Genomic DNA, 41,314 nt, shown 5'->3' with positions numbered 1-41,314 from the left:
CCCACCCCCGCCGACCATACTCCCCAGCCACGCATCCCGTTCCCCCAAGTGGTGTTCCACCCCGCCCTGGGGGGGGGGGGGGCCCCCCCCCCCCCCCCCCCGCGCGCGTCCTCACGCTCCCGTATCCCCGCCACCGTCATCTCCTTCCACGGCACTTGACCGCCATGGGATGCGGTCGCTTCGGCGTCGGGGCCCGGTCGACCCGGAAGCCAACCGACAACAACCTCTGGCGAAACATTGGGGGTTTGCTGGTCTGTTGCTGTCCTGTGTTGGACGTGCTCTGGAGGGTGGGTTTCTAGGGTCATGTGTGTCCCCCGGTGATCCGGCCACACGGACCACCGCACCCCGCGTTCGTTTCGGAGATTCCTGATGCGTGCTTTGCCTCGTCGTGCCCTGCTCGCCGCTCCCGCCGCCGTGCTGATGTTCGCTCTGGTCGCCTGTGGTGGGGGGTCCGCCTCCGACTCCGGCAGCTCGAAGGCCGCGGACACCCAGCAGTCGGCGCAGAACGCCGGGGACACCCAGGCGGGCGCGGCCGAGGACGAGGCCGGTGAGGAGAAGGAGACGCCGCTGACCGGCGCGATCAAGCAGAAGGCTGAGGCGGCGGCGCTGGCCAAGTACCCGGGCACGGTCGTGAAGTCCGAGGAGGACAGGGAGAAGCCCGGCATGCTCGCGGTGGAGGTCAAGAAGTCGGACGGCACGTCGGTCGAGGTCTACCTGGACAAGAGCTACAACGTCACCGGCACCGCACAGGAGGGCACCGAGGAGAACGGGGGCTGACGGCCCTGCCGTTGTGCTGAACCGTCTCGCGAACAGGAGCAGGCGTCATGCCGGTGGATCCCAGCCGTTCAGAGCCGGCCTCGCAGCCGGACGTTGCCGGGACGGTGGTCTTCGACCGTCTGCCCGCCGATGCCGGGCCGGCCGGTTAGGGGACCTCTACGCGGACGACTCCTTCTACTATCCCGCGTCGGCCTCCGCGCAGGACTGGGCGGCGGGTGAGCCGCCCGCGCGGGCCGCGGATGCCGCGGACAGTGTCTCCGTCCAAGTGCACACCGGTAACGGAGGCTCCAGCGCGGTCCGTGGGGGCGGGCAGGCGGCGGGCGGGTGGCCGCACGTGGCAGCCCGGCGCAAGCCGGTGCTCCTGGTGGCCACGGTCCTGCTGATCGCGGCTGCTTCGGCCTGGCGCTGTCGATGGTCAGCGACATGGTTTCCTCCAGCCCGTCACCCGGTCCCGCCTCCGATCTCGGTCAGGTCTCCGCCTCGCAGCCGGTGACACCGTCCGAGCCACCGACCAGTGCCGTGCCGCCGGCGGACAGCGGCGCGGGGACCGGCACCGCTGCACCGCCAACCAGCGCACCCCCCGTCACCGCAGATCACCAGGACGACGAACGGGAGGACAACGGGCGCGAGGACCGCCGCGACGGCCAACGCGAGGACGGCGACCGCTCCGACGACGGCTGATCCCCACCGCCTTCCGTCGTCGACCGCCCTCCCGCTGCTGCCGTCCGGCCGATCCCCCCCGGCGTTGATCGGCCGGGCGGCCCCTTTTCATCTGCTCCGTCAGATCTGTCGCATCGTCCGTTCCCTCTGGTCCAGGCAGGTTGTGATGAACGCTCCGGCTCCTGCTGCACAGCTGTGCGAGCCTGTCGCCATGCGGCTGCTGTTGATAGAAGACGACGACCGGATCGCCGGACCCCTCACCGAGGGGCTCGGCCGGTACGGATTCACGGTGGACCGGGCACGCACCGGCGCCGCCGGTCTCAGCTACACCGGTGAGGCTCCCGATCTGGTCCTGCTCGATCTCGGGCTGCCAGACATGGACGGCCTGGACGTCTGCCGCGCACTGCGCGCCCACTCCGCGATCCCCATCATCATGATCACCGCCCGGGGCGAAGAAGCCGACCGGGTCGTCGGTCTCGAACTGGGCGCGGACGACTACCTCGCCAAACCGTTCGGCGTGCGGGAGCTGGTGGCCCGTATCCGGGCGGTCACCCGTCGCACCGGCGCCCAGCAGGCGTTGCCCCAGGCAGCGCATGCTCAGGCATCCGAGGAAGCACCGCCATTCGCGCCCACAGCCGCAGCGCAGCGGCTGGGTCCGCTGGAGATCGACCGCCGCACCCGGCAAGTCCGCCTTCAAGGCCGCGAGATCGCGCTGTCCCCGCGGGAGTTCGACCTGCTCGCCTACCTCGCCGACGACCCCGGCGCCGTACGTTCCCGCCAGCAGATCATGGACACCGTGTGGGACCCGCACTTCTTCGGCCCCACCAAGACCCTTGACGCGCACGTCGCGGCACTGCGCCGCAAGCTGGGCGACCCCGCCTGGATCATCACCGCGCGCGGCGTCGGCTTCCGGCTCACCGTTCCCGGTGAGGCCAGGCCAGCCGAGGGGGCGTCATGACCCGACGCCTGATACTCAGCTACCTCGCGCTGGTACTGCTGGGGCTGGAAATCCCGCTCGGCTACCTCTACGCCCGCGGGGAGGAGTCCCGGTACTCCCAGAGCGTCGAACGCGACGCCTCGATGCTGGCCGAAGTCGCCGAGGAGAACATCGAGAAGGGCAACCTGACGGCCCTACCGGAACTGGCCAGAGAGTACGCCGAGGACAACACGGGCGCCCGTGTCGTGATCGTAGACCGCACCGGCCAGGTGCTCACCGACTCCGCCGGCACCATCGTCACCGGGACCACGCTGGCCGGCGAGCCGGACATCGCCGCCGCCCTGCGCAACCAGACCACCGTTGCCACCCGCACCGGCAGCGACGGTGGTGACGTTCTGGCGGCAACGATGCCGGGCTCTTCCGGCACCACGATCCGCGGCGCGCTGCGGGTGACCTACCCGATGACCATGGTCACCGACCGGGAACACCGCATTTGGGCCGCCCTCGCCCTGGCCGGCGCGTGCGTCCTGGCCGCCGTGGCGCTCGTGGCGTTCACCCTGGCCCGCTGGATCACCCGGCCCCTGCGCACCCTGGAACGCGCCACCACCCAGCTCGCCGCCGGCCGTCTGGACAACCCGCCCGACGCCAGCAGCGGACCTCCCGAACTGCGCCGCCTGGCCGCCGCATTCACCCACACCGCCACCCGCCTGCAGCACCTGCTCCAAGCCCAGCACGGCTTCGCCTCCGAAGCCTCCCACCAGCTCAAGACCCCGCTGACCTCGCTGCGGCTGCGCCTGGAGAACTTCGAGCCCTACCTCGACCCCCGCGCCCATCCCAGTCTGGAAGAGACGATCGGAGAGGTCGAGCGCCTCAGCCGCATGGTCCACGGCCTGCTCGCCCTGGCCCGCCTGGAATACGCCGCCACCACCCCCGAACCCGTCGACGCGGACGCCGTCCTCGCCGAGCGGGCGGCCATGTGGGAGCCACTCGCCGCCGAGCAACACGTCACCATCACGGTCTCCGGCCCAGCGGCCGGCCCGGTGTGGGCGATCCCCGGAGCACTGGAACAGATCATCGACAACCTGGTCGCCAACGCCCTGCGGGTCTCCCCACCCGGCACGGCCATCACCCTCGCCCGCGCCCCCGGCACCGATCTCCACGTCATCGACCAGGGCCCCGGCATGCCGGAGGCTGACCAGGAGCGGGCCTTCGACCGCTTCTGGCGCGCCTCCGACTCCCACCACGACGGCACAGGCCTGGGCCTGCCCATCGTCCGCCACCTCGTGCACGCCTCGGGTGGAAAGATCACCCTGCGGGCGGCCCCCGGCGGTGGTCTGGACGCCCACGTCCGTCTGCGCCCCGTCGGCCGGGAACGCCGCTTCCAGGCGACCGCCATATCAGGTGTGGCAGGCCGCGGGTGGTGACCACCAATCCGAAGTGCCGTTGGACCGTCCCTTCTTCTGGAGGCCCCATGCTGTTGAAGCCGAGGCCGCTGTCCTGACTGACGCCTCATGGGCCCACGCCCGCCTTCGCCGGAAGCGCCGCAGGCCCCTCTTCGGATCCCCGCTTCGTCGGCGACGCGGCATGCCTTGTCCACGTGCGCATCGATGCGTTCCACGGTGGGCGTGCCTGTGGCGCTCCTGTTCCTCGGTTCGTCGATCGCTCGCCTCATCACACCCTCGGCGATCACGGCCACCTTCCACGGCCCCAGCACGTGCCAGAACGTCAGTGCCGCCGGGTCGCGGCCCGTTTCGGCCAGGTACGCCTGAGCAAGCTCGGCACGGTCCGGGAAGCCTTCGAGGGCGGAGGCGGCAAAATCGCCTCCGGTTTCCTCCTCGCCGGGTTCCGGCCAGTACGCCAGCAGGCTGCCCATGGCCGCCAACGGATCCCCCAGCGTGGACACCTCCCAGTTCGAGCACCGCGGTCACCTCCCCGCTGTCGTAGGACGTGATGACATTGCGCAGATGGAAGTCGCCGTGTACGAGCGCCAGTTCGCGCTGCTCCGGGACGGCCACCGCAAGGCGCCGGGCGAGGTCCTCGAGGGCGGGCAACTCGCGGACGGTCAGCCCGAGCACCCGCGGGGTCGGGACGGCGGTGCCCTCCAGAGCGGTCAGGATCCGCGCCTCACGGGCCACGTCGTGCGCCGACTCCAGCCGGTGACCCAGCGGGGGGCGCCGCAGCACCCACCTGCGGCCTTCCCGATCCCGCACCAGGTAGGTCAGGTCGGACTGGCCGAGCCCGATCCGGTCGTAGGTCAGCGGTCCGGCGAAGTCGACGCCGAGGGTCCTGAACCAGCGGTTCACCGCCCCGGCGTCGATTCCGACGATGTCCGCACTAGACACCGATGCCGACTCCTTGCCTGAACGGGAGCGCATCACCGAGCAGTTGCCCGCCGTCGATCACCATGGTCTCGCCGGTGATCCAACTCGCGGCGTCCGAGACGAGGAAGGCGACCGCCGAGGCGATGTCGGCCGGCTCCCCTATGCGCCCGAGCGCCATCGAGGCGGAGACAGCCTCCTCGTGCTCCCTCCACAGAGCCTCGGCCAACTTGGTGCGCACCACACCCGGTGCCACCGCGTTGACGCGGACCTTCGGCGAGAGTTCCAGGGCGAGTTGCTTGGTGAGATGGATCAGTGCGGCCTTCGACGCGTTGTACAACCCGATGTTGGCCTCGCTGGCCAGGCCGCCGACCGACGCGGTGTTGACGACCGCACCGCCGTGCTCGCCCATCCAGGCCCGGGTGGCCAGACCCGTCCACAGGACGGGAGCCCACAGGTTGACGTCGAAGGTCTTGGCGAACCGACCGTGGTCCTGGTCGATGACCGGACCGAAGGCCGGGTTGGTTCCCGCGTTGTTGACGAGGATGTCCAGGCTTCCGAAGCGCTCGAGCGTCAGATCCACACAGCGCCGGGCCGCCTCTTCGTCGACCGCGTGCGCACCCACGCCGACCGCTGTGCCTCCGACCTGGGCCGCGGCTGCGTCCGCCGCCTCCTGGGAGCGGGAGGTGAGGACGACGTTCGCGCCGGCGGCGGCGAGGGCCTGGGCGATCGCCAGCCCGATACCGCGCGAGGCGCCGGTGACGACGGCGGTGCGACCGGTGAGATCGAGTCCCGTCATCTCAGCTCACCGCCGTCGTGGCCGTGTCGCGGTACTGCCGCAGCTCCTGCTTGGCGATGGCTCGCTTGTGGACCTCGTCGGGACCGTCCGCTATCCGCAGCGTCCGCAGGTACGCGTACATCATGGCCAGCGGGAAGTCGTCGGTAACGCCCGCTGCTCCATGCACCTGGATCGCCCGGTCGATGATCTTCAGCGCGATGTTCGGGGCCGCCACCTTGATGGCGGCGATCTCGGTGCGCGCTTCCTTGTTCCCGACGGTGTCCATCAGGTACGCGGCCTTGAGCGTGAGCAGGCGGATCATCTCGATGTCGATCCGCGCTTCCGCGATCCAGTCCTGGATGTTGGAGCGTTCCGCGATCGGAGTGCCGAAGGTCACCCGTGACTGCGCGCGGCGGCACATCAGCTCCAGCGCCCGCTCGGCCGCGCCGATCGCCCGCATGCAGTGGTGGATACGACCGGGGCCGAGCCGGGCCTGGCTGATCGCGAAGCCCTCGCCCTCGCCCTTGAGGACGTCCTTGGCCGGCACCCGTACGTCGTGGAAGTCGATCTCGGCGTGCCCCTCCCGGTCCTGGTAGCCGAACACCGGCAGGCCACGCATCACCGTGATCCCGGGGGCGTCGATGGGGACGACCATCATGGACTGCTGCCGGTGCGGTGCGGCGGTGGGGTCCGTCTTCCCCATGACGATGAGCACCTTGCAGTTGCGGTGCAGGGCGTTGGACGCGAACCACTTGCGGCCGTTGAGCACGTACTCGTCACCGTCGCGCTCCATCCGCAGCTCGATGTTGGTGGCGTCGGAGCTGGCGACACGCGGCTCGGTCATCGCGAAAGCCGAGGCCATCGTTCCGTCGAGGAGGGGCTTGAGGTACTTCTCCTTGTGCTCGTCGCTGCCGAAGAGGGTGAGCACCTCCATGTTGCCGGTGTCGGGAGCGTTGCAGTTGCACGCTTCGGAGGCGATGTGGCTGCGCCCCATGATCTCCGCCAGCGGCGCGTACTCAAGGTTGGTCAGCCCCGGCCCCCACTCGGGGTGCGGGTGGAAGAGGTTCCACAGTCCGCGCCGGCGCGCCTCCGCCTTGAGTTCCTCGATGATCGGCGGGTGGAAGTGCGGGTCGCCTGACGCGAGCATCTGCTCGTGGTAGACCGCTTCGGCGGGGTAGATGTGCGCATCCATGAACTCCAGCAGATCCGCCTGGTACTTCTTGGCGCGGTCCGACATCTCGAACAAGGACATCCGAACTCCTGAGGGTGGAGGGAAATTGGGCTTGGCTGGCGGGTTCACGGCTGCGCCCGCAGGGAGCTCTGGTAGCGGCGCATCCCGCGCAGCCACCGGTCGTAGTCCGAACCCTTCTGCCGGTACATCTGAAGAACGTCTTCGTGCGGCAGGATCAGGAAGCGCTCGTCCTCGATCGCGGCCAGGGCGGCGTCGGCGACTTCGGCCGGTTCCAGGACCTCACCCGCGGACGTGACGGCCCGCGTCGCCGCTCTTCCCAGCGCGTCCCCGGAGTCCTCTCCGGAGGACAGCATCCGGGTGTTCACGCCCATCGGGCACAGGCAGCTGACCCTGACCCCGCGGTCGCCGTAGGTGACACTCAGCCATTCGGCGAAGGCGACGGCCGCGTGCTTGGTGACGGCGTACGTGGCGGAGCCGATCTGGGTGAGCAGTCCGGCCGCCGAGGCGGTGCTGACGAAGTAGCCCTCGCCGCGCTCGAGCCATCCCGGCACCAGCAGCCTCGCCGCACGGATGTGGGCGCGAAGGTTGACGTCGATCGAGAGGTCCCAGTCCTGCTCGCTCGCCTCGAGGCCGGGGGCCCCGGCGATGCCCGCGTTCGCGAAGTAGAGGTCGACCAGACCGAAAGTGTTCTCGGCCAGGGCGATCAGCTGCTGGATCTGGGCGGTGTCCGACACATCGGCGCCGGCGCTGACGGTGCTTCCCGGATGGTCGGCGTTGACTCTCTCCGACACCGCCCGCGCGGTCTCGGCATCGAGGTCCGAGATGACGACTCGGGCACCCGCGCGAGCGAGCCGCGCGACCAGTGCACCGCCGATGCCGCCACCACCACCGGTGACGATGGCGACTCTTTCTGCAACGTTCACGGCGGACCCTCTCCGTTGACAGCGTGCGATACTCCCCGACCTGTATAATTGAATCTGACGTCAAGTTCAACGCCTGGCCGCATGGTGCCGCAAGAAAAAAGCCGCCCATCCCCCGCGGGGATGAGCGACTGTCCGGCAGGCGGATCAGTGGTGGCCGGGGAACCGCAGGGCGTTCGCCCAGAGCCGGGTCACCGTGGACACGAGTTCCTCGAAGTCCACCGGCGTACCTTCTTCCTGCCCCTCGCTGAGCACGAAGGCGTTGTAGGCCATGACGCTGACCATCCCCGACAGAGCACGGGACGCCATCATCGGATCGACCTCACGGTCCGCGACACCCCGTGCCTGCAGTTCGGCGATGCCCCGGGCATTGCGGCGGATGAACGCCTCCCCGCGACGCCTTCGGAACTCACGGAACTCCGGCTCCACTTGTGCGACCTGCTCCAGCAGCGCCATCAGCTTCGCGTTCCGCTTGTACGCCGCGAGATACGCCCGGTTGCTCGCCTCGAGCACCGCATAGGGATCGTCGGTACCCTGCACCCGGCCCATGCCGGGGTGCATCATGTCCTCCTGCGCCTCCAGCAGGACGGCGGCAAGCACCTCTTCCTTGTTGGCGAAGTAGGTGTAGAAGGATCCGGCCGCGCAGCGAGCCTCCTTGGTGATGTCGGTCAGGCGCGTGTCGAGGTAGCCGTCCCGTTCGAACACCTTCCGCGCGGCCTTCACCAGAGCGGCCCGCGTCCGCGCCCCGCGCTGTGTCGTGGGCGGCTCGCGCAGCTGTGAGAAGGGCGCCACCGGCGGTGCCTGCTCGCTGTCGATCTCCTCTGGCGCAGTGGTGTCCATCCGCGGGATTTTACTTGAATCCGACGCCATGGTCACACATCCAAAAGGCGCTGGCGGGCCCGGTTGATGTCCCGGTCTCCGAGGTTCAGCGGCGGGCGGCGGCGTCGCCGAGCGCGCTGTCGCGGTGGAAAGCGCTGCGGTCGATGGACCGCTTGAGGATCTTCCCCGTCGGGCCCTTGGGCAGCGCGTCCACGAACCGGACGATGCGTGGGATCTTGTACGCGGACAGCCGCTCCCGTGCCCAGCCCGACACCTCGGCGGCACCGAGTTCCGACCCGGGCCGGGTCGCGATGAGCGCGGCGACCTCCTCGCCGTAGTGGTCGTCGGGAACGCCGATCACGGCTGCCTCGACGATGTCGGGGTGCTCGTAGAGAACCTCCTCGACCTCACCGGGGTAGACGTTGTAGCCGCCGCGGATGATCAGGTCCTTGATACGGTCGACGATGCGCAGGTCCCCGTCCGTGTCCTTTTCGCCGAGGTCGCCGGTACTGAACCAGCCGTCGGGTGAGATCGCCGCGGCGGTGTCCGCGGGGCGGTTCCAGTAGCCGCGCATCACCGTGGGCCCCTTGATGCGGACCTCGCCGACACCACCCGGCGGGCACTCCTTGCCGTCGGCGTCGCGCACCTGGACCTGCAGCCCCGGGACCGCCCTGCCGGTATAGCCGGTCTTGCCGCCGCGGTCGATGTCGTTGAAGGTGCCGAACGCGGTGGTCTCGGTGAGCCCGTACCCTTCGAGAATCGTGCAGCCGAATCGGGCCTCGAAGGCCCGCGCGATCTCCCCGGGCAGCGAGGCGCCGCCGGAGACGGCGACACGGAGCTGGGCGAAGTCCGCCGGGTTCGCGTCGCCCGCCGCGTGCAGCATCGCGTTCCACATGGTCGGCACGCCGGCCATGATGGTGAGCCGGTCGCGGCGCAGCATCTCCAGCATCGACGCGGGGTCGAACCGGGCCAGCAACGACATCGAGCCGCCTGCGGTCAGTGCCGCCATCAGGACCGAAGCCTGGCCGAAGACGTGGAACAGCGGGAGTCCGGTGCCAATACGGTCGGCGCTCGAGGCGCGGCTGCACTGGGCGCCGATCTCCCCGGCGGACAACAGGTTGCCGACCGTGAGCTGGGCCCCCTTCGGCCGTCCGGTGGTGCCGGAGGTGTACAGGATGGCCGCGGTCTCGCCACGGTCCCGGTCGACGACGTCGGCAGGGGTTGCTCCGGTGACCGACGCGCCCGGGGACAGCGTCCAGAAGGGCACCTTGAGCGCCGCGGCCGCCTCGGCGACGGCGGGGCCGAGGGCGTGCCATGCGATCGCCAACGAGCACCCGGCGTCGCCGAGAACGTACTCGACCTCGGCCCGGGTGGCCATCGTGTTGACCGGCACCACGACACAGCCCGCGGCCTGGATCCCGAGGTAGGCCACCACGAACTCGGGCACCGACGGCGCCGCGAGCAGCACCCGGTCCCCGGGGGACAGGACCGCGGCGGCCAGGGCGCCGGCGTACCGGAGGCCCGCGTCACGCAGCTGAAGGTAGGTCCACTGATCGCTGGCGCCGCGCAGGGCGATGTTGTCGGGAGTGGCGGCCGCGTGGCGGCAGACAGGATCGAAAACACTGGTCATGGGTGGTGCCTTCCGGGGGTGTGAGCAGATGTCGGTGCGGGTCTCGCCCTCGCCGATCGGTTGGGTTGGCCCGGCCTCCCCGGCAAGCCTTCGGCCGGGGAGGCCGGATGACGCACCTGGCTGCGCCGATCCGCCGAGCGGTCAGGCGGTGATACCGAAACGTTCGGCGAGTTGGCGGCGGGTGTCGGCCGCACCGGTGTGCAGCACGCCCCCGATTCCGATCCGCGCCGCCCCGTCGAGGTTCTGTTGCAGGTCGTCGATCATGACCGCCTCCTCGGGGTCGACGCCGAGGCGTTCGCATGCGATCGCGTAGATCCGGCGGGAGGGCTTGCGGATCCCGACCTCGGAGGAGATGACGACCACATCGGCGACAGCGGCGAGGTCGACGCCGTCGTAGGTGCCGGTGCCGAACGAATTGGACACCAGCGCGACGGGACGACCGGCGGCTCGAAGATCACCGAGCAGCGCCAACATGTCCTGGTCGATCGACATCCCCGCTTGCATCCGGGCAGTGAGGCCCTCGGCCGGCACGTCGGCGCCGTGGACGCGGAGGCGCTCGGCGAATCCTCGCTCGAAGGCCTCGGTGTCGATACGGCCGCACTCGTGGTCGGCCAGGAGGGTACGTGACTGCTGGTCGCGGGCGAGGAGGTCAAGCGGCAGGCGGGGATCGCCGCCGAGCGAGGCGCCGAAGTCGGTGAAAGCCCGCAACACGCTGGAGGTGATGACCCCGCCGAAGTCCACCAGGACCGCGGTTCGGTCCTTCCCCATCACGCGACCTCGAACAGTCCGGCAGCGCCCATTCCGCCGCCGACACACATCGAGATCACCACATACCGGACGCCTCGGCGCTTGCCCTCGATGAGGGCGTGCCCCACCAGGCGGGCACCGGTCATTCCGTACGGATGGCCGACCGAGATCGCGCCGCCGTTGACGTTGAAGCGCTCAGGGTCGATGTGCAGCTCGTCCCGGCAGTACAGCGCCTGGGAGGCGAACGCCTCGTTGAGTTCCCACAGGCCGATGTCGTCGATGGTGAGGTCGTGCTGCTTCAGCAGTTTCGGAATGGCGAACACCGGACCGATGCCCATCTCCTCCGGCCCGCAGCCGGCCACGGTCATACCCCGGTAGACGCCCAGCGGTTCCAGTCCGCGGCGCTCCGCCTCCCCCGCCTCCATCAGCACCGACGCCGAAGCCCCGTCCGACAGCTGCGAGGAGTTGCCCGCCGTCACGCTGGAGTGGGCGCTCACCTGACCGTCGGGCAGCACCGGCGCCAGCCCGGCCAGGCCTTCGAGCGTCGTCGACGCGCGATTGCCCTCGTCCCGGGTCAGGGTGACCTCCTCGTCCCGCACCTCCCGGGACTGCTTGTCGAGCACCTTCTTGACGCTGCTGAGCGCGACGATCTCCTGGTCGAACCGGCCGGCCTCCTGCGCCGCCGCGGTGCGCTGCTGCGACACCAGCGCGAACTCGTCCTGGCGCTCCCGGCTCACGCCGTAGCGTTCGGCGACGATCTCCGCCGTCTGCAGCATCGGCAGGTAGATGCTCGGCTTGTGCTCGACCAGCCAGGGATCCGTCACGCGGTGGGTGTTCATGTGGTCGTTCTGCACCAGGGAGATCGACTCGACACCGCCGCCGACCGCGACCTGCATGCCGTCCGCGACGATCTGCTTGGCGGCCGTCGCAATGGCCATCAGGCCCGACGAGCACTGGCGGTCGATCGTCATCCCCGACACGGCGTCCGGAAGCCCGGCGCGGAGAGCTGCCTGGCGCGCGATGTTGAAGCCGGAGGAACCCTGCTGCACGGCGCAGCCGAACACGACGTCCTCGACCTCGCCACCCTCCAGCCCCGCGCGCTGCACCGCGTGCCGAAGGGCATGAGCGGCGAGTTCCTGCGCCTGGGTGTCGTTGAACGCGCCGCGGTAGGCCTTTCCGATCGGCGTCCGTGCCGTCGAAACGATGACTGCTTCCCTCATGTCGCCTCACTGCTTCCTGTTGGTCCGGTTCGTCCGGGAGCTCCGGGGCCGAAATGCCGAGCTCCGTGAGCCGGGCTCGATGCGAGGAGGCGGTGCCGAACGCCAACTGCGGCGCTGCGAGCGCGCATTGACTGTCTCCTCCCCTGACCGATGACAGCGCCATGGCCGCGGAGGGGACGGAAACCGGCCTCCGGGTCGGTTATAGTTGAACTCGGCGTCAAGTTCAACCATGACTGTGAGCCGCTCGGTCTTGACAACCCGCCAGCTTCTTCATCGCCCTGCGCGCCTACGACCGGCCGTCCGACGTCTCTGCCGTGATCACCTGTGCCGTCTGCCTAACCGTCGCTATCCGCAGGCACCCCAGCATCCGAAGCGCATCGGCCTGCACCTTCCTGGCCGGGGGGACTTCTTCCCCTTCACCGACGTCGCAGGGCAAGGGAGAGAGGTGTCAGCGGGGCGGGAGTGAGCTGCGGTGATGGGCGCGACGTTGGAATAGGTGGGGCGGGACTCCGGTTCGGGCTGCCGGGCGCTGCTGGCGTACGTCATGATCAGGCTCCTCACGCAGGTGGCGCGGGGGTCCGGATGGAATCCCCCCGTCACCTGCTAGAGGTGTGGTGAAAGTCCACGGGTGTGACATTCCGCCTGGTGCCGTTACCGAGCCGTGATTGTCAGGCAGGTGCGGCGCAGAGCTCGGAGACGATGTAGTACGACTGGCGCTGCAGCTCGCGGGCCGTGCGCAGGACGGTCGCTGCGGCCTCGGGAACGCCGTCGGGCACGACCAGGTCCTCAACGAGGTCGTGCGGTTCGCTCTTCCTGCTTTCCCTGAGTCTGGCGGGTCCCTCTGCACTATGTGCCCCTACCGAAATGGGGTCTGCGCCCGATGGCTGCCTGGTGTCCGGGCGGTGAGGGTGGAAGGCCAAGGGGAGAGTGCCACGAACGCGGTGGTCTCCCTGCTCGGCTGAGTGGGAAGGGACTGTTTCTTGATGTCGCTGGACTCCGCCCGCGCCGGTTCTGCTGTCGAACGCCTTAGTGCATCTGAGGCACTCCAACATCTGGAGCACGAGCGCGGAGCCCGCCTTGCCCAGCTGCAGGCCGTCGCCGAAGCCTCCGGCGGTGCTCCGCAGGCCGAGGGTCTGCAGGTTATGCAGAGGGGAGCGATCGAACAGGCACTGAAGGAGATCGACGCGGCCTTCGCCCGGCTGCAGCAGGGCACGTACGGCATCTGCCAGCGGTGCGGCAGGTCGATCCCGGTGGAACGGCTGGAGATCCTGCCGTACGCGCGGTGCTGCGTGCCCTGCCAGCAGCGCACCGGCTGATCAGCGCGGCCTTCCCTGCGCCACAGGGGCACACAGGGGCCCGGGCCCGTCGTCTTCATGCCGCTCCGGCTGAGGCCGGAGCCTTCTGGGGTGCCCCGCCCCCCGCTTCTCTCCTGAAGGGATGAAAGTCGTGAACCAGCAGGTCGTCATGGCCGACACCAACGCGGGCCTGAGCACGGCCGAACTGTCTGCGCTGCGGGAGGACCTCGACGAGCAGCGTGCCTTTCGTCTGGACCAGCTCGCCCAGCTCTGGCAGGGCGCTGCTGCCCGGGCCCAGCGCGCCCGCGAACGGGCCGCGGTCGCCCAGCTGGAGGTCCACATCAAGCTGTGTGCCTCGGCCCGCATGGTCCTCGCCGACGTCGAAGCCGCTCTCGAGCGCATGGATCAAGGCACGTACGGCAGCTGCCAGCAGTGCCGGCACCCCATCGAGCTGGCGCGGCTGCGCATCGTGCCGCAGGCCCGCTACTGCGGGCGCTGCCATCAGGTCAGGGAGGCCCGCTCATGATCACCACTATTCGTCGCTCGCCGTGGCCGGCCTGCCGACGCTGCCCCGCGATCGCCATCGACCTGGGCAGCGCCCGTACACGCGCCTGGACGGCCGGCCACCACGGCATCATCGACGTGCCCACCGTCACCGGCCCGGACGACCTCGCCGCCCACCCCGTCCAGCGCGGCACCATCGTCGATCCGGCCGGTACCGCGCGGATGCTGTCCCACCTGCTTGCCCACCTCATCCCGAGGAACGCACAGCCGGTGATCGCGTTCACCATGCCAGTCCTCAGCGGCCAGCAGCACTACACCACCGCCGTAGGCGTCCTTCAGGTGCTGCGCCCGCGTACCGTGCTGGCGCTCGACAGCGTCATGGCCATCGCCCTGGGCACCGGCGCTGACCCGTTTCGTCCGCTGCTCGTAATCGACCTCGGCTTCCACCTGACCGAGGTAGCGCTGCTGGCTGACGGCGAGATCCTGACCGCCCGGCGGGAAACCATGGGCACCCGTGACCTGGAGGACAGCAGCCCGGCGGATCTGGTCACTGACATCGCCGCCGTGATCACCACCATGATGTGCGACGATCCGCTGCCGCAGTTCGTCGACGCCCTCAACCGCGGGCCGCTGCTCGCCGGGGGCGGGGCCCTGCACCCGGAGCTGGTCTCCCAGCTGTCCGCGCAGCTGCACGCCGCCGTACAGCCGGTGCCCCAGCCGCACACCGCCGCCGTGCGCGGAGCCGCCCAGGCCCTGCGCTCCGCCCAGCACCACCCCTCGCTGGGACCCCTTTGCACCATGGGGACTGCCATGCCACAAGAAAAGGGAAGCCGGCCGCAGAATAGAGCCACGCCGCCGGACCCGCACACCCCGCTGCCCGGATCACGCCCGGGCTTCATCGGCCGCCGCCGCGAAAGAACGGGTACCGAACCTGTCACAGCCCGAAGCGCTCTCGGTCTGCGCCTGCTGTTGGCCATCTGCTACACGCCGCTTTTCATCGCCGCATCAGCACTGTTCGCCGTGTGGTCAACGCAGACCCGTCCCGGCAGCAGCCCGACCTCCTCACCACTTGCGGTGCTGTCGGGAGTGTGCGCCGCACTCGCTGTGATCGCAGCGGTGGACCTGGCGGTCGTCCTCCGCCGCCGCAGGAGCGAACGTCCTCCCTCCACAGTGCGGTGACTGGCGCTTCCGGACGGGAAGCGATGTCCTTGAGCTCTGCGACGCGGAGGTCTTGGGATGTCGGTTACCGCAGTCGGCTGGATGCTGACCATCGCCGTGATCGCGGCGCTGCTTGCCGTCGATCTGGTGGTGGGTACGGTGCGCCCGCACGCCGTGGGGTTCCGGGAAGCCACGTTCTGGTCGATCTTCTACATCGCGGTCGCGATGGTCTTCGGGGTGGTCTTCGCCCAGGTAGTGGGGTGGGAGTACGGCGCGCAGTACTTCGCCGGCTATGTCGTGGAGAAGAGCCTGTCCGTCGACAATCTCTTCGTCTTCGTGATCATCATGTCGACGTTCGCTGTGCCGCGTGAGCATCAGCAGCGTGTACTGACCTTCGGCATCATCGCCGCCCTCGTGCTGCGCGCTGTCTTCATCGCTCTGGGTGCGGCACTGCTGTCGCTGTTCTCCTTCATGTTTCTCCTCTTCGGCCTGCTGCTGCTCTGGACGGCGGTGCAGCTGTACCGGCACCGTGACAAGGACCCCGATGTGGAGAACAACGCGCTCGTGCGGTCGTGCCGACGGTTCCTGCCCGTCACCGACACCTATGACGGCGGCCGGCTGGTGACCCGTATCGGCGGACGACGCGCGGTGACGCCGTTGTTCGTGGTGTGCGTCGCCATCGGCGGGACGGACATCCTGTTCGCCCTGGACTCCATCCCGGCTGTTTTCGGCGTGACGGAGGAGCCCTACATCGTCTTCGTGGCGAACGCGTTCGCCCTGCTGGGCCTGCGGGCGCTGTACTTCCTGGTCACCGGGCTGCTGGATCGCCTGGTGTACCTCTCGGCGGGGCTGGCGGTCATCTTGGCGTTCATCGGCGTGAAGCTCGTCCTGCACTGGGGCCACGGCATCGAATCAAGCATCCCCGAGATCACCACCGCCGTCTCCTTGGCCGTCATCGGCGCAGTGCTCACGGTCACGACCGTGGCCAGTGTGATCAAATCCCGGCGCGATCCCGCAGCCCGGGCGCACGCCGGCGCTGTGCTCGGCAGCCCGCCCCGGGCTGCCGGCCACGACAGTCGCAGCGATCGGTGAGGCACCACTGCACCTGGGGTGGCGCATAGCCCGACACCTCCGGGCACACGTCCGGGACGGTCAGGGCAGGATCTTGATCGCGCTTTGCCAGTTCAGCTCGAGGGGCTGCTGGATGGCGATGTGCAGAAATCCCATCGCCTCCAGCTCCCGAGCTCTTCGCAGGGGTCCGACGTCGAACGGGCGCATCGCGCCGGAGCGGACAAATTCCGCGATCTTGTCCTTGGCGGCCGAGTCGTCTCCGGCGATCAGGACGTCGAGCGGGAAGTCATGGCCCGCCCCTGTCGTCAGCGGACCGGCGAAGGTGGTGGTGAACGCTTTGACGACCTTTACGTCCGTGCCGACGACCTGCTGGATCTCCTCGGCAGCCGAGCTGTCCGGGGGTGTCACCCGCCCGTCCATGGTCGAGGCGTCGATGGGGTTGCAGATGTCCACCCAGGACCTGCCCGGCCAGTGCAGCCCCGGCTGACCTCGCGACCTGCAATGCCGCGTCGTACCACAGTGCGAGCGCGGTGACATCGGCCGCCTTCACCGAAGCGGCCCAGTCAGGAGATGATCTTGTCGTCCAGGACGATGGCGACCCTTCGGGACGGGTCCCCCTCCGGGTGGCAGGCGGCCTGGCCCGTCAGGCGGGCCCAGCCGTCGCGGCCGGAACCCTTGAAGTCGACGGCGACCTGCCACCCGGCGCCGCCCTGCTGGTCGAACCGGGCGGTGGCCTCCTTGACGTCCTTGCCGGTCAGCGAGGCTGCCTCAAGACGCAGCAGCTGGCCGGACTCGTCGGCGCCCTGCGCTGGTGAGCCGATCAGGGCGGTGAGGACCGCAAGCAGGACAGCGATCACCGCTGCTGGGCCGAGACCGCCCGCGCGGGGAACGGTGTGCAACGAGCGCGCCATGCACCGGCCCCCATCTTGTCTCTTCCGTGGCTGGGCAGGAGCTGTTCGGCAAGGGCCTCAAGGTGTTCCCGCTCAGGAGTGGGCAGCCGGAGCCTTGAGGCAGTCGGAAACGGCCGAGCGGGTCAGGGTTCGATGAGACCGGCACGGATGGCATAGCGGGTGAGTTCCAGGCGGTCGCGCAGGCCGAGTTTCTGCAGCAGGTTCGCCCGGTGCCGGTGGACGGTCTTGATGCTGATGAAGAGCATCTCGGCGATCTCCTTTGACGAGTGGCCCTCGGCGACCAGCTTGAGCACCTCCTCCTCCCGGGGCGTGAGCACCTGGTCGGGGGGTTCTTCGCCGTGGCGGACACGGTCGAGGTAGTTGCGGATGAGGGCGGTGACCGCGCCCGGGTACAAGAACGGCTCATCCCGCATCGCGGCCCGGCAGGCGGCGACCAGATCGCGGTCGGCCACGGACTTCAGCACGTATCCACTGGCGCCGGCCTTCAGCGCCTGGAAGAAGTACTGCTCGTTGTCGTGCATCGTCAGCATCAGCACACGCACATCCGGCTTCAGCCCACTCAGCTCGCGGGCGGCCTGCAGACCGGTCATCCGGGGCATGGCGATGTCCAGCACGGCCAGATCGACCTCGTGGGTCCGGGCCAGGGCGATGGCCTCAGCGCCGTCGCCGGCCTCGGCGACGACCTGAAGGTCCGGCTCCCGGTCAAGGATGAGCCGCACGCCGCGACGCACCAGGGCATGGTCGTCAGCGAGGAGGATACGGATCACGGGCGCGTCGGTTGTGATCATGGCTGCCTCCTGGGAACGGGCACGGCGAGCCGGACCTGCGTACCGGCCTGCGGCTGGGAGGCAACTTCCAGCGTTGCCCCAATCAGCAGCGCCCGCTCACGCATCCCGCGGATCCCCGAGCCTTCCCGCGCAACCCCTGTCCCTCGGCCGTCGTCCGCGACAGCCAGCACCACCGAGCCGTCGGAGTGGCGCAGGCTCACCTCCACCCGGCCGGCCTCAGCGTGGCGGGCCGCGTTGGTCAGGGCCTCCTGGGCGACGCGGTACAGCACCAGTTCGGTCTGCTGATCCAGCGCGGGCAGGCCGGCATCGAAGTGGCGCACCACGCGCAGCCCAGTGTGGGTGGCGAACTCGGTGGTCAGCGAGGTCAGGGCGCTGACCAGACCGAGATCCTCCAGGACGCCCGGCCGCAGCCGGCGCACCAGGCGGCGCACCTCGTCCAGACTCTCCCTGGTGATCTCCTGCGCCTGATGCAGCTCACCACGCAAAGGCTCGTCCGCCTCGTCCGCCGCCCGCTTGAGCCCCAACAAGATCGCGGTCATGCTCTGGCCGACCTCGTCGTGGAGTTCCTGGGCGATGCGGTGCCGCTCGGCCTCCTGAGCGAGCAGGACGCGGGCACTGCTGGCGGCCCGCTCATGCTCCAGCCTCTCCAGCATGGCGTTGAAGGTGCGGATCAGCTCGGCGATCCCGCCACGGCCGTGTTCCGGCAGCCGCTGCCCGGGTCGCAACAGGTCGACGGTGGTCATGAGTTTCGTCAGCCGGTCCAGGGGAGCCAGCCCGATCCGCAGCAGGGCTGCGTTGGCGATCAACATGACCACCAGGCCGACCACGAGAATGATCGCCTCAGTCAGCAGGACCGGCACGGAAACGGTCACGGGAGCCCACAACAGCAGCGCCGTCGCGGCCCCCAGCACCACGGCGTTGAGAGCGAAGATCCGCCAGAACAGGGACACCGCGATGACGCCTTCCTCTTCATGGCTCTGTCTTTGTCGTCGGTCACCGCGTACCCCGAGCATGAGCTGCGGCCACTGCTCTCGACCGGCCTGCGGCCAGCCTGCCCGCCGCCCGCTGATTCGTCGATGGGCTCCAATGCCCATTTCCGCGACCTGACCACGTCGCGATCGGCACCGGACGCTTCCGCAGAGGGGTCTCGGTCACCGGACGCCCCGGACTGCCATGGCTGACACCTCAAGGTCACCACTCGAAATCGCTGATCATCGCGTCGGCATGGTGGATCAGGATTGCGCGAAGCGCCCGGTAGCGGGGAGGCACATGCCTCCCTGAGACGAAGAAGGTGCGAAGCCGGAGTTCTCGGACCGCGTCGGCTTCGGAGTAATCACCGGGCTTGAGTTCCGTGTCCGACTTCGGCGGCAGCCGGCGTCGCCTAACCTCGCCGAGCAGGTCCTCCGCGGTGCGGTCGGAGAACGCCGGAACCTCCCCCTCGGGCGGCAGTCCCTTCCAAAAGGGTGCGGCCGCAGGGCGGCGGAACGCAGGACACACCTGATGAGACGCTGTTCGCGGCCATCATCTACCTGCTCGTCAGCGGCTGCGCTTGGCGGGCTTTGCCGCCCTGCTTCGGAATCTCCAAGTCGACCGCCCACCGCCGGTTCCTCATCTGGTCCCGGGCGGGGGTCTGGGGCCGTCTACACGAGGCCGTACTGCACCGGCTGGACGACGCCGGCCTCATCTACGCCACCCGCATCGTTCACACCGCTCACGTCAGGGCTAAAAAAAGGGGCGAACACACAGGTCCGAGCCCCGTGGGCCGGGGCAAGCCGGGTTCCAAGATGCACGTTCTGTCGGACACGAACGGGCTGCCCCTTCTCGTCGGCGTCTCCGCCGGCAACACCCACGACAGCGAAGGACTGAAGCCGATGGTGGAGGGGCACCAAACGAGACACGACCCTCACCGCGGCCGGTACTTCAAGCCCCAGCGTCTCCACGCGGACAAGCCTACGACCGCGCTGATCTGCGTAGATGGCTGCGTGGTAAGCGCATCGGAGTGCGCATCGCTCGCAAGGGCATCGAGTCCAGCGAGCGATTAGGGCGACGCCGCTGGGTCATCGAGCGGACCATGTCGTGGCTGTCCGGCTACCGGCGGCTCAGCCCCCGCTACGAACGCGATCCCCGCAACTACCTGGCCTTTCGCGGCCTCGCCGCCGCTCTATGCTGCTACAAGCGCTTGATCCATAGGACACAGTTTTAGACGCCCCCATCGGCGGGCGTCGGCCTGGCGGTGAGCATCTGAGTGGTGGCCAGGTCGCGATAGAGGGAATCGGTCTCGAGTAGTTCCGCGTGGGTGCCCACGGCCCGGACCCGGCCCGCCTCCATGACGATGATGCGGTCAGCGTTGGTGACGGTGGACAGCCGGTGCGCCACCACCAGCACGGTGATGTTCCGCGCCGCCTCCGCCACGGTCTCCCGCAGCGCCGTTTCGTTGTCGGCATCCAACTGCGATGTGGCCTCGTCCAGGAGGAGGAGCCGAGGGCGGCGCAGGAGGGCCCGGGCGATGGCCACGCGCTGGCGTTCACCTCCGGAGAGCCGACTGCCCCGGTGGCCGACCAGGGTGTCCAGCCCCTGCGGAAGACGGGCGACAACGAGTTCCAGCCGGGTGCGGCGCAGCGTCTCGTGAAGGTCGCCGTCCGGGGTATGCGGTGCGCCCAGGGTCAGATTCTGGCGCAGTGTGCCGGACAGGACGGGCGCGTCCTGCTCGACGTAACCGATCGCTGCGCGCAGTTCGGCCAGTGGCCACTGTTTCAGGTCGCGCTCATCCAGGAGGATCCGGCCGGAGTCGGGGTCGTAGAAACGTTCGAGCAGGGAAAAGGTGGTGGTCTTCCCTGCGCCGGAGGGGCCCACGAGGGCAGTCACGCCTCGGGCAGGCACGGTGAAGGAGATGCTGTGATGGACGGCGGGCAGCCCGGGCTGATAGCGGAAGCCCACCTGCTCGAAGCGTACCGTGGCCGCCGACTGCTGAGGCCGCCTCACGAGCCTTGTGGTGCTTTTTGGGGGTGTGCCAGGGACAGACGGTTCTGCGGTCTCCACGTCCATGTGCTGGACCGCCTCGATACGCAGGGCGGCGGCCGCGCCGACCTGAAGCTGCCCCACGGCCTCCACGAGCTGGCTGATCCTCGGGGCCAGCGCGAACAGATACAGCAGGAAGGCGACCAGGGTGGACACGCTGATCGTCCCGGAGGAGACCCGGGCACCGCCCACACCGAGCACCGCCAGGAAGGCCGCCTGCCCGGCCACGGCAGAGGCGGCCGCCGACAGGGCCTGCCAGCCGGCGGCGCGTACCCCGGTGCGACGGGCGTCCTCCGCCATGTGGTCCAGCGCGGCTGTCTCCCGCTGCTCAGCTCCGGCAGCCTTGACCGCGCGCACCGCCCCAAGGGCCCGCTCCAAAGCCGCGCCGATCTCGCCGACGGACTCCTGCGCCTGCCGGGTGGCGCGCCCGATGGCGGGCGTCGCAGCCCCTACGACCGCCCCCAAGAGCGCCATGACCGTGAGCGTGACGGCGAGCAGGACCGGGTCGACGAGGGCCATCAACACCAGCGTCATGACCAGCATGACAACGCCGGTGACGGCGGGCGCCGCGGACTGGGTTGCGGCTTGACGCAGCAGCATGGTGTCGGAGGTGGCACGGGTGATCAGATCACCCGGTTCGTGCCTGTCCAGTTCGGACACGGTCAACGGGAGCAGACGCCTGGTGATCCGCCGCCGGGCGGAACACACGACGAATTCGGCGGTGCGATACAGGACGTACTGGCCCAGGGCGGAGAACCCGGCAGCACCGAGCAGGAGCGCGGCCAGGACCAGTACCGGACCCGTGGCCGTGCGCCCCGTGCCCAGGTTGTCGATCAACCACTTGGCGACCAGGGGCTGGGCCAGGCCGAGGGTGCTGCCGATCAGCCCAAGCAGCGCCCCGGCCAGGCCGGCGCGACGGTGGGGCCGTAGCGAGGCCGCCAGGGCCCGGTAGCCGGATGGGGCCCTGAGGGCGCCCGTGGTGGAGGCAGCGCCTTCGGCCCCGGCGATCGTGGCCGGCACGCCGGACCGGGCCCCGCCTCTTGAGACGGCCGACGTGTCCTGGGCTGTCGTCCCGGTGCCGGGGCGCCTGGTGGCGGGCGGCAATCCGGCCATGGGTCAGTCGACCGCGAAGAAGCGCTGGAAGTAATCGGCAGGGCAGTCCTCGCCAACCGGTTGTGAATCCGCCTCCACCCAAGCGTGCGCGGCGAACGGCGGCTGCTTGCGCACACCCACGCACCAGGTCGGCCACTGGCCGCGCATCCGGCACAGCAGGACCGTCGCCAGCGACCTGGGCAGGCACCCCTTGCGGCCACCGGCGGTCAGGCTCACGGCCAGGACGGTGTCCAAGGCGGCCGTGGTCTGAGCCACCGAGGCCGGCCGTGCGCCACGGCGCATCTGGCGCAGCAGGGTGCGTATCCGGGCGGGCGGCTGAGTCGCCAGCAGGTGGGCGCACCCAACGGCGAGGCGGGCCGCCAACCGGGTGGGCAGCGGGATGGAACGAGGCCGGTAAGGGACCGCTTCGGGCGTCGACATGGCCTTTCCTCTCTGCACGTTCGGAGGTCGTGAGGGGGTGCTCCGGCTTCTTGGGCGGACGTCGTGAGGGGGGTGCTCCGGCTTCTTGGCCCGCCGACCGCTCTGCCTGTCAGTTCTCCCTGATGAGCCCGGCCGATCGCAGTTCCGTGAGGATACGGTCGACGTCCTGCTGGGCGAGGCTGCCGCTGACGTCGTACCGCTCGGTCAGGGCGTGCACCGCCTCTTCCGGGCCCCGGCCCGCCAGCATCGTCTCCAGGACCACGGCGGCGCTGGGGTTGAGGGTCCAGTACTCGCCACTTTTCTCGTCCAGCAGGGCAACGCCGTACTCGGTCTCGGCCATCATGATGCCGCCGCGCAACTCCAGGTTCATCGGAAGACCTCCGTAGCGAGGGACGTTTGTCGGTGGTGGCAGGGGTTATCGGGCGTGCCACAGGGGTATCGGTCGTGGCGTCCGGGCCGTCGACGGGCACATGACCGGTGGCACGTGGCATCTGACGCATCAGCCATCCGAGTGGTGCTGCAGCGCCTCCCACGTACGCAGCCACACCTCACAGCCGACGGTCGGGTGAAGGAGTACGTTCTCCAGCTCCGCCGACACCGGACCGGAGCACCAGGCGCGCCACACGTCCGCGTCGATCAGGCCCAGCCTGGCCAGCCGCGAGTCCTCGCACAGCGCCAGCAGCGCTTCACGGTGCCGCCGCAGCCCGACCTCCTCCTCCAATGTGGCGTTGGCCTTGGTGGCGCGGGTGCGGCTGGCCTCGGGGACGACGCCGCGCATGGCCTCCACAATGAGCGGCTTGTACCGCCACGGAGTCACTCGTTCCTCCGGGCGTACCGCCAGGCCGGTTTCCACCACACGGTCGTCGTAGAAGGGGGAGGCGAAGAGGATGCCGCGCTGACGTGTCATCTGGTTGAGGTGCCTGGCGAACCGGGACACCGCTTGCATGGTGGCCAGTTCGCGGTGCTCTCCGTGCCCGGGACCCAGGGGCCGCGCCACGACGGCCTCCTGCCGGATGAGTGCGCGCACCGCGTCGACGGCGTCCGCCGTGGCCCACGGCGGCATCCTGGCGGGCGAGCACCACTGGAACAACGGCTCCTCCAGCGATGGCAGCGGGCTGGTCAGGTCGGTTGCGATCTGCTCCAGCCACGCCCCGTATGGACGCCGGTCCAGCAGCTGTCGTGTGGCCCGCCGCCGCGACCAACGATACTTGGCCAGGTATCCGCGGGCGTGGCGGACAGCGGTGCGAGGGTGGCGCAGCAGCAGGTCGTGCACGCGGGCGGAGGCGCCGGCAAGCAGCTCGTCACCACCGAAACCGCTCAGGTGGACGGTGGATCCCCGATCCGCGGCAAGGTGAAGGAGACTCATCCGTCGGTTGCGGTCCACGGCATACAGCGACGGAGCGTCCAGTACGTCGGTCAGCGCGTCCACGCCGTCGAAGGTGAGCGGAAATTCGTCGGCCGGAACAATGTGGTGCTCGATGCGCCCCCCGCCGTTGGCCGATGCAAGCTCCTCGACCGTGTGACGAGCCCAGTAGACATCATCGCCGCGAGGGTCGTGAGTCGCCGCGGTGTAGGCGACGACCTTGGCACCGGCCCCTACCGCGGTGCACACCACGGCGGTCGAGTCCAGACCGCCTAGATCGGCTGTGACCACATCCCGGTCCCGGACACGGATCTCGACGGCTCGGCGCAGCTCATTCCGCAGCATCGCCGCGCCCTCGGCCAACGGGACGTCGCGACGCGGCAACCACCACCAACGCTCCCGGTGCGTGCGGCCGTCGCGTTCCATAACCAGGTAGTCGTGGCCGGGCAGGGCTTCCACTCCGCGCCACACAGGTCGCGCGGACAGCGGGTGGAGCACGCCCAGACTGAGCATCTGGAGGGCAAGCCGACCCTCGTCGAGGGGTGCCCCGATCAGGTCGGCCAGGACATCGGCCCGGTCAGCCGCCAGATGAGCCGGGTGCGCCCCGCCATGGAACAGTGACCGGACACCGGTCACCGTGCCCTGAGCACGTACCTGGCCGTGCAGACTGACAATTAGGTGGTAACTGCCGTGCCAGGAAAGGGCGAAGCGGTCGAGGGAGGCCAGATCGGTAGCCGCGGCAGCCGCGCGGGCTGCTTCCTCGGAGGTGACGGCGTGCTCGCCCAGCACCGCGAGACGCACTCCGCCGCACTCGCCGACGGTCAGCTCTCCTGGATTCCAGCGTCCCAACAACCACGGCCGGCCGGACGCATGCGTGTGGCTTTCGGTTGCGTGCGGAAGAGCCCTGGCCGCCACGGCTGCCGCTTCGTCGGTATCAGGCAGCACCACGAACCAAGCGGGTACCGCGGCGAGCAACGCAGGGCTGTTCATGGACTCAGGTACCTCCGGTCGATGGCGCTCCCGCCGGTGCGGGTAAGGACAGGCCGGGTGAAGCGGCGGAGGACAGTCGGTGACCGTCCTCCGCCGCCATGGACGGGCCCCGGTCATCTCACACCAAAGGGACGAGAGAAGGGCCCGGTCGCCTCGGGGTCAGATGAGCTGGTGACCGCCGGTGAGGTCCTTGGCGGTGCCGCCGGCCAGGCCCGTCGTCTTACGGAAACCGCCGGCCTTGGTGAGGGTCGGACGCTCGTACGTCATGGCCACACATCCTTTCGTTTACGACGACACCAGTTGTCGCCGTTTCAGTCGGCTGAAGGAAACGTTGGCACAGGAACCTGCTCGAATGGGCCCGCTTTCACCGCGGTTCCGGACCCGCGGACGGCCAATTCGGTAAGTCACCCTAGGGGCAGCAACCAGACCATCACAACCGTGCGCGGTGGGAGCGCCACAGCACACGAGAAGTGAACTCTGCATCTCCTCGAGTGCCGATGCCACCGAAAGTGCCAGAACGCGGGTCATGGAGTTGTGGTTCGCGGGTACAAGGAAGGGTTTTCCTGCTGCCCTCCGAGCAAAATCAGATGCGTCCGGGGCGGACAAACCGACTCACCGCGACCGGTTTACACAGGTCAGCGGCTGTCCAATCGTCATGGTCCCGATCGGCCGTCCCTGGATGCTTCTGAGTCAGAACCGCACACCAAGTGACGCAAGTGACCCCGGCTTCAACTATAGAAATTGCAATCATTGGCCTACGTTTTAGGTCGGTTCTCCGGACACTCTGCAACTCTCCTATGGGAACTGACCGGAACTGTCACAGAAATTTCATCGCCGGGCCGTGGGACAGCGCCGGATCCGGCATCTGCGGCCCAGTCGGTCTGTTTGCGGCTGGAAGCGAAAAGGGCCTGGTCATCCAGGGCGGGTTTCCGTGCCAGCATCTGTTGGCGGATATGCTCTCGGACCGGCGATTCAGACCGCATGCCGTCCTGCTGGTCCAAGTACGTCGCGATCGAACCCCCGCTGCCGATGCCGCTGCCAGGCGCCCCCCAAGACCGGGCGGGAGTTCACGCCATGCGTCGACCACCCCAATAAGACCGTGTCCTATGTGGCGGCGGCTCGTTGAGCCTCGCATCGGGCGGGGTACGTTGAGTTGGATTGTTCCAGACGAGCTGTGGGAGACCGCCGAGCCGCTGATCCCTCCGTCGAAGGTGCGGCCACAGGGCGGAGGAACTCAGGACACACCTGATGAGACGCTGTTCGCGGCGAACATCTACGTGCTGGTCAGCGGTTGTGCCTGGCGGGCCCTGCCGCCATGTTTCGGGATATCGAAGTCGACCGCGCACCGCCGGTTTCTGATCTGGTCGCGGGCCGGGGTGTGGGGGCGGCTGCATGAGGCAGTGCTGCACCGACTCGATGACGCCGGCCTCATCGACGTCTCGCGCGTGGTTCTCGACTCCGCTCACGTGAGGGTGAAAAAGGGAGCGAACTCACAGGTCCGAGCCCCGTGGACCCGGGTAAGCCGGGTTCCAGGATGCACGTCCTGTCGGACGCGAACGGACTGCCCCTGGTCGTCGGCGTCTCCGCCGCCAACACCCACGACGGCGAAGCACTGAAGCCTATGGTCAAGGGTCACCAAACGAGACACGACCCCCACCGCGGCCGCCACTTCAAGCCTCAGCGTCTGCACGCCGACAAGGCGTACGACATCCCGCACCTGCGGAAATGGTTACGCGGCAAGCGCATTGGCGTGCGCATCGCGCAAGGTGCGGCCTCGAACTGACCGAATCGCTCCTGCGGGCCGCCGCAGGGGAATATAGGGTCAGTTCATGAGTCTGACACCACGGTTGATCGTCCCGGATCCCGACACCGCCGCGACCTACTACCAGAAGGCCATGGGCGCCACAGAGGTCTTCCGCGCCCAGGACGACAGCGGCCGCGTGATGGTCGTCGTCCTGCAGATCGGCGGTTCCCCGCTCTCTCTGTCCCCCGCAGTGCCCGAGTGGGGCTGGCTCTCGCCCGACGACGTCGGCGGCTCCCCGGTCCTCCTGGAGGCGGAGTTCACCGACCAGGACGTTGTCGCCGAGCGGATGGTCGCCGGAGGCGGCACCGTGGTCGTACCGGTGGAGAACCGCCCGTACGGCAAACGGGAGGGACGCCTCCGCGACCCGTTCGGTCACCTGTGGATCGTCACCGGCGAGCTGCGCTGAACCACCGGCCCGGCGGTCGACAGCTGCCAGCGGCCCCTCGATGCTTCCCGCACCGCCCGTCGGGCTCGCGCCCCCGCGAGGGGCGGCAGCAGGAGGCCCTGAGGTCTGCTGCGCCCGCAAGCGTCTCAGTCGACCCGCACGGGCCACGGCGAAGGCCGGTAGGAGTAAGCCTCGGTGCCCTGCGCACCCCTTGCTTGATGGCCAATCGCAACATCAGGCGCGTATCACCCGGGTGATCCACCGATCGGGGGTCATCACCGTCCCCGTCGGCCAGGCCTGCTTCGCCATCGCGGGCGACTTGGCCCCGCCGGGACTCCTCGAACGCGGTGACGCCTGCGGCGCGGTCGGGTGTTCGTGCAGTGCCAGGGCGAGTTCGTGGGCGTCCTCCATGCCGAGCGCGGCGCCCGCCGCCAGGTGCGGGGCCACCGCATGCGCGGCGTCCCCCAGCACCGCGGCGCTCCACCGGTGCCAGGTATCCAGGGGCGGCACCTCGTAGACCGGCCACCGGCCGACCGGTCCGATGGAGGCGTTCAGGATGCGCCGGATCACAGCGGAGTCGGGGCGGTGCCGGTCGGCCAGCCCGGAGGTGGAGGACGAGGAACAGGTGACCAAGACCCCACCGCGCGTCGTCGATCTCGGCGAGTTCGGCGAAGGTGCGTTCACGGGTCTCCTGGTGGTTCTCGAAACGCCAGGAGACACCGGGCGACACCACCTCGTACCCGAAGAACCCGCGCGGGCCCGAAGACCATGTGGAACCGGCCGTCCACGGGGGGTTCCGTGGCGCCGATCTCCGACCTGCCCCCGGAGCGCACCACCCCGGTGTAGGTGGGCCGGGGCGCGTCGGGGACACCAGCCGCGCACCGAGTCCGTCCGTGACGCGGATGGACACCAGCGTCTTCCCGGTCCCCGTCGCCGACACGAACAGTCCCCGCCTCCCCGGGCGGGGCAGGTGCCGTACGAGCCAGTTCACCGCGTCGTGATGGGGATGTTTGAAAGTCCCCGCCCAGTGCTCGTGGTGGCCTCAGAGTTGCTCGGTGTAATTCCCCCAGGCTGACCGCGCTGACCTGCGGACGGGCGCTACAAGGCCGCGGTGTTAGCACACCAGAGGGCGTTCGCCATTCGAGCCGGCTGCGAGCGCCCATGTCACTCTACGGCGACACGACGGTGGGCGAGACCAGAGGCCGATCCGCGCCCACGAGCGCTAACCGCTGTAGCCGACTGTAGCCGGGGTCTGACCATTGCGTCGCCGTCCATGTGGTCTCACTCGTGGAGTGGTTCACTGAGAGGAGGCGGAAGCGGCGGACGGCGGCGGAGGCGCCGTTGAACTCGCAGAATCGATCCCCTGGTCGGAGACTGGAGATCGGCACCCACCCCAGGCGATGGCCAGTGTGACACCGCCCTGGGTGAACCGCGCGTCACGGAACTCAGGTGCCGGCTCACCGCTTCTGGTTGCCCCGCTCCGCATCCGTGAAGCCTCTCCGGCAGGTTCAGGTCAGGGAGCCGAGCCGGTTGCGATGGCATAGCCGATCGCGGCGGCTGCGTCGGCAATGCCCGCCAGGGATGCCTTGTCGTTCAAAGCGGTGACCACGTCCTGGGTCAGCGGGCGAAGAGCATATACGTGACGCACTGCGTGGATGTCGACCGGGATCTCGTAGTAGTCCTCGGCGAACTTCTGGAATGCCTCCGGCGATGGGTCGACCAGCAGATGGAACAGCCAACCCGAACCGTCAGGGTCGGCGTTGTCTTCAGGGAAGACAATCTCTCCTGCCTGCCAGTGCTCCCTTCCCGCCTCACGCCACATGCAGGCCGTCACCCTGGGCATTCCGTCGTCTGTGAAGGCTGGCTCTTCGACGCAACTGCGGAACACCTCTGGGACCGAGTCCACTACGCCTGGCCAGGGTGCGTCGTCGACATATGGGCTCATCTCCGACTCGTGGTCGAAGCCTCGGACATACGCGCCGACCGGAGAGAAGACGACGTCGAACTCGTCCCCCGAGCCGTTGCGCATGGAGGCGATCTCCTCCGTCTCGGACCAGGCCCGGCTGAATGAGTAGTAGCGCTCACCGTCAGGGTTCAGCACAGTCTCCAGCATGGCTATCGACCTACACCGGTCCCGCAGCGTCGGGATATCAGGAAGAGCCTCGGCAACGTCGTGAACAGTCATGCGGCCTATCCAAGCGCACGCCACTGACAACAGATCGCGCGTTGGCTGAGCGGTAAGCCTCGCGGCCCAGCCGAGGTGACATTCCTCCCGAAGAGTCGCAGATGACCGACAACTGCAGATGACAGAAACCGTGACCAGGTAATACCTATCACGTTACGGCACACTACCGTCCGACCGGTCCGACTTCGTTGCCAAACAATCCACCTCCATGTCAGAAGACAGCGGCGCAGAGCTCGGAGACGATGGCGAACGAGGTCGTCACCATCGGCACTGCCATGACCAGCGGCATTGCCGCGTGTGTGGTCTTGCCGTGCGCCATGCCGTTGCGGATCTGCCGGCCGTAGTCGAGGTACTCCGGCTGTCGGACCGTCAGGTGTCCACGTCGGCGCCCTGCTTGATGAGCTGGTGCATCGGCTTCTTACCCGCGTCCGTGTTGCGGTCGCATAGCGCGATCTCCACCGCGATCAGGGAGGGGCAGCGGGAGCCCGGCCGACAGCAGCATGGCCGGCCAGTACACGGCTGTCGGTTCCGCTGAGCAGCCGGACCCACTCGCCCCGTAGGCGGTGGTGGCGGGCCAACGTGTCCGCTTGGACGAGCTCCAGGGCGAAGCCCAGGTGTGGGCGGGCGTTGACATACGGAATAGTCGTGGTGATGTAGCGGCGTCGTGCGGTCATCGGTCCTCCTACCGGGTAGCGAGGCCTGGTCGCACAACGGTCGAGGCCCCGTCCCGGGGCCTCGGATCGGTACGCGTCCGTTCTCAGCAGCCCCGTCGACGGGGCATCATCCGATGCTGAGGCGAAAGCGTGATCATGTGCCCAAGCGTAGCGACAGAGCAACGTCGCAGCACGCCATTTCCGCCCCTTCACGGCAGCAACTGCACAGAGACACCCTGGGCAGTGCTGGGCGAGGCAGGCATCACCCGGTGCCCCGCGCACGCCGAATTGCGCAGGGTTGGAACACTGCCTCTTCACCAGTAGGTGCGCGAGACGACTGAGGCGATCATCGGCGCGGTCACCGGCACACTCGCCGCTCCCACCAGCCTGCTGCTCGGCAGGTTCGACGACAGCGGCCGCTTTCAGTACGCCGGCCGCACCACGACTCTCGCCCAGACAGCGAGCAGCACGGTCGCCGGGCTACTCGTCCAGCCCCTGACTGCGCGGTGTCCGCTCCAGAGCCTGTGCGGCCGCAGCGGAGCCCCGGGACCGCAGGGTCTCAGGGCTCCTGCTCGCCTCGCTCGGCCAGTGCCGACCGCCGCGGAGGTCAGGCCACGGACAAGACGATCTTCCCGGTGGTGCGTCCCTGCTCACCGATCTCGTGTGCCTTCGCGGCTTCGGCCAGCGGCAGGACGGTCTCGACCACCGGCTTCAGCGCGCCCCGTTCCGCCAGGGCGGCGATCTCGCGCAGACCGAGGTGGTCGGGCTCGACCAGCATCCACACCGCACGTACGTGATCGGGGACGGTAGCCGGGACGTCGTCGGGGCCGGGCAGGGCGACCAGCCGCCCGCCTGCCCGCAGCACCTTCAGGGACCGCTCGGCAATCTGGCCGCCGAGCCCGTCCAGCACCACATCGACGTCCCCGACGACGTCCTCGAAGCGGACCGTGCGGTAGTCGATCACCTCGTCCGCGCCCAGTTCCCGCAGCAGGTCGTGCTTACCGGCGCTGGCGGTGCCGATGACGTAGGCGCCGCGAGCCTTGGCGATCTGTACTGCGAGATGGCCCACCCCGCCGGCCGCCGCGTGCACCAGCACCCGTTCACCGGCGCGCACGTCGGCGGTGTCCACCAGGGCCTGCCAGGCGGTCAGCCCGGCCAGCGGCAGGGCCGCCGCCTGGATGTGCGTGAGGTTCGCCGGCTTGGGCGCGAGGTGGCGGGCCGGGGCGACGACGTATTCGGCGTACGCGCCGGCCTGCCGCGGGAACAGCGGCATGCCGTAGACCTCGTCCCCGCGACGGAACACGCCCACGCCCGGTCCGACGGCCTCGACGGTGCCGGACACGTCCCAGCCGACCGCCGGCACGTCGCCCCACTCGATCAGGGCCCCACTGGCCCGGGTCTTGAAGTCCACCGGGTTCACTCCGGCCGCGTGGACCCGGACCAGGACCTCGTTCAGTCCGGGCTCGGGACGAGCCACCTCACGCTCGACGAGCGTTTCGGGTCCGCCCCACTGCTCCACGACCACCGCGCGCATGCTGTCCGCCTCACTCTTTCCGTCTCGATCGGATGTGCCGCCCGGGCTCTTCCCGGTGCGACGCAGTCCACGATCCGGTATCCGCACCCTCCACGGTGTTGGCCGTCTGGCCACTATGTGACAGGATCTGGCCATGAGCAGGACGCGGTGGCCAGGCACCGACACCCACCCCCGCCGGGGCGACGATGCGCCGGAACCGCACCGCATCGCGGTCCTCGCCCTGCCCGGCGTCCCGCCCTTCGAGCTCGGCATCCCTTCCCGGGTCTTCGGCAGCGTCCTGGACCCGGGCGGACGCCCGCTGTATGAGGTCACCGTCTGTACCGCCGACGGCGCCCCCGTCCTCAGCGACGCCGGGTTCACCGTGCAGCCCGCGGCCGGTCCGGAGGCCCTGGCCGCCGCCGACACCGTGATCGTGCCGCCCACGCACGCCATGCCCGAGCTGGGCCGCGGCGGTCCGCTGCCGCCCGAGGTGACCGCGGCCATCGCCCGGATTCGGCCCGGCACCCGCCTGGTGTCCATCTGCACCGGCTCCTACGTGCTGGCCGCGGCCGGACTCCTCGACGGGCGGCCCGCCACCACCCACTGGAACCTTGCCCCCGAGTTCCGCCGCGCCTACCCCCGCGTCAAGGTCGACGAGGAGGTCCTCTTCGTCGATGATGGCGACGTCCTGACCTCCGCGGGCGTCGCCGCCGGCGTCGACCTGTGCCTGCACATGATCCGCCGTGACCATGGCGCCGCCGCCGCCAACCGCGCGGCCCGCATGTGCGTTGTGCCGCCCTGGCGGGACGGCGGGCAGGCCCAGTACATCGACCGCCCGGTCCCCGAACCCACCGTCGCCACCACCACCGCCACCCGCGCCTGGGCCCTGGAACACCTTGGCGAACCCCTCTCCCTGAACCGCCTTGCCGAACACGCCCGGATGAGCCTGCGCTCCTTCACCCGCCGCTTCCGCGACGAGGTCGGTATGACCCCGGTGCAGTGGCTCACCGCGCAACGCCTCGAACTGGCCAAACAGTTGCTGGAAACCACCGACCTGTCGATCGACCTGGTCGCCCACCGCTCCGGCTTCGGGTCCTCGAACTCCCTGCGCGCCCACATGAGAGCGGCCTTCGGTGTCTCACCCGCCGCCTACCGCCGCACCTTCAGCCCCCACGACCCCGTGGAAGCCGAGGCCTGACGGCAGGCAGACGGACCGCCCGCAGGCGCATCCCGGGCCGACAGGGCGTGCCGTCCGCTCCCCCCTCAGCTTGCCCTTCAACCTCGGCCAAAGACACGGCGCGGGCCCCGTCGGCAAGGCCCCTGCGTCGCCCCCGACAGCTCATCCGGATCCAGCTGACACACGCACACATGAAGAGGGGGGAGGGCGAGACCGTCCCTCCCTCATGCGTCACAGTGGGAGCAGCTGCCACTGCCGGCCGTGGTGGGCTCCATCCGACCCGTCCTGCCGGATCGCCGCGGCGGCGTTGGTGTCGACCTGCAGGAGCGACCGCTGTTGCGGTTCGCGATGTCATACACACGCGGGCCGCCGTTCGCCGAGCCCACCGGGATCAGCCACGGGTGGCCTTGGTGACGTCGGTAACGACTGTGTCGTCGTAGATCGAGTACCAGGAGCCGGATGCCGGCTGGCAGCTGCCGGGCTTGTCCTGGACGTCCTTGCCGTCGCGGGCCAGGACCGTCTGGCGGGTGGTGCAGCCGCCGGGCTGGCTGGACCAGATGTCGAACTTGTCGCGGGCGTAGCCGTCCATCGAGTGCGGGGCGGCGACGGTGAGGGCGGCCAGTTCCTGCCGGGCGGTCGCGGTGGACGGTGGTGCGGGCGGTTCGGCCCGGGCCGGGGCGGCACTGGCACCGATCGGTACCAGGGTGGTTGCGGGCAGGCCGAAGGCGGCGCGGCGCGTGAAGTCTGCGAAAGGTGTTGGGGGTTGGAGATGCCACACGAGAAAACCGGAGCTGCGGTCGGCTTCGCTACGCGCGTGGACCACCTACGACAACTCCCCCACCCCGCCTTCACCACCACCTCACGCTCGCCCGCCGGGCGTGGACGGCCATGCGGGAGCAGCCCCGGCTCTCCGAGGGCCACCGCCAGGGCCCGGCACACGACGGGTGGGCTGGCCCCGCTCGGGGGGGGCAGCCCACCTTTGGGACGTTGCTGTCACCGGCCGGCGTCACCTACGGCCGGTCGAGTGGGGTCAGCCGCGGCGGTCGCCGCCGTGGCGCCGGTCGTCACCGCCGTGGCGGTGGCACCCCATGGGCAGGAGGCGCCGGCCGGCGCCCACACCGGGTGCTGGCCTTGCGGCAGCGATGGTGCCTCCGGAGCGGGGGTGTGCCGGTGGGGACCTTGAGACCGCTGCCGTGGTGAGCCGCGCCACGGCCGGAGAGGCTCCTGCGGCCGATCAGGGTTGCTCCCTTCACGGGGCGCCGCCCGGTCGGGTGCGGAGAAGGCCGGTGGAGGCAGGCCCGTAACGGGTCTGCCCCCACCGGCGGTTCAGGGTGTTTGGTCAGTTGGTGCGGCGGGCGGTCTTGGGCAGCGCTTGGCCGAGGCGGTGGACGGTGGTGACGGTGTCGGTCCGGGTGCGGTTGCCGTTGGCGTCGATGCCGAAGTGGCCGCTTGCGCCGGCGACGGCGTCGTTGCGCAGGGCGTACAGCTCGTTCCTGACGGCGTAGCGGTTGGGCAGGTTGGTCGGGCCGTCGCCGTGGGCGGCGGCGTTGTGCAGGGCGGTTGCTGCGGTGAGGACGGCGTCGTGGGCGACGATGGCCCAGTAGCTGCTGGTGAGGAGTCGCACGGGGAACTGCTGGTCGTGGTGGGGGGCGGCGAAGTCCTTCACGAACGCGTTGTACAGGCCGCGGTCGGGGTTGTCGGGGCCGCGGAACTGTGTGGCGTCGGGGAAGGACGCGTACAGGACGGTGATCGGTGCGTCAGCGTTGTGGAGTGCTTCGGTCTTGGGGTCGAGGGCTGCCGCGTCCGATCCGGTGACGACGGTGATGGGCTGGGCGTGGCAGCTGCGTTGGGCCAGCGCGTCGAGGAAGTCGGGCAGATACTTGACGCGGGCGGCGTAGTAGACGGTGTCTATGGTCTTGCCGGTGTTGCAGAAGTTCTGGCTGATGGTGGGCAGGATGGCGCCGGGCCCGCCGCGCGGGTCGAAGGCGAAGTCGGAGTTGGGGTCCAGGTGCTTCTTCAGGCCCGCGATGGTCCGGAAGCCGCGCTGGAGGGACTCGGTGTAGAGGTCGCGGGTGCCGTTGGGAGTCACCTTGGTGCTGATCAGGGCCGCGGTGCGCCGGCCGGAGCCGAGTTCCTTGCTGATCGCGGTGAGCTGGTCGGTGTTGGACAGGGCGACCCGGGCCAGTCCGTTGATCGGTCCCTTGCCGTCGACCGCGCCGGTGGCGTCGAAGCCGTCCGCGGTGATCAGGTCCCCGACCATGGGCAGATCGGCCTTGCTCAGCTCGCGGGCCGCGTCGACCGTTTCCTGCTGGGACAGCCCCAGCCCGGCCACCGCCACCAGGTGCTCCGTGTCCTTGCGGGCCTTCAGCTTGTCGACGGCTGTCTTCCATGCTCGCTCGGAGCTGCCCATCGACGCCACCAGCAGCCGGATCTTCGGCCTGCTGTCCTTGTTGTTCTCCTCCTCCACGGCCGTGTAGGCGCCCTCGAGTTCGGCCACGTACTGACCGACGGTCAGCGCGTTGGCGTCCGCCGAGCTCAGCGGCGTGAGAAAGGCGAACGTCACGTAATCACCGCCGTCGGTGACGTCGCTGTTCTCCGCGTCGATGGCCTCCATGACGGGCTTGAGATCGTCGCCGAAGACGGCCGAGCCGTCGCTGCCATCGGTGACGCCCGTGCACTCCCCGTCCTCCCCGGTCACCAGGTCCGGGTTGGACGTGCCGCAGTGCTGGTCCCTGAAGTGATCCCGGTCCCGCTCATGGACCTGCCAGGCCACGATGGCGGCGGCGAGAAGGAGCACAGTGCCGGCCGCCAGGCGGGCGCGCAGCCGCCTGCGGCCACCGCCCAGCAGGCCCTCCCAGCGTCTGCCGTGTCCGGCGGGCGGCACGGGCTGGTTGCTCAACGCCTCCCAGCACCTCAGCCACTCCTTCTGGTCGGTGTCGCTCAGCCCGCAGGCCGGCAGGTACTTGACCACGAAGTCCTGGGTGGGCAGCGCGTCCTTCGTCAGCACGGTGTGGATCGTGGTGGTGGACAGGCCCCCTTTGCTGGCCGTCGCGATGGCCTGGTAGCTCTTGCCCCCGCGCAGCTGGTTCAGCGCGTCGCGGAACTGCTTCTGGTCGCGCACGCGCAGCGGGTCGGGCCCCTTGCCCTGCTTGTCCCGCGTGCCCGGCCAGCCTCCTCTCGGCAGCCTCACCACGCACCTCCGGCAGAGCCGGCGGCCGGGCGCTGTCCGCTCAGCCAGGGGCCGATCTGCGCGGCAGCGGCTCCGGCCGCGGTGACCAGCCCGATGACGTCGCACGCGGGCTTCCCGCTGCACACGAGGGTGATCACCACCAGCAAGATGATCGTGAAAACGGTGATCCGATGGACCGGCGTGAGGCTCGCGCCGCACAACGCGTGGTCCGCGGACACCACCTGCCGGCGGCGCCGGGACCGGTTAATGCGTACTGACACAGTTGTTCCCCTCCTGGGCACGGCGAAGATCGCCAAAACGGCACCGCATCCAGTTACCGGCTGTGATGCGGTCATCACCCAGTCTCTGCCTTGGCCGCACCCGAGGAAAACCCTTCAGCTCAATCCGAATCAGCCCGGACAATCACCGCTCGATTCCTGAATCACTTTCCCTCGAAAAGCAAGGCGTATGGAACCACCCGGCAGCTCATCCGTCAGCGCCCGGATCGTTCAGCTGGACGTCGACCACAGGACACACCTCAGCAGCGCCACGACACCTGCCACAGACCCGTGACCTGGCCATTCGCCGTTCCGAATGGTTCCGAACCCATCCCGGACGGCAGACGATCTTGCACGGCGACCCCCGCGATGATGAGCTGAACAAGCGGAACCCGCCCTCAAAAAACGCCGTCCCTCTCTCCCTATCCTGGGCGCGGCAGCACAACAACGGGCGGAAGAGGGGGCTCCTGTTACCGGCAGGAGCCCCCACCACGCCCCCTTCCGCAGCGGAAAGCCAACTATTCCGACTCAATCGAACTGCATTCCGCGGGTACGGAAAGAAAGGAGCGGAAGCCAGGTACTCGGGACAAGCCCCCAGAACCACGCCGGTGCCCGGCCCGGGAGGCAGTGGGGGCTCCGCGACGCCGTGGTACGGCCCGAGACGGCGATCAGGGCGCGCTGAGACAGGCCGTAGTCGAGCGCGGCCGCGGCGGCCGGGCGGTGTATCGCGTGCGAGACGTCTCGGTGCTGCCGGAGACAGCGCCCTGGATCGGGGCCAGGGCGCCGCGACGTTCAGAAGCCGGTACGCCTGCGCGCGGCTGATGCCGAACTCCGCCCGGCAGTACGACTCCCACGAGGCGTGGCCCAATAACTGCCAGACGCGGACGGCGTGCGCGTCGCGACCCGAGCGGCGAGCACCGCCACGGAGCGCCGGACGTCGTCCACGGCTTCGCGCAGTCCGACCGTCATCTCCCGGGCACGGGCCGCACTGAACGGCGCCCGCGCCGGGTCGGCGCCGTCGCCCTGGACACGTCCGGGCCGCCGGGCAGCAGGCCCCTGTTGCGTACGAACTTGACGCGGCCGCGGCACCAGGAGGAACACAGAACTCCCGAGGTCGGCGCCCGGACGCGGGGTAGGGCTGGGTGCACACCGGGCAGTGACCCGGGTCGGCGACGGGCGCCAGGCGCTTCAGGAGGTCACGACCCGGTCTTCCTCCTCTTGCTCGTATGGTTCGACGTCAGCAGTGCAGCCTTCGAGCAGCTCACTCGGTGAACGCGGCCCGGAAGGCGGGGATCTCACGGCGGCAGGCTCCGAGCAGCTCCAGGTACTCCTCCACTGGCCAGCTGGCCAGCGTGCCCGAGCGTGAAAGGCACAGGCCGAGGGCGTCGATCCGGGAACAGTCGTCCTTGTCGAGCAGTAGGTAGCCGGTCAGCTGCCACGCTTCCGGTTGGCGCAGGGTGCGGGTGTACCGGGTGCTCTTGGAGTCGAGCAGCAGCCCGTCGACGGCCAGGTCGGCGTCCGCGACGATGCGGTCGGTCGGGAACGTGGGCGCTGGCGTGCGGTCCTCCGGCCGTGTGCGGGTCCGCAGGTCGTTCAGCGGGCCGTCCGCGGCCTTGCAGAGCTGGGCGACGACGTCGTCCACCATGTCGCGGTGCGGCTCCTGGAGCAGGCCGGTCCAGGGTGACAGCGCCAGGATCTTCTCGGGCGGCAATGGCCAGTGGGGTGAAGGCGAACCCGATAGGGGTGCGGTAGTTGACCTGGTACCAGGCTGCGGCGATCAGCAGGCGGGCCGAATCCTCCTCTTCGTCATGGGCGCGGTCCATCGGCAGGTCTCGGTTGTCGAGCTGCAGACGCATGACCGTCTCCTGAAGGCGCTCCAGGAGCTCTTCGCCTACGGCCCGGATCCGCTGCCGGGCGTCGGATTTTTAGGAGTCGGTGAGCAGAATGCCGAGGCGGGCGACGTGGTCGACGGGCTCGGCAGTGGTGAACGCCAGGCGGAGCCGGTAGTCGATCGTGGTGCCGACGTTACCGGCCTCCGTGCTGGCACCCGGCCCCGGCATCAGGACGTGACTGCTGTGGTCCCGGGCCCGGAAGCTTTTGCGCGGCGGGTGGGCACCGGCCGACAGTTCACGGTCCAGGAACCGGCGCAGCGGGGTGCGTGGACAGTGGATTCCGGAGGTCAGGCTCATCAAGTCACCGCCTTGGGCCACAGGCGCCACCAGGGCGCGGTCGAGTCGTGGTGAAACGGGACGGTAGGCAGCAGAACTGACAATCCGTCACCCGCAGGGAGTAGCCGACGGGCCTGGGGAGTGAGCGGACCACCCGATCGTGTGATCGGAGGCCGGGGTCGCCGGCTGGTGGGCTTTGCAGTCGCTCAGGCATCGTCACCTGCTGGCGCGCGACGCCGGCGTACGCCCTGCCCGCGCGGCTACGGTGGTGCGCAGCTTCTCGCGGACCACCGCGCCGGCGAGGACGGCCCGCTCGTACTGCAACGGGACGCCGGGCTTTCACCTGCTGGGCAATCCGCTGCTGCCGGTCACGTCCATGAGGTGCGGCTTGTCGGGACGATCTTCACAGCGCGCCGCCTCCCGCCCGGGCACCGGCCCGGCGCCGTCCCCGTGGCGGCAGCGCGCCGACCCGGGGCCGACGGGCGGCTGGATGACCAACCAAGGACCTGCTGAGGTGCTGGACCCGCACATGCACCACCTGCGGCCGCCCTCTCAGCGCAAGTAGAACCAAGGCTAGAACCTCAGCGAAGCACTACTAGGGCCGTCAGATCCCGCTCACCCACGCCACCGTGAACGGCGTCTCGGGCGTCCCCGGCCCCATCGGGCCCCCCTTGTCGAACTGCGAGCGGACGACCAGCAGCCGGCCATGACGGCGGGCGAGCGTGGTCGGGATCTGCAGCGCGGCATCGGTGACCCGCCGCTCCAGCCGCGCCGTGTCGACGTCCGCGTCCAGACGCCAGCGGCTGACGGTGTTGACGGTGTTGTGCGCGACCCAGAGCGTGCCGTGCGCCAACTCCAGCCCGTCACCGTGCTTCAAATCCCCGCCGTGCAGGGCGACTTGGCGCACGGCGCCGCTCGCCAGGTCGATCCGGTAGAGGCCGCCGCCGGTCATGTCCACCACGAGCAGGTAGCGCCCCGCCGGGTCGGCGACGATGCCGTTGATCGCGCAGGCGTCCGAGGACCGGGGGTCCCGTACCGTGCTCAGGTCGTGGCCCACCCGAAGCGACGCCACTTTGCCGCGGGCCCGGGCCAGGTCGGCGGGTGTGACGGCGTAGACGACCGCGCGGGTGCTGTCGGTGAGGTACGCGGTGCCGTCGGGGGCGATCGCCAGGTCGTTGACGAAGCGGGGCTCGTCACCCGGCACCTGGAAGCGGGTGAGCAACGCGCGGTCGCGTACGTCGTAGACGTCGACGCCACTGGTGGAGTCGATGACCCAGAGCCGGCCGGCCCGGTCGACCTTCAACCCATTGGCGGTGTGCCGGCCGTCGGCGCCCGCCGGGAGGAACACCTCCGCGGTACGGCAGCCCGGAGCGGCCCGGTAGACGGCACCGGTGGTGTACGAGCCGACGAACGCGGTCCCGGTGCGCGGGTCGAGACCGATGCCCTCCGGGTAGACGCGGTCGCCGGGTAGTGCGAATGCGGTGGTGATACGGGGCGCCGAGGCCGCCTGGGCGGTCGGCGCCGTGGCGGCGACGGCCAGGGCCCCGGCGGTGGCAAGGAACGTACGACGGTGCATCGAATGGGACACGACGGCCCTCTCGGTTCGGCTACTCACAACGACACGAACGTAGATTAGAGCTCTAATGCTCGTCAACGCATTAACCAACGGGAGGAGGCTCAATGAGGTGCTCGCTACCATGCGTGGATGACGTCCATGCCCGTGTCCGAGCGTCTCGGCTCCCACATCAAGCGGGCCGAGCAGGCCCTCAATGCGACCAAGACCGCGGTACTGAAGCCGGCGGGCCTGACCGTCGCGCAGTACTCGGCGCTGGTCCACCTCGCGGGCAACCCGGGTATCTCCGCCGCGGCCCTCGCCCGGCTGTGCGGGGTCACGCCACCGACCATGAACACGGTCCTGAACAACCTCCAAGGCCGTGCCCTGATCAATCGCACCCCGCACGAGTGGCACCGCAACGTCCTGGAGACCCGCCTGACCGAGCAGGGACGCGCCGTGATGGCCGAGGCTGACGCGCGGGCCGTCCGGGTGGAGCGGGCCCTGGCCGCGGAGTTCACGGACGAGGAGCGCGAGGCGCTGATCGGCCTGCTGGGACGCTGTGTGGCGCTGCTGGAGAAGGAACGACCCTGAGGCCCGCGCACTCGTCACCGAGGTCGTGGGCGTAGGCCTCACGTTCCTTCGCGCTCCAGGCGGAGGCGCCGGATTCTCCCGGAGGCGAAGGACAACCTTCAGCGCGTGCGGGCCGCAATCGCGCTCACCGGCGAAGAACAGGCAGCTGTCGATGACAGCCACGCCACCCTCAACCGGCTTGGCACTGCTGGGCGCCGCGCTGGGCGGTACCGCCGCGGGTGTCTTCCTGCTTGAGCACATCTGGCTCGCCGGTTCGGTCATTACCCTGGCCCGGGTGGCGCTGACGTAGCGCGGGCCGTGGCTGGTACGCAAGGGGCGAAGTTGCCCGGTACTCGATGAGCGAGGTGGGCATGGTGGTGCCGCTGGGCTGCCTGGCGGCGGCCGCCGCCGGCCTGCTCTCGCCCCACTTCGGTGCTCCGCTGGCGGTCGGGCTGAGGCTCGTCGGCGCCGGATTCTTCCCGGCGGTGGTGTGTCACCGTTGTGTGTGACCTGGATGCGTAGACCGTGCGCTGGGGCGGCGACGGAGTCTCGATCTACCACCCGGATGTGGAGCAGGCGATCTTTCACGCCGAGCCCGAGCCCGAGCGCTCCGCGCAGGGTGGGCACTCGGCTCAGGACGCGGCCGCCCGAACTGTGGCGCGAGGAGCGCGGCCACGACTTACCCGGCTGGGGAGGTGCTGGCCGAGATCCCGGGTCTGTGGGCAAGGGTGCGATGTGCGGATCGAGCTGCTCGGCGATCCTCGCGGACATCTCGTAGGTGGGCGAGAGGAGGTTCATGGCGGCCCAGCGGGGCGCGGCCTCGTTGACCGATCCGCGCGGACGCCTCGATACCCAGACCGTGAGCTTCGGTGTCGAGCACGCTGACGTGGAAGCCGCGCTGCTGGGCGTACGTGGCGATGTATGCCATTCCCAGGACGGGCAGGGTGTGGTCATTGGTCCGGGGCCGCAGGGTGCAGTCACGCAGCGGCGCGCTGATGAACAGCGTCGGGCGTGTGCCGGCTGTCAGCGCCGCCAAGCGGTAACTGCCGCATGGGTCCTCCCTGTCGTTTGGCGTGCGCTCGCCGGGTGAGGGCCGCGAGCGCGACGGTGTGCAGCGCGGTGAGGTCAGACCTGGCCCAGCCGATCCGCAGCGGGCCGAACGCCGTGTCCTTCTTGCCAGGTCATGGGTAGGTGGGGGCGATCTTGGCGGCCCAGGTACGGACGGCCA

General features: G+C 69.4%; 38 protein-coding genes and 4 pseudogenes (1 of these 42 cut by a window edge). 14 read left to right on the top strand and 28 right to left on the bottom strand.

Features of this window, described 5'->3' with window-relative positions:
• The first annotated feature begins 369 nt into the window (after positions 1 to 369).
• From ABZ079_RS28425 to ABZ079_RS28410, 4 genes are all read left to right on the top strand, one after another.
• The gene (locus tag ABZ079_RS28425; protein WP_356942277.1) at positions 370 to 777 is read left to right on the top strand and encodes a PepSY domain-containing protein; all 408 of its coding nucleotides are present in this window, start codon (positions 370 to 372) and stop codon (positions 775 to 777) included.
• Between the two features lie 423 nt (positions 778 to 1,200).
• Positions 1,201 to 1,458 carry a hypothetical protein gene (locus tag ABZ079_RS28420; protein ID WP_356942276.1) on the top strand — a complete coding sequence of 86 codons (258 nt, stop codon included), beginning with the start codon at positions 1,201 to 1,203 and terminating at the stop codon, positions 1,456 to 1,458.
• A gap of 190 nt (positions 1,459 to 1,648) precedes the next feature.
• Entirely contained in the window at positions 1,649 to 2,395 is a 747-nt protein-coding gene (locus ABZ079_RS28415; protein WP_356942275.1) for a response regulator transcription factor, read from the top strand.
• On the top strand, positions 2,392 to 3,798 hold the full coding sequence (locus ABZ079_RS28410) for an ATP-binding protein (RefSeq protein ID WP_356942274.1): 1,407 nt from the start codon (positions 2,392 to 2,394) through the stop codon (positions 3,796 to 3,798). The genes ABZ079_RS28415 and ABZ079_RS28410 overlap by 4 nt, the downstream gene beginning before the upstream one ends.
• Here ABZ079_RS28410 and ABZ079_RS28405 read toward each other — a convergent pair.
• The 8 genes from ABZ079_RS28405 to ABZ079_RS28370 all read right to left on the bottom strand — a co-directional run bounded on the left by ABZ079_RS28405 (position 3,772) and on the right by ABZ079_RS28370 (position 11,998).
• Positions 3,772 to 4,749 (bottom strand): phosphotransferase, encoded by a 978-nt coding sequence (locus tag ABZ079_RS28405; RefSeq protein WP_356942273.1) that lies wholly within the window; start codon positions 4,747 to 4,749, stop codon positions 3,772 to 3,774. The two genes, ABZ079_RS28410 and ABZ079_RS28405, sit on opposite strands and share 27 nt — an antisense overlap.
• On the bottom strand, positions 4,709 to 5,491 hold the full coding sequence (locus tag ABZ079_RS28400) for an SDR family oxidoreductase (protein ID WP_356942272.1): 783 nt from the start codon (positions 5,489 to 5,491) through the stop codon (positions 4,709 to 4,711). The genes ABZ079_RS28405 and ABZ079_RS28400 overlap by 41 nt, the downstream gene beginning before the upstream one ends.
• A 1-nt stretch (position 5,492) precedes the next feature.
• A complete protein-coding gene (locus tag ABZ079_RS28395) occupies positions 5,493 to 6,722 on the bottom strand; it encodes an acyl-CoA dehydrogenase family protein (protein ID WP_356942271.1) in 1,230 nt (409 codons plus the stop codon).
• 44 nt (positions 6,723 to 6,766) lie between these two features.
• Positions 6,767 to 7,585, bottom strand: a complete 819-nt coding sequence (locus ABZ079_RS28390; protein ID WP_356942270.1) for an SDR family oxidoreductase — start codon at positions 7,583 to 7,585, stop codon at positions 6,767 to 6,769.
• Positions 7,586 to 7,729: 144 nt separating this feature from the next.
• Positions 7,730 to 8,422: a TetR/AcrR family transcriptional regulator gene (locus ABZ079_RS28385; RefSeq protein WP_356942269.1), complete on the bottom strand. Its 693-nt coding sequence runs from the start codon at positions 8,420 to 8,422 to the stop codon at positions 7,730 to 7,732.
• A gap of 85 nt (positions 8,423 to 8,507) precedes the next feature.
• Entirely contained in the window at positions 8,508 to 10,031 is a 1,524-nt protein-coding gene (locus ABZ079_RS28380) for an AMP-binding protein (RefSeq protein WP_356942268.1), read from the bottom strand.
• Between the two features lie 141 nt (positions 10,032 to 10,172).
• On the bottom strand, positions 10,173 to 10,799 hold the full coding sequence (locus ABZ079_RS28375; RefSeq protein ID WP_356942267.1) for an HAD family phosphatase: 627 nt from the start codon (positions 10,797 to 10,799) through the stop codon (positions 10,173 to 10,175).
• On the bottom strand, positions 10,799 to 11,998 hold the full coding sequence (locus tag ABZ079_RS28370; RefSeq protein WP_356942266.1) for an acetyl-CoA C-acyltransferase: 1,200 nt from the start codon (positions 11,996 to 11,998) through the stop codon (positions 10,799 to 10,801). The genes ABZ079_RS28375 and ABZ079_RS28370 overlap by 1 nt, the downstream gene beginning before the upstream one ends.
• A 983-nt stretch (positions 11,999 to 12,981) precedes the next feature.
• On the opposite strand from ABZ079_RS28370, the gene ABZ079_RS28365 reads away from it, so the two are divergent.
• The 4 genes from ABZ079_RS28365 to ABZ079_RS28350 all read left to right on the top strand — a co-directional run bounded on the left by ABZ079_RS28365 (position 12,982) and on the right by ABZ079_RS28350 (position 16,047).
• Positions 12,982 to 13,314 (top strand): TraR/DksA C4-type zinc finger protein, encoded by a 333-nt coding sequence (locus ABZ079_RS28365; protein WP_356942265.1) that lies wholly within the window; start codon positions 12,982 to 12,984, stop codon positions 13,312 to 13,314.
• A 121-nt stretch (positions 13,315 to 13,435) separates the two neighbouring features.
• The gene (locus tag ABZ079_RS28360; RefSeq protein ID WP_356942264.1) at positions 13,436 to 13,819 is read left to right on the top strand and encodes a TraR/DksA C4-type zinc finger protein; all 384 of its coding nucleotides are present in this window, start codon (positions 13,436 to 13,438) and stop codon (positions 13,817 to 13,819) included.
• Entirely contained in the window at positions 13,816 to 14,976 is a 1,161-nt protein-coding gene (locus tag ABZ079_RS28355; RefSeq protein ID WP_356942263.1) for a DUF6343 family protein, read from the top strand. The genes ABZ079_RS28360 and ABZ079_RS28355 overlap by 4 nt, the downstream gene beginning before the upstream one ends.
• 57 nt (positions 14,977 to 15,033) lie before the next feature.
• Positions 15,034 to 16,047 carry a TerC family protein gene (locus ABZ079_RS28350; RefSeq protein WP_356942262.1) on the top strand — a complete coding sequence of 338 codons (1,014 nt, stop codon included), beginning with the start codon at positions 15,034 to 15,036 and terminating at the stop codon, positions 16,045 to 16,047.
• A gap of 60 nt (positions 16,048 to 16,107) precedes the next feature.
• On the opposite strand, the gene ABZ079_RS28345 is transcribed toward ABZ079_RS28350, so the two are convergent.
• From ABZ079_RS28345 to ABZ079_RS28330, 4 genes and pseudogenes are all read right to left on the bottom strand, one after another.
• On the bottom strand, positions 16,108 to 16,479 hold the full coding sequence (locus ABZ079_RS28345) for an NADP oxidoreductase (RefSeq protein ID WP_356942261.1): 372 nt from the start codon (positions 16,477 to 16,479) through the stop codon (positions 16,108 to 16,110).
• A gap of 113 nt (positions 16,480 to 16,592) precedes the next feature.
• Positions 16,593 to 16,823 (bottom strand): annotated as a pseudogene (locus ABZ079_RS28340) (protein translocase subunit SecD); the annotation flags it as partial.
• Positions 16,824 to 17,059: 236 nt separating this feature from the next.
• A complete protein-coding gene (locus ABZ079_RS28335; RefSeq protein ID WP_356942260.1) occupies positions 17,060 to 17,725 on the bottom strand; it encodes a response regulator transcription factor in 666 nt (221 codons plus the stop codon).
• Positions 17,722 to 18,675 (bottom strand): sensor histidine kinase, encoded by a 954-nt coding sequence (locus tag ABZ079_RS28330; protein WP_356942285.1) that lies wholly within the window; start codon positions 18,673 to 18,675, stop codon positions 17,722 to 17,724. The genes ABZ079_RS28335 and ABZ079_RS28330 overlap by 4 nt, the downstream gene beginning before the upstream one ends.
• A 510-nt stretch (positions 18,676 to 19,185) precedes the next feature.
• Here ABZ079_RS28330 and ABZ079_RS28325 point away from each other — a divergent pair.
• Positions 19,186 to 19,928: pseudogene (locus ABZ079_RS28325) on the top strand (IS5 family transposase); the annotation flags it as partial.
• On the opposite strand, the gene ABZ079_RS28320 reads toward ABZ079_RS28325, so the two are convergent.
• The 5 genes from ABZ079_RS28320 to ABZ079_RS28300 all read right to left on the bottom strand — a co-directional run bounded on the left by ABZ079_RS28320 (position 19,925) and on the right by ABZ079_RS28300 (position 24,896).
• Complete coding sequence (locus ABZ079_RS28320; protein ID WP_356942259.1) at positions 19,925 to 21,763, bottom strand: ABC transporter ATP-binding protein; 1,839 nt, start codon at positions 21,761 to 21,763, stop codon at positions 19,925 to 19,927. The pseudogene ABZ079_RS28325 and the gene ABZ079_RS28320 overlap by 4 nt on opposite strands.
• Positions 21,764 to 21,859: 96 nt before the next feature.
• Positions 21,860 to 22,276 carry a lasso peptide biosynthesis B2 protein gene (locus ABZ079_RS28315; RefSeq protein ID WP_356942258.1) on the bottom strand — a complete coding sequence of 139 codons (417 nt, stop codon included), beginning with the start codon at positions 22,274 to 22,276 and terminating at the stop codon, positions 21,860 to 21,862.
• Between the two features lie 109 nt (positions 22,277 to 22,385).
• Positions 22,386 to 22,646 (bottom strand): lasso peptide biosynthesis PqqD family chaperone, encoded by a 261-nt coding sequence (locus tag ABZ079_RS28310; protein ID WP_356942257.1) that lies wholly within the window; start codon positions 22,644 to 22,646, stop codon positions 22,386 to 22,388.
• A 129-nt stretch (positions 22,647 to 22,775) separates the two neighbouring features.
• Positions 22,776 to 24,629 (bottom strand): asparagine synthase-related protein, encoded by a 1,854-nt coding sequence (locus ABZ079_RS28305; protein ID WP_356942256.1) that lies wholly within the window; start codon positions 24,627 to 24,629, stop codon positions 22,776 to 22,778.
• 159 nt (positions 24,630 to 24,788) lie between these two features.
• Positions 24,789 to 24,896 (bottom strand): keywimysin-related RiPP, encoded by a 108-nt coding sequence (locus ABZ079_RS28300; RefSeq protein WP_116152784.1) that lies wholly within the window; start codon positions 24,894 to 24,896, stop codon positions 24,789 to 24,791.
• 866 nt (positions 24,897 to 25,762) lie between these two features.
• Between ABZ079_RS28300 and ABZ079_RS28295 the strand changes: the two are divergent.
• Positions 25,763 to 26,446: pseudogene (locus ABZ079_RS28295) on the top strand (IS5 family transposase); the annotation flags it as partial.
• A gap of 12 nt (positions 26,447 to 26,458) precedes the next feature.
• Positions 26,459 to 26,839, top strand: a complete 381-nt coding sequence (locus ABZ079_RS28290; RefSeq protein WP_356942255.1) for a VOC family protein — start codon at positions 26,459 to 26,461, stop codon at positions 26,837 to 26,839.
• Between the two features lie 213 nt (positions 26,840 to 27,052).
• On the opposite strand, the gene ABZ079_RS28285 is transcribed toward ABZ079_RS28290, so the two are convergent.
• The 4 genes and pseudogenes from ABZ079_RS28285 to ABZ079_RS28270 form a co-directional block, all read right to left on the bottom strand.
• Positions 27,053 to 27,502 carry an FAD-dependent monooxygenase gene (locus ABZ079_RS28285; protein ID WP_356942254.1) on the bottom strand — a complete coding sequence of 150 codons (450 nt, stop codon included), beginning with the start codon at positions 27,500 to 27,502 and terminating at the stop codon, positions 27,053 to 27,055.
• An 829-nt stretch (positions 27,503 to 28,331) separates the two neighbouring features.
• Positions 28,332 to 29,003: a hypothetical protein gene (locus tag ABZ079_RS28280; protein ID WP_356942253.1), complete on the bottom strand. Its 672-nt coding sequence runs from the start codon at positions 29,001 to 29,003 to the stop codon at positions 28,332 to 28,334.
• Between the two features lie 521 nt (positions 29,004 to 29,524).
• Positions 29,525 to 29,677: pseudogene (locus ABZ079_RS28275) on the bottom strand (class I tRNA ligase family protein); the annotation flags it as partial.
• A 586-nt stretch (positions 29,678 to 30,263) separates the two neighbouring features.
• Positions 30,264 to 31,190, bottom strand: coding sequence for an NADP-dependent oxidoreductase (locus ABZ079_RS28270; RefSeq protein ID WP_356942252.1), 927 nt, complete (start codon positions 31,188 to 31,190; stop codon positions 30,264 to 30,266).
• Positions 31,191 to 31,323: 133 nt separating this feature from the next.
• Between ABZ079_RS28270 and ABZ079_RS28265 the strand changes: the two genes are divergently transcribed.
• On the top strand, positions 31,324 to 32,367 hold the full coding sequence (locus tag ABZ079_RS28265) for a helix-turn-helix domain-containing protein (RefSeq protein ID WP_356942251.1): 1,044 nt from the start codon (positions 31,324 to 31,326) through the stop codon (positions 32,365 to 32,367).
• Between the two features lie 370 nt (positions 32,368 to 32,737).
• Here the strand turns inward: ABZ079_RS28265 and ABZ079_RS28260 are convergent, their stop codons facing one another.
• The 6 genes from ABZ079_RS28260 to ABZ079_RS28235 all read right to left on the bottom strand — a co-directional run bounded on the left by ABZ079_RS28260 (position 32,738) and on the right by ABZ079_RS28235 (position 39,549).
• The gene (locus ABZ079_RS28260) at positions 32,738 to 33,169 is read right to left on the bottom strand and encodes a hypothetical protein (protein ID WP_356942250.1); all 432 of its coding nucleotides are present in this window, start codon (positions 33,167 to 33,169) and stop codon (positions 32,738 to 32,740) included.
• Between the two features lie 516 nt (positions 33,170 to 33,685).
• Complete coding sequence (locus ABZ079_RS28255; protein ID WP_356942249.1) at positions 33,686 to 35,536, bottom strand: hypothetical protein; 1,851 nt, start codon at positions 35,534 to 35,536, stop codon at positions 33,686 to 33,688.
• The gene (locus tag ABZ079_RS28250) at positions 35,533 to 35,796 is read right to left on the bottom strand and encodes a hypothetical protein (protein ID WP_356942248.1); all 264 of its coding nucleotides are present in this window, start codon (positions 35,794 to 35,796) and stop codon (positions 35,533 to 35,535) included. Before ABZ079_RS28250 ends, ABZ079_RS28255 begins: the two co-directional genes overlap by 4 nt.
• A gap of 1,258 nt (positions 35,797 to 37,054) precedes the next feature.
• A complete protein-coding gene (locus ABZ079_RS28245; protein ID WP_356942247.1) occupies positions 37,055 to 37,504 on the bottom strand; it encodes a hypothetical protein in 450 nt (149 codons plus the stop codon).
• Between the two features lie 214 nt (positions 37,505 to 37,718).
• Complete coding sequence (locus tag ABZ079_RS28240) at positions 37,719 to 37,982, bottom strand: hypothetical protein (protein WP_356942246.1); 264 nt, start codon at positions 37,980 to 37,982, stop codon at positions 37,719 to 37,721.
• Between the two features lie 583 nt (positions 37,983 to 38,565).
• Entirely contained in the window at positions 38,566 to 39,549 is a 984-nt protein-coding gene (locus tag ABZ079_RS28235; RefSeq protein WP_356942245.1) for an SMP-30/gluconolactonase/LRE family protein, read from the bottom strand.
• Between the two features lie 117 nt (positions 39,550 to 39,666).
• On the opposite strand from ABZ079_RS28235, the gene ABZ079_RS28230 reads away from it, so the two are divergent.
• Positions 39,667 to 40,107 (top strand): MarR family transcriptional regulator, encoded by a 441-nt coding sequence (locus ABZ079_RS28230; protein WP_356942244.1) that lies wholly within the window; start codon positions 39,667 to 39,669, stop codon positions 40,105 to 40,107.
• 335 nt (positions 40,108 to 40,442) lie between these two features.
• Positions 40,443 to 40,595 carry a hypothetical protein gene (locus ABZ079_RS28225; RefSeq protein WP_356942243.1) on the top strand — a complete coding sequence of 51 codons (153 nt, stop codon included), beginning with the start codon at positions 40,443 to 40,445 and terminating at the stop codon, positions 40,593 to 40,595.
• A 672-nt stretch (positions 40,596 to 41,267) separates the two neighbouring features.
• Here the strand turns inward: ABZ079_RS28225 and ABZ079_RS28220 are convergent.
• On the bottom strand, positions 41,268 to 41,314 hold the 3' portion of the coding sequence (locus tag ABZ079_RS28220; RefSeq protein WP_356942242.1) for a hypothetical protein. The gene runs 97 nt beyond the window's last position; 47 of the gene's 144 nt are visible here — the last part of the coding sequence; its start codon lies beyond the right edge, outside the window — the gene reads right to left on this strand; its stop codon occupies positions 41,268 to 41,270.

Source organism: Streptomyces sp. NPDC006314 (genome assembly GCF_040613075.1).
Taxonomy (GTDB): Bacteria; Actinomycetota; Actinomycetes; order Streptomycetales; family Streptomycetaceae; genus Streptomyces.
This window is presented reverse-complemented; position numbering and strand designations above follow the sequence as displayed.

Coding starts and splice junctions, on each gene's coding strand:
- ABZ079_RS28425 (WP_356942277.1), top strand. CDS start 370: ATGCGTGCTTTGCCTCGTCGTGCCCTGCTCGCCGCTCCCGCCGCCGTG.
- ABZ079_RS28420 (WP_356942276.1), top strand. CDS start 1,201: ATGGTTTCCTCCAGCCCGTCACCCGGTCCCGCCTCCGATCTCGGTCAG.
- ABZ079_RS28415 (WP_356942275.1), top strand. CDS start 1,649: ATGCGGCTGCTGTTGATAGAAGACGACGACCGGATCGCCGGACCCCTC.
- ABZ079_RS28410 (WP_356942274.1), top strand. CDS start 2,392: ATGACCCGACGCCTGATACTCAGCTACCTCGCGCTGGTACTGCTGGGG.
- ABZ079_RS28405 (WP_356942273.1), bottom strand. CDS start 4,749: ATGCGCTCCCGTTCAGGCAAGGAGTCGGCATCGGTGTCTAGTGCGGAC.
- ABZ079_RS28400 (WP_356942272.1), bottom strand. CDS start 5,491: ATGACGGGACTCGATCTCACCGGTCGCACCGCCGTCGTCACCGGCGCC.
- ABZ079_RS28395 (WP_356942271.1), bottom strand. CDS start 6,722: ATGTCCTTGTTCGAGATGTCGGACCGCGCCAAGAAGTACCAGGCGGAT.
- ABZ079_RS28385 (WP_356942269.1), bottom strand. CDS start 8,422: ATGGACACCACTGCGCCAGAGGAGATCGACAGCGAGCAGGCACCGCCG.
- ABZ079_RS28380 (WP_356942268.1), bottom strand. CDS start 10,031: ATGACCAGTGTTTTCGATCCTGTCTGCCGCCACGCGGCCGCCACTCCC.
- ABZ079_RS28375 (WP_356942267.1), bottom strand. CDS start 10,799: ATGGGGAAGGACCGAACCGCGGTCCTGGTGGACTTCGGCGGGGTCATC.
- ABZ079_RS28370 (WP_356942266.1), bottom strand. CDS start 11,998: ATGAGGGAAGCAGTCATCGTTTCGACGGCACGGACGCCGATCGGAAAG.
- ABZ079_RS28365 (WP_356942265.1), top strand. CDS start 12,982: ATGTCGCTGGACTCCGCCCGCGCCGGTTCTGCTGTCGAACGCCTTAGT.
- ABZ079_RS28360 (WP_356942264.1), top strand. CDS start 13,436: ATGAAAGTCGTGAACCAGCAGGTCGTCATGGCCGACACCAACGCGGGC.
- ABZ079_RS28355 (WP_356942263.1), top strand. CDS start 13,816: ATGATCACCACTATTCGTCGCTCGCCGTGGCCGGCCTGCCGACGCTGC.
- ABZ079_RS28350 (WP_356942262.1), top strand. CDS start 15,034: ATGTCGGTTACCGCAGTCGGCTGGATGCTGACCATCGCCGTGATCGCG.
- ABZ079_RS28335 (WP_356942260.1), bottom strand. CDS start 17,725: ATGATCACAACCGACGCGCCCGTGATCCGTATCCTCCTCGCTGACGAC.
- ABZ079_RS28315 (WP_356942258.1), bottom strand. CDS start 22,276: ATGTCGACGCCCGAAGCGGTCCCTTACCGGCCTCGTTCCATCCCGCTG.
- ABZ079_RS28310 (WP_356942257.1), bottom strand. CDS start 22,646: ATGAACCTGGAGTTGCGCGGCGGCATCATGATGGCCGAGACCGAGTAC.
- ABZ079_RS28305 (WP_356942256.1), bottom strand. CDS start 24,629: ATGAACAGCCCTGCGTTGCTCGCCGCGGTACCCGCTTGGTTCGTGGTG.
- ABZ079_RS28300 (WP_116152784.1), bottom strand. CDS start 24,896: ATGACGTACGAGCGTCCGACCCTCACCAAGGCCGGCGGTTTCCGTAAG.
- ABZ079_RS28290 (WP_356942255.1), top strand. CDS start 26,459: ATGAGTCTGACACCACGGTTGATCGTCCCGGATCCCGACACCGCCGCG.
- ABZ079_RS28280 (WP_356942253.1), bottom strand. CDS start 29,003: ATGACTGTTCACGACGTTGCCGAGGCTCTTCCTGATATCCCGACGCTG.
- ABZ079_RS28270 (WP_356942252.1), bottom strand. CDS start 31,190: ATGCGCGCGGTGGTCGTGGAGCAGTGGGGCGGACCCGAAACGCTCGTC.
- ABZ079_RS28265 (WP_356942251.1), top strand. CDS start 31,324: ATGAGCAGGACGCGGTGGCCAGGCACCGACACCCACCCCCGCCGGGGC.
- ABZ079_RS28240 (WP_356942246.1), bottom strand. CDS start 37,982: ATGAGCCTGACCTCCGGAATCCACTGTCCACGCACCCCGCTGCGCCGG.
- ABZ079_RS28230 (WP_356942244.1), top strand. CDS start 39,667: ATGACGTCCATGCCCGTGTCCGAGCGTCTCGGCTCCCACATCAAGCGG.
- ABZ079_RS28225 (WP_356942243.1), top strand. CDS start 40,443: ATGAGCGAGGTGGGCATGGTGGTGCCGCTGGGCTGCCTGGCGGCGGCC.